Source organism: Rothia sp. HMSC064D08, assembly GCF_001809525.1.
GTDB lineage: Bacteria > Actinomycetota > Actinomycetes > Actinomycetales > Micrococcaceae > Rothia > Rothia dentocariosa.
The window spans coordinates 1-45,588 of record NZ_KV797888.1 but is presented as its reverse complement, the minus strand read 5'-3'; the positions used below and the strand labels follow the sequence as shown (position 1 = coordinate 45,588).

Genomic DNA, 45,588 nt, shown 5'->3' with positions numbered 1-45,588 from the left:
TTTGCGTTCGCTGTATAGTTTTGAAACAACAAACCTGAGGGTTTGTTAGTTAATTACATATGTATGGAAGAGACCCCGTGAGGGGTCTCTTTTGTTTTAACCACTGATTTGCATTCTCCTCGAGAGCTATCGGCTCTGCTGTGTTCTTATGGCGCGCGTTGGTGAATACTCTAAAGGCTAAGAAGACCTTATGAAATATAATCATCGGCGCATCAGGGCGTTGAAAATCTGTGAGAGCGTATATGCTTTCTTGTTATCTTAGGAGCATGGAGACTTTACAATCTGCCCCAGACCCGAAGGATTTGACGCTATCGATAGATGAGAGGCGTGAACTTATCGTCTGGGCGGCAGATTGTATGTATCGGATACTGCCTATTTTCGAGAAGCAGTATCCTGCTGATCCTCGGCTTCAGCAGGGGCTTGCTGCGGTCGCTGAGTTCAACCGCGCTGCATTATCAGTTGGAACTATGCGTCAGCACGCTTTGCTCTGCCATGCTACGGCCCGGGACTGTGAGACCCCGTCTGCGCAAGCCGTAGCTAGAGCCTGCGGACATGTGATTGCCATAGCCCATATGGGTGCCCATGCACGCAATATTGAACGATATACTCGCAACGTGTTTTCGGGAAAACCTTTGACCGAAGAGCTCGAATGGCAACGGTCACATATTCCTGCTCGATTCTTCAGCTATGTTTTTGCGCGCTAAGCAGCGTATACCCACACGTAGAATTTCGAAAGCCAGAGAAGTCCTTTTTTACCGGTCTGTGATAGCGTGCCTGAGGCTTCATGACGGGAATACTAATACCAATTCGTTGCACATTCTTCTGAACGAGTTTCTGGAACGTTTACTGTATCAAGTACCGACGAATACCTGTTCTCGCGTTAGAGTGAATGTATGGAGTATCCGCTTTTTTCAGACCGACAGCAGGAACCGTATCTGGGAGAGGACACCTCAAAATACCGGACGGTGGCGCTCACCGCCGAGGTTAAGCTGCCTTTAGCGGAATTATGGCTGGCGTGCACCGAGTATATCCATCTGTGGTGGCCGCGGGAGCTTCTGCGGGACGAAGAAAGCTATCTGGAGCTTACGGATACAGTTCTTACAGAAGAAGACTCGCAGGGGTATGTAACAACTCTTGCTGAGGTAATCTACTATGAGCCCGAGGACGTGCTGGGCTTTTTGCCTCTGCCCGATACTAAACTGCATCAGCTTCTGCGTGATGACAGCGGGTTTAGCCTACTTTTCGACGAAGACGGGGCAGAATCTTCGCTTATGGAAATCACCTCTGGCTTAGCGAAACCCCGTGAACTTGCGGCTGAGTACGACGAGCTGGGTGTTTATACGATCCAACGTTATGGCACAGAACTTATTTTGAAGGCGTGTGCACGATTCTTTGGTGCTGAACTTCAAGCAGAATCTCTCACATCGGGTACACTTGACAGCTATGAGCACTAGGCAGGCAGCATCGGCATCGCAGGATACCGCAGAGAATGCTAAGAAACGGTATTTGCGGAGCGCTAATGACTGGTTCCGAAAACAGGGAACCCCCATGATTATTCCAACTCTGCAGAGGGCATTAGATGCTGTTCCACGTTCTATACCCTGGGTTTTGTGGGTGAGTATTCTGCATCTGTGTGTTGTTGCGCTGCGTGGTAACCTCATTGCCCTTGCGAACGATTCGGAAATCACGATTCAGCAGATTCAGCGGGGAGCACTATTCAGCCTCCCTGAAGAAGCCACAGCCTTGGGACTCATCGTTATCGTTCTGTTTGCAGGTATTATTCCGCCGGTATCGCTACTGATTATCGGCGTGGGGCATCTTGTTATGATGCGCCTGAAGACCTGGGCTCAATACATCTGCGGCGCGATTACCCTTATGATTGCCGGGAGTATTTTCTCCATAGGATTTACGGAATCTGCACCCTCCCTCGAAGAAGCGGATTTTACCTATAACGGGCTAGGTGTGTTCCCTCTTCTTGTGGCTCTGATCTTTCTGACGATCTGGGTGGGCGGTGACACCATTCTTGGGTGGTCGCTGAAGCACGTTTTTTATCAGCTTCAATCGCTGCCGCCCATGATTGCTAAAGTCCTGCCGGTTCTTATGATCTCTGTTCTCTTTATTTTTGTGAATGCTGACGTGTGGAAGCTCGCAAACGTTCTGAGTTTTTCGGGAACCTGGCAGATCTGCGGGGCTATGATACTTCTCGCATTCTTCGTGATGGTGACGACCTCATATGAGCGTACCAAACGACTGCTTGGTACACGCCGCGGCGACGATGTCGAGGAATTTACCGATGAAGAATACGATGCAGCCGCTCAGGAATCCGGCCCGCTCTGGAGGCGGCTGCGCACTTGGGAAGAGCCGAACACGATATCACAGTTCACCGCTCTCTAACGGTTGGGCAGTGGCTGAACCTGCTGGCAATCCCAATTCTGGGGCAGCTGATTCAAACTGTTTTCTTCGTTCTGCTGGTGTTCGGTTTCTTCTCATGGTTTGCCTCTGTTGCTGTTACCGACCAAACCATTGAGCTGTGGGTGGGAACCAAACCCGAGCATCTGAAAATTTTAGGCCTTGAATTCAATTACAACGCGGTTGTGCTTAGGGTGACGATGATCGTTGCAGTATTCTCTGGATTGAGCTTCGCGGCAACGACCAGCAGCGACGACCGGCACGCACGCGACTTCCTGGAACCGATGGTGCTGAGGCTGCGAAAGATTCTGATGATTCGAGATATATACCTTTCCATCTTCAGGATGAGCGCGGAAGAGACGCTGGAGGGCTATGAACTGTGGTCCGCATCGGCGCAAGAAGATAGTACAGAGCCCGTTGCATCTACCGATAAGGAGACGGTGAAGGATAATGGTCTCGAAGAAGCCACTGAATCCGGGAGTACAGACTCATAGCCAGAGGTGAAGGTAGGCTCATAGCGCCTCGATCACAATGCCGCCAAAACGGGCATTCTTTGCCTCGCAGGTTATTCCATCAACGTAGCAGGTTGAACTGGAGTAGGTTTCTTGCAGCCCGGTATTGGCATAATATCCGTAAAATCCGCCAAGCAGCGTTACACCCGAGCTATTGGGAGTCGGCAGCACCTGTATATCGTAGAAAACGACCGGGCGGCCAGACCGGTCAGTCACCCGTGCAGAACATTCGGGACAGAGCGAGCGAGGATAACGTTCTAAAGTCTTCACGGGCTTGGAACAAACGGGGCATGCAATTTCCATGAATGGTGGCTTGACCATGGAGGATATCCTTCGGGTGGTTAGATGACAATGTAGACACGTTGGATGGGGATAGTCCCATTGCTTTTATCTTAGAGGTGTGCATCCAAGGTGAAAATGGTGTACGTCAAATAGAACATGGGCAGGGCGCAAAGGTCTGAAAACCCCGTAAACCTAGCTAAGTTATTTCAACGTACGTAAGATGTTCTTATGACACGTTTTACGACCGACCACCTCAAAACATTCGTCACGGTCATCGAATACGGCACCTTCGATGCTGCTGCCGACGTTCTTGGGGTTAGCCCCTCCGCAATATCACAGCGTGTAAAAACAATGGAACAGCTGGCCGGTAAAGTCCTGCTGCAACGCACCAACCCGGTGACTCCGACGGCTTCTGGACAGAGCGTGTTACGTATTGCCCGGCAAAGTGAATTTTTGCAGCTTGAGCTGGAACGAGAACTCATAGGCGAGGGCGGATTCCAGACAGTCTCTATAGCCCTGAACGCCGATTCTTTAGCAACGTGGTTTTTGGAGGCTATACGCACGCTCGCTCAGGAGGACGAAATTTTCTGCGACCTGCGGCGTGAAGGCGAATTTCATTCCTCAGCCCTTCTGCGTACCGGGGAAGTTATGGCCGCCATAACCTCACAGCCCGGAAAAATCCCCGGATGCTCGGTAGATTACCTGGGCGTGGCGCGTTACTGGTGTGTGGCATCGCCAGCGTATGTGGATCGTTACCTTCCGGGGTTCCCTGCGAAGACTACCCGTGAAGACCTGAACCGGGCACCAGTGGTGGAATATGATCGTAAAGACTTTGTGCAGGATGCTGCACGCGCTCTGATTGAGGAAGACCTAAAACTGTCCAGAGCCGAATTCGAGCAGAGCCCAACGCTCTATATTCCTTCATCACCGGACTATGCGCAGGCGGTCTACGAGGGCATTGCGTGGGGGCTGCTGCCGGAGGCACAGTGTAGCGAATATTTCGCCGCCCAAACACTTGTGAAACTCGCTCAGAAGCCCGTGGAATTCCCACTTTACTGGCAGCACTGGAATATCAACTCGCCCGTTCTGGAAAAAGTTAGCCGTCGGGTTGCTGATGCGGCCCATAAAGGGCTTTTGGATTCATGACGGATAGCTGGGGTGAACGGCATCAAAGCGCCTTCTACCTCGCCTCAATGGCGGTGGGCGTAGTACTCTCCCTGTTCTGCCCGCCTGAGGTGTCAGAGGTGAGCGATGCTCTGGTACCTTATGCCCTGGCGGTTCTGCTTTTTGCCAACTTTATGGGAGTTCCTTTCGGTCGGGGCCAGGAACGGGAACGAAACGGGGCACCCGCTGCCGCATCGCGCGGATTTACCCTATGGCTGATAACGCTCAACTTTATTGTGGTACCCCTGCTGGTCATGATTTTGCTTCCCACATTCTTAGGGGATAGTTCCGTGATCGCCCTGGCGGTAGCCCTCGTGGTGCTGGCACCGTGCATTGATTATGTGGTGGTTTTTACCCGTTACGCCGGTGGCGACAGCACATTGCTGCTGCGTAAAACACCGCTTCTACTCGGTCTTCAGATTCTCATAATTCCCATTTGGACTAGTATATATACTTATATTGGAATATTTGCATATAAAGATCTTGGCAGTATCTTTCCACTCCCAGCCAGTGCATACGCAGCCCTGCTGGTGGTTATGATTCCAGCGCTCGCGGCGTACCTTGTACAACGTGCTCACCATACGCCGAAGATTGCGAAATACGCGAAGACGATTTCAGATATCAGCGAGACATATATGGTGGGGATTATGTGCGTACTCCTAACGCTCATGTGCACTGCCTACGCACGCCGCATCGGCGAAGCACCCCAGCATCTTGTTCACTGGGTGCCGTTCTACTTCATCTTCGCACTCTGCGCGGGGATGCTCGGGTTCTTACTTCCGTATACGGCACGGTACGCGGTGAAAAACCGAAAACCGCTCACACTCAAAGAACGCAAAGCGATTATCTTCTCGGTCGTCACACGCAACGCTCTTGTCATGTTTCCAGTCATACTAGCGCTCTCGGAGCGGCTCAAAGAACAACGCGTGCCACAGGCCGACCTCATGCAGCCCGCAGTACTGACCCAGACAATGGTGGAGCTCATCGTCATGATCATACTCGTGCGGATTCTGCAGCCCCTGCGCGAAGAACCAGTTGCAGAGCCTCAGAATGAGTAAAAGCAAGAAGAACGCAGGCGGGCGCATCCCAAGGATACGGCACCGCCAAGCTTATACGTGATCTAACGGAAGAAAAGAGATGCCAACCAGAATAACGCCGCAGCGACGATAAACCCGATCAACGCCCAGCGGCGCAGCCTTGTCTCCACGCGGGCGGCACGAATATCCGCACGTTTTGAAATATCCTCGGTACTCCGCATGGGATCGGAGGTAGAGCCATGCGGGGCATCCTGAGATTCTTGAGGCGAAGGAGACCCATCTGATTCGGACATAGCCCTAACCTAACGCCACCGAGTCATCATGACCATACCCACCATCATGGCACCCACGCCAATAGTCACATTCCACATGCCAATGCCGGGCACAGGAAGTCGACCCTCAAAAATGTAATACGCAATAATCCAGAGAATACCCAGCGCAACGAGCGAAAACATCACTACTCGATACCACAGGGGAGTACCCTCTCTCTGTGTTCCGCTCGTTTCCATCTCGCGAGCGACCTCCAACAGACGGAGCTCGCTCGCATCTTCTTCAACGGCCTTAGCCGCTTTCTTGTCTTGTGACTTCTTTGACTTAGTATTGGCAGTCTTTTTCGACTTTTTCGCAGTCGACTTAGGGGACATATTTTCCTCCGCCTCAGATGTATGGGTAACCTTATGTAGTACGTTAAAAACTATCTTTGCAGACTCGCGGGATGATTTCACCTTTCACCGGCGTTGTCATTAAAGAAAGTGTAATGACTGGGACGGTAACATCCCGCTATGGAGGACACCCAAAACTATGGCGCATGCATCCGCGAAAGCGCATCAGGCAGTTCAGCCTCATAAATCTATTCTGCGGTGGACCATCCAAATCACGGGTGAGCTTCTGATCACCGTTGGCCTTGTGCTGCTGCTCTTTGTCGTGTGGCAGCTCTGGTGGACCAATATAGACGCAAACCGTTCACAGTCCCAAGCCGTCGATTCCCTGACGCACGAGTTCAGCTCCGCCGCGCCAGTCGAACAGTGGGATCCCCAAAATCCACCGGAGCCTGAAGCCGAACCCGAACACGGAAAAGGATTCGGGGTTGTCTACATTCCCCGGTTTGGTGCAGACTACCAGCGCCCCACCGCACAGGGTACCAGTGCAGACGTGATCGATACCCTCGGTTTGGGACACTACGACGGAACCGCCATGCCGGGCGGCGTGGGCAACTTCGCGCTCGCAGGGCACCGGCAGACACGCGGTGCAGTGCTCGACTATATCGATAAGCTGCAGGTGGGCGATCACATTTATGTGCGCACCAAAGACGGCTACTACACCTACACCGTGTACGAGCATGTGATTGTGCAGCCTGACAATATTGAGGTGATCGAGCCGGTTCCGAGCAAACCCGGGCAAGAGCCGACGGAGCGCATTATGACGCTCACGACCTGCCACCCGCGTTACGGTGACACAGAACGTTATATTGTGCATGCCCGTTTTGAATCCTGGCAGCCTAACTCTGCTGGCGCGCCTGCGGAAATTGCCCAAGCAGCCCAGAACCCCGCCTAACCCGAGAGGATATAACATGTACGGTTGGATTTTTCGCCATCTTCCCGGACCTCTATGGGTTCGCATTATCATTGCTATTCTGCTTATCGCCGTGATCGTATACGCCCTCATGGAATTTGTGTTTCCGAATTTTGCCGAGTACGGTCCGTTCAACTTTGACGTTACCATCAACCATTAGCGGCGCTTGCCAAAGGAGAAGCCATGACCCGCATCCTGGTTATCGATAATTACGATAGTTTTGTGTTCACCCTCGTCGGATATCTGCAGCAGCTCGGAGCCGAAACAACCGTAATCCGCAATGACGAGTACGACCTTGATACCGTGCTCACAATGGCTGCCGAGTACGACGGCCTGCTGATCTCTCCGGGGCCGGGTGCGCCTGCAGAAGCCGGGGTCATTATCGATACCATTCGCTGGGCTGCGCAGACCCATAAACCCCTGCTTGGCGTGTGTCTGGGGCATCAAGCTATCGCGGAGGCGTTTGGCGGCACCGTCACGCACGCCCCCGAGCTGATGCACGGTAAGACTTCAACCCTGGTTCACGAGAATGACTCGGTGTTCAAAGGCGTACCGAGCCCCTTCACTGCGACTCGCTACCATTCGCTGGCGGTTGTCCCAGAGACTATGCCTGAGGTCCTAGAAACCACCTCGACGACTGAGAGCGGCATTATTATGGGGCTGCAGCACCGGGATGCGCCCATGCACGGCGTGCAATTCCACCCGGAATCCGTGCTTACCGAGAGCGGTTATCTGATGCTGGGTAATTGGCTGGAAGAAACGGGGCTTGAGGGTGCCGCTGAGCGTGCTAAATCGTTGTCCCCACTAATCGCCTAGCGGGCAGTAGTAAAGGCGCCTGACAGACCCAAGTAGGTCTGTCAGGCGCCTTCTCTATGCGCGGTACAGCCGAAGAAATATATGTGGGGCGTGCTTTAGATTTTGAATCTAAAGCACGCCCCACATATATGACCAGGATTTACCTGAGCAAACCAGCCTTACCTTTCTTCTTTCTCCTCATTTTCCCTGCCGTTTTGTACGGCCTTGGATGAAGGAGCAGCGGCACTTGGCGTTGCAGAAGGTACAGGAGCGTTGCCCTGCTGACCCTGCTGGCCTTGCTGCTGTTGATTCTGCTGTTGCTGCTGATTACCTTGCTGACCCTGCTGGCCTTGCTGCTGATTGCCCTGCTGACCCTGCTGACGCTGGGTGTTGTTGTTATTATTCGTCGACGGGGTAGTCGCACGCGGTGAGGCAGATGCGGTCGCCGCCGGAGCAGCCGCTACACGAATAGTAACCGTGCTGTTCTGGGCCACCAGAGTACCCGCAGCGGAACTCTGAGAAATCACCGTATTCGGTGCTGCAGAGCTTGTCTGAACGGTCTCAATATTGGTGTTGAGCAGAACATCGGACGCGGTCAGAGCCTCAATAGCCTGATCCTTCGTCAGACCCACGAGCGAAGGAACCTTGACCTTACCGGAGGACAGCACCAGGTTTACGTTGCTGCCAGCCTCGATCGTGGTCTTACCGTCGGCATCAGTTTCAGCCTTTTCAGGCTCCAGAGAAACCACCATACCGGCGGGAACGGACGCGCTCTCAACGGTGCTGACGCGACCATCCTTAAGGCCGAGCTCTTTCAGAGCGTTGCGCACATAGGCTTCGCTCTGACCCTGCAGGTTATCGGGCAGGGTTACACGCTCGGGACCATTCGAGTAGGTCAGCGACACGGTAGAACCCTTAGCCACCTTCGTGCCCTCGCCGGGGCTGACGCTAATAACATCGCCCTTCTTCACATTCTCGGAGTATGCCCCGCGGCTCTCCACTGCAAAGCCAGCATTGCGCAGCTGGCTCTCGGCGTTATCCTTCGATTGGTTCATCACGGTAGGAATAGCGACCTGCGGAACTTCATTGAGCTTGCCCTGGTAGTACAGGAACGAGCCGATACCCAGCAGAAGCGATGCCGCAATGGCAAGACCAACGAGGAAACGAACCCAGGTCCGCTTACGGGGTTGCTCGGCGGGAAGGAACTCTTCCTCTTCAACAAATTCTTCTCCGCCGTACTCATTGTCATCAAAGAAACCGTTGAGGTTCGCGTCTTCAACAGGAGTCGAAACCTGCGGCATGGTCGTGGTGTAGGCATCGAAATCAACCTCACCCGTACCGGTGCCTGCAGCACCCGCCGCGGGAGCCTCAAGAGGCGCAAAAGCGGTGGTCATGGAGTCATCGGGAACCTGTTGCGGCATACCGCCGCCAACCTGCAGACCCGCTCCCTGACGGATCGCCTGCGAAAACTCATCGGCGGTCTGGTAACGATCATCCGGGTTCTTGGCAAGGCCCCGAAGAATAACTTCATCAAGCTCAGGGGGTACGCTCAGCGGGCTAAAGGTACTCGGTGCAGCGGGAGTCTCGGTAAGATGCTTCGCCGCCAAGTCAACGTTAGTTTCCGCATCGAAGGGGGAACGTCCAGCAACCATTTCATACAGTACGCATGCTGCCGAATAAAGGTCGCTTCTCGCATCAACTTCTTTACCACTGACCTGCTCGGGAGACATGTAGCGTGCGCTACCCATCACCACGTTGGCCTTTGTCAGAGCCTCGCCAGCCTCTTCAATAGCTCGGGCGATGCCGAAGTCCATCACCTTAATCTGACCCGGCTGCCCCTTTGCGGCGTCTTCCTCGGTTCGGGGAAGCACCATAATATTCGCGGGCTTAATATCGCGGTGGATAATACCCATTGAATGACTGTATTTCAGAGCGCTCAAAAGCTGCTCTGCGTACCCCACCGCATCACGCACGGGAATGTACCCGCCCGACGAAAGGACACTGCGCAGCGTCCTGCCATCAACGTATTCCATAATGATGTATGGGATCTTAGCCTCGTCATCGTCGGCGGCATCATCAACACCATATCCGCTGTTGGGATCTGACGGGGAATAAGCGCCCGTGTCGTACACCGCAACGATACCGGGGTTGTTCAGGGATGCGACAGCCTCCGCCTCACGTTTAAACCGTGAACGGAAGGTTTTGTCTTGGGCCTGCTCCGGGCGCAGGATCTTCATCGCGACCTTACGACCGAGACGAATATCCTCCGCCGCGTATACGGTAGCCATCGCACCGGTACCGATAACATCGAGTACCTTATAACGGCCATCTACCGTTTCAGGAACCAACAGGTCCATACGTTCTCCTGGGGTAAAAATAGTTTTTGATGTGAGTGGACTCAGACACTAACGCCCAGTACGAGGACTAGAAGAAGTCGACGCGCCTGAAGGCGTAGCTGCGGATGGCGACGAGTCAGAATCCGTCTTCGTACCTGAAGACTCATTAGCTACATACATCTCTACCTTACTAGGAACTGACACTTTAGTGCCAGAAGAAGGGCTGGTGCGCAGCACCGTACCGGGCTGTGCGGTGTCCGAATGCTCGAAGTGAAGGTTCACATCAACACCAAGCGAGGTAATCGTCCGAGAAGCCTCTTCGTAGTTCTTCCCATCAACATTAGGTAGGGTCGCGCCCCTGGAACCGCTTGAATAACGCACGGTAATGGTGGTGCCTTCGTCTACCGAACCAGCCGGTGAAATCGACAGAACGGTGTTGGCTGGCTCTTCAGACTCAACACTTTCAGTCCTGGGCGAAAGGCCCAGGTTCTTCAGGTCATTGACAACATCCTGAAGGGGACGACCCTCGTAGCTGCGTGCCTGCAGGTTAATTTTCTGCTTCTGAGTGCTGCTCGCAGTCGAGGACTCCTCGTTCGGGGTGGCTACCGTGACGGTACCTTCCGCAGAGCTGGGTGTTGCTGAGGTGGTGGTATTCGGAGTGGGGGTTGCACGGCTATTTGCCGCCCAGACAGCCCAGAGGATACCGAGAATAAGCACTAGTGCCGCAACGATAGCGACGAACCATACCCAGCTGCGTTTCTTTGGCCCCTGTTGTGCCGTACGTGCGGCCGCAGCCTTCGACCCGGGCTCGGGGATCGGAGCCGTCGAAGGACCGGGCGTGAAGCGCGACCCAGATCCGAACTTCGGAGCGGCGGATGCCGAAATAGGCTCGGCGATCAAGGAGGTCTGGGCAGTATCCAGATTCTCCGGCAAGAATGCCTCCAGCGTGGGCACGGCCTTAATCGCCGCAGGAATATCGCGACGGCGAATAGCATCAATAGCGGATGCCAGCGCGGTAGCATCCTTAGGACGCTCTGCAGGATCCTTAGCAAGCAGGCACATAATCAAGGCGCGGGCGGGTGCCGGGATGCTCTCCGGCAGCGGCGGTGGCGGATCGTTCACCTGGGCTAGAGCAATCGCGATCTGTGATTCACCCGTGAACGGTCGGTGACCAACCAGGCATTCGTACCCGATAATACCCAGCGAATACATATCGGAGGACGGGGTTGCAGGTTGACCGGTTGCCTGTTCGGGTGCCAAATACTGGGCTGTACCCATCACCTGACCGGTAGCGGTCAGCGGAACCTGGTTCGCAAGCCTAGCAATACCGAAGTCGGTAACCTTCACCCGGTCATCCGGGGTGATCATCAGGTTACCGGGCTTCACATCGCGGTGCACAAGGCCCTGAGCGTGCGCAGCAGCCAACGCGCGAGCCGTCTGCGCAATAAAGTTCAGGATGCGATCCGGCGGCAGCGTGCCGTCGCGCTCGATGATGCTCGACAGCGGCTCGCCCGGAACCAACTCCATCACCAGGTATGCAGAGTTATCCTCTTCACCGTAATCGAACATATTGGCAACGCCGGGGTGGTTCAGAAGCGCGGTATGGCGCGCCTCCGCACGGAAACGCTCCAAGAACCCGGGGTCACCCGTATACTCCTCTTTCAGGATTTTAACGGCGACGGTGCGTCCGAGAACCTTGTCGCGAGCTTTCCAGACCTCACCCATACCGCCGATAGCGATACGTTCGGTTAGGGTGTAGCGCCCGCCCAAGGTGATATCAGCCGAAGGCCTCACTTGTTCAACACCGCCTCAAAAAGTTGTTTACCTGCATTTGTCGAAAGCTGGGAACCGGTTGTTGCATCCATATCCTCATAGACCACCGCAATGGCGATCTGAGGATCATCGGCGGGTGCAAACCCGGTAAACCAAGAGTTATTCAAACCACCCGTAGTTTCTGCGGTACCGGTCTTACCAGCAACCTTATACCCGGGCACGCCTGCGTTACGGGCAATACCGTTATCCACAGAGTTCACCATCCATTGTTTCACCTGATCGGCGACTTTAGTAGAAGTTGAGGTGCGCAACTTCTCGGGTGAGAACTCGTAGAGCACGCTCAAGTTACTGGTTTTGACAGAACGAATCATATTGGGCTTCATCTGCACACCGCCGTTAGCGATTGCGGCAGAAGTCATCGCCACCTGCAGCGGGGTGGTGCGTACATCGTACTGACCCACGGATGCCTGCGCCAGCTGGCTCTGCGACATACCCTTCGGGAAGCTCGATTTAGCCACCGCCAGCGGAATCTTCAAATCCTGACCATAACCAAAGTTTTCGGCAGTCCTAGAGATCCTATCTTCCCCCAAATCCATTGCGATCTGCGCAAAAGGAGTGTTGCAGGACTGCGCCATAGCCCATTCAATCGTAGCCTTGGTGCGTCCTCCACACTGACCGCCCGCATAGTTCGGAAGCGACACATTGGTTCCCGGAAGGGGAAGCTGTGCGGGGTTATCGATCGTGGAGTTCGCATCATATTTGCCAGACTCCAGAGCCGCGACGGCATCAATAATCTTGAAGGTTGAGCCGGGCGAATAGGTGTTACCCGCAATAGCACGGTTGTAAAGCGGGTTATTCGGATTCGAGTTCAGTTCCTCATAGTTGCTGACTACCGTAGACCCATCGTGGGATGCGAGCGTATTCGGGTCATATGAGGGAGACGAAGCCATCGCCAAGATTTCGCCAGTCTTGGGGTTGATCGCCACAATAGAACCCTTACGGCCCTGCAGCAGGTTGTTAGCAAGCTCCTGAAGCTTGGAATCCACGGTGAGCTCGACGCTCGCACCGCGTGCCGAAGAACCCGAGAAGAGCTGAGCAACACGATCGTAGAACTGGCTGTCGGAAGTACCCGAAAGCTCCTTGTCCATAGCGGACTCGACACCGGTAGAACCGTACACTGATGAGAAATAACCCGTCAGCGCCGCATACTTTTCCGGCTCAGAGTACACGCGCTGATAGTTATACTCATCATCCGATTTCACCGACGAGGCGATTTCGGTTCCATCGACCACGATAGAGCCACGGTTGGCACCGTAGTTATCGTACAGAGAACGCGAGTTCCACGGGTTATCTTTGAGAGATTCGGTGTCGAAGAATTGGATATAGCTCAACGTACCCATGAGCAGGATAAAAACGCAACCTGCGGCCATCCACATGCGGCGAATTGCCCTATCCATTGCGGTCACCTCCTGCTTGTTGAGTTGAAATACGGGCGAGAACGCTGGTTGCGCCCTCAGATTCATAGCTGTAGTCTTCGTGGTCGATACTTTCGGGAACGTCGAACCCGACCACGACGTGAGGCGCTCGCGCGGTATGCGAAATCGAAAGCCACAACGCCACGATAATCCAGTTAGCCACCAGGGATGAACCACCGGCAGACATAAACGGTGTGGTCAAACCGGTCAGCGGAATTAACCGGGTTACACCGCCAACCACCACGAAGAGCTGAAGCACCATAACCGTGGAAAGGCCCGCTGCCAAGAGCTTGCCGAAACCGTCACGAGTGCCCAACGCCGCGCGGTAGCCACGCGAGATGAGGATGAGGAACATCATCAAAATAGCGCCCAGGCCGATCAGACCGAGTTCCTCACCGAGAGAAGTAATAATCATGTCCGAGTTAGCGAACGGTACCAAAGAGGTACGGCCCTGGCCCCATCCACGGCCGAAGAGACCGCCGTAGGATAGACCGAAAATACCCTGAAGGATCTGACCGGAACCACCGCTGGAGGACATATAGACCTCAGGGTCAAAGGCATGCATCCAGCCATAGATACGGGCGTGCACGTGAGAAATGGAGTTGTAGGCGAAGTATCCGCCAACCACCACGCCGACACCGCCGACTACAAGCCAGGAAATTTTGCCGGTCGAGAGGTACAGCATCGCCATGAACAGCCCAAAGAACAGGATTGCAGAACCCAGATCCTTCTGGAAAACCAACACGCCGATGCTGACCATCCACGCCAAGAAAATTGGGGTCAAATCGCGCAGACGTGGCAGATTGATGGGTCCCAGACGCTTACCCGCTGTGAGAATCAAATCGCGGTGTGTGGACAGGTAGCCTGCAAAGAAGATTGCCAGAGTAATCTTGGCAATTTCGCCGGGCTGGAAGGTACGCCCGCCGAGCCTGATCCAAATCCGTGCGCCGTTGATTTCGGTACCAAGGCCGGGAATAAGCGGCATGATAAGCAGGATGAAGGAGAGCACCAGCGAAATATAGGTGATCTTACGCAGCACTCGATGATCCCGCAGGAAGTACAGCACAACGGAGCAGAGGATCATTGAGAAGCCCGTCCAGAACAGTTGCGACTCGCCCACTGGGGACTTCTGCATGGCGGGATCCTTGTCGATGCGGAAAATCATCGCCAGCCCGATTCCGTTGAGCGCCACAACAAGCGGCAGAATAAACGGATCGGCGTAACGCGCCCGGAATTGAAGCACCAGATGCGCGATGAGCGCGCACACGCCCAGCACCACGGTACCTTGAATCCACGGGTTTTTCCCCATGTCCCACGCCGTTTCGGGGTCAATCAGGTACATGGAAAATGAGCCGATGCCGACCGCAACCACGAGCAGAACAAGCTCAATCAGGCGACGCGAACGGGGTATGTGTGCATCACGCAATAGCCTAGCCACGATTACCACCTTCCGTTGCTGAAGTTTTTTGACCTGTCTGCGCGCCGGACGAAGCCGCACCGGAAGGCTGTGTATTCCGGTCATCCTGCAGATTCACCTGAGCTTGCATGCGGTTTACGATAACCCGTGCATCGTCAAGATTATCCGCGTGAATCGTATTCTTCAAAAGCGTGCGGGTATGTTCGGGCAGCTGTGAAGTTTCTACTTCGCTTTCCTCGACCACATGGGAGAGATGGATTGGCCCCAACGACTGCGGAACTCCGTTATAGACGGCGACCTTACCGTTATTTTCGCCAACGTAGTAGCGGCCCTCAACCCATTTCAGCCCGCTCCAACCCGCAATGAGCGCCAACACAAGGATTACGGCTGCACTCACCAGCAGAATCGGGCGCCGACGGCGTCGAATCGGGTCCGCCAGAAGCTCTTCAAGCTCATCCGGTAGCTTTGCGGGTTCCTCGGTACTCATCGGCACACGCTGCGCCAACGAGGCCCGATGCTCCAGGGTACGGCTCGTCACCGCCGGAATACGCCCGGTCTCTGTTGCCACGGCGGCGCTGCCCACCAGCTGATGCGGGCGAGAACCAAGCTCGTGGCGCAAAATGGCGGCATTCGTGCGGGCAAAGTACACCGCATCCTGATCGCTTGCGTCGCCATCGTGGGGGAAGGAATCCGTGAGGTCACGGGCGCGGCGGAACTTCTTGAGCGCGCGGTCGTGATCGGACAGACCCTCTTCGGCGTTTACTTCCTCGGTGATTTCCTCAAGCTCAGAGGTCGTCGGTGAGGTATCGATCTCGCCGGTTTCCGGCAGGGCAGAAGGGCCTACAGGTTCGTCGGCGGGAAGTTCTTCGCGGTCAATAACCTGTACAACTACGACCGTCACGTTATCGGGTGCGCCGCCGTCGAGAGTCATCTGGATAAGAACGTCCGCGATCTCACCCAGATCATCGGTGGAACGCATGACGGCTTCGATCTCTTCATCAGAGACCACCGCCTCTAAACCATCGGAAGCAAGCACCCAGCGCTCACCGGGAATGGCTTCTAAAGTCTGCAGCTCAAGCTCGGGGGAGGCATCAACGTCGCCAAGCACGCGCATAATCACGTTGCGGTGCGGGTGATTCTCCGCCTCTTCGGGAGTGATACGGCCCTCGTTGAGAAGACGCTGCACGAAGGTGTGATCGGTCGAAATCTGCTCGAAACCGCCGTCTTCATCGGCGCGTAAACGATAGGCCCGCGAGTCGCCAATATGGGCCATCTCGATCTTTTCGCCATCCACCAGCAGAGCGGTACAGGTGGTACCCATGCCCGCAAGGCGCTGATCACTGGTTGCCAGATCATTGATAATGGCGTTGGCACTTTGGATTTCGTCGGCGAGGTATATGCCGCCGGTACCGTCAAAGTCGGGGTGGTCCAAAGGGGTCAGGTTCAAAACGGCGGTAGCGGATGCGACGTCACCACCGACGTGCCCGCCCATGCCGTCAGCAACAACAGCAAGATAACGTCCACCGTACCCGGAGTCGTCATTCTTGCTGCGTTTCACACCCGTATCGGAACGGGCTTCAAAGCGAAAGGCTATCTTCAACGATTACCCCCTCAGCTGCATAGTCGTTCCGCCCACACGGAAATCGACACCCGGCTCAATAGCGGTAGCGCGGGTCAGCTTTTGGTTGTTTACGAATGTGCCGTTGGTTGAGCCCAAATCCTCCAAGAACCAGCGAGAACCCTGCGGGAACAGACGGGCATGGCGACCGGAGGCGTAATCGTCCTGCAACGAAACCTCAATATCATTGGCGCGACCGATAGTAACCGGGGAGTCACCCAACTGCATCATAGCTCCCGCCTGCACTCCCTTGGTGATCACCAAGCGGGAAGGACGTGCAGGAGGAGCTGCAATATGCTGCGGTTGTGGCTGCGAGTCTGCGGCAGATTCTACGGGTACGGAGCGGAAGTTCTTACCCAGCCCCAAATCGCGGCGGGCGGCTGCCACCACGAAAAACACAAAGAACCAGAGCAACCCCAAAAACGCAAAGCGCAGTATGGTTACAGTTAGCTCGGATGCCATTAACGTATACCTCCAGAGGCAATTGAGCGGAAGAGAACTCGGGCTCCGCCCAACTGTAACACCGCTCCATCTTGGAGAACGGTGGGGGTTTTCAGCGGAAAACCATTCAGCCGGGTTCCATTGGTTGAGCCCAAGTCGGTGGCAACATAGTTGCCTCCCTGGCGGGAAATCTGTAGGTGGCGGCGCGAAATACCCTTGTCAGCCAGACGCACGGATGCATCGGAGCCGCGACCGATGACGAGAGGTGCCCCAGAAAGCTCATACCGCTGCCCGTTAATATCCACAAAGGCATGATGCGCCGCAGCACGTTGCTGCTGCGGAGGATTCTGCGGGGAACGCGGTTTCGGCACGGACGCGGCAGGTGCCTGCTGTTGCTGCTGCTGAGGCTGTTCCGTGCGGCGCGGCGGAGTAGCCCGCGGTTTTGTAATTCTGGTCGGCAGACCGGTATCACGAGCCGGGGCAACAGGGGCGTAGTCGGAGGCGCCGTGGGCGGCACCGGCGGGAGGAACATAGTTCGTCGCACCCGAGGGCGGAGCCTGGAACGCCTCAAAACTGGGCACAACCTCGAACTCGTCGGCTTCGAGATCGGCAATAGGGCTGAAGGTAATACGTACAGCCCCAATCAGCGAATACCCCTGCGCACGCGCATGTGAAATAGCAAGATTGCACAGCTCAACCGCGAATGGGTTGCCCCACTCCCGCACGCGCGAAAAATCGGCACTCGAAAAGCGAACGTTGAAGATATTTGGTGCCATCGTGTGACCGCCCTGGTCCACATATGAGGCATCATCCATCGACGTGCGAATACGGTTAGCTACATCAGCCTTTGCGAAGGTGCCAAAGCCTTTGGAAAAGCCGACGGTACGACCGATGCCTTGCTCCAGTCGTTCCAACTTATCAAATAACTTCATTGCCTCCTCCTTTATGGCTCGGGCCGGATGTCACCCCTGGCATCCCGTGGTTGGGAACCCGAAGGGTTCAGTCTAGCTTTTGTAGCTGTGCATTTGCTGTGTCAGGTGTGAGTGCACACACCCAACTCTATTCTAGGGGATAGTGTGACCACCATGCCGATAATATACTTTTTACTCGTAAAATATAGACTCGAAAACCCCAAATGTTGCCGACACAACAAAAAATCCCCGACTCATCAGAACCGGGGATTGCTGGTGCGCGAGGGGGGAGTTGAACCCCCACGCCCTCACGGGCACACGGACCTGAACCGTGCGCGTCTGCCTATTCCGCCACTCGCGCAAGTGTCATACGACTCAAAGAGCCGCAGGCAACATATAGAACTATACAGGCTCCGTAACAGACCGTCCACTTCGGTATTCGTGAACTTACTCACCGAAGGTTGAAATTGTCATAGGATATGTTATTTTCCTTTGTCGTGAGGGTTCGAGGGGGTATCGGTCTGGTCTGCGGCGGACGCATCCTTTTTCTCGCGATGCACGCGCAGAAACCACGCCAGCGCACCAAAATAGGGGAGCACCAGAATGAACAGAAGCCACTTGAGCTTCTGAATCTCGTTGAAGTAGGGGCTGCGATGCACCGTAAAAATGCAGTACAGCACCGAAGTAATCCAGATAAAAATCAGGGCAAGCACCGTGTACTGGTAGATTGCCTGCGCCGTCGGATTCTGAAAAAGCACAAGAGGAAACACCGAAAAACCTAATGTCAGCACTTCTTTAGTATGCCAGAGGATACGCCAAGCGCCCGAGAACATAAAATTTATGTCCTCGGGCGCTGCAGGGAGAGTTATCTAGGTGAAACGTTATACATTCGCAGCCTTTTTGGCGCGTTTGGCCGCAGCCGCCGCATCACGCTCAGCCCAGAACTCGCGGGTGGTCACCTCGTCGGTGCCGTCCCAGGCCGCAAGATTCTTAATCTCAGGCATATCGGATGCTTTGAAAATAGGCTCCACACCGGATTTGCGCTGCCGCTCGTAATTCTTGAGCACCGCAACGACCTTCGGCGAAAGCCACACCACCGCAATCAGGTTCACAATCACCATGCCCGCGTTGAGCATATCTGCCGTGGTCCACACCAGCTCCAGCGATGCGATTGCCCCGAAGAATACGAAGCCCAGCACCACCAGACGGAACACCGTCAACGCCCCGGGCTTCTCAGTCACGAAGCGAATATTCGACTCGCCGTAATAGTAGTTGCCGATGACCGAGGAGAAGGCGAAGAGGAAAATCGCGATGGTGAGGAAGTGGGTGGCCCAAGTGCCGAGCTGGTGGGCAAGCGCATCCTGAGTCAGTCCAGCACCGCGGGTCTTATTGCCATAGGTTGGGTTCGACAGAAGCACGATAAACGCGGTGACCGAGCAGACCAGCATCGTATCGAAATACACGCCCAAAGCCTGTACGTAGCCCTGCTTTGCGGGGTGCGAGATAGTTGCGGTTGCACCCGCGTTCGGGGCGGTACCCATACCGGCCTCGTTCGAGAGCAGACCGCGCTTCATGCCCCAAATAACGGCGCCCATCGTGCCGCCCACTACGAACTCGCGCAGACCGAAAGCACCCTGGAAAATCATGAGCAGAACGTTCGGGATTTCGCCCACATTGAGCACAACCACGAACAGTCCCAGCAGCATGTACAGAACCGCCATGAACGGCACCATAAACTCGGTGACCGTAGAAATGGTGCGGATACCGCCGAAGATAATTGCAGCCGTCAGTGCGGCAACGAAAAGGCCTACCACGATGCGGAAACCCATATTCTCGGTACCGGAAATACCGATATTCAGGGAGTTCGCACCAGCTTCCACGATCGCATTGGTTTGTACCGCGCAGAACACAAAACTATAGGTGAGCACGATAAAGCCCACGAAAATCAGGCCCAGCCAGCGTGCATTCAGGCCGCGCTGCATATAGTAGGCAGGACCACCAATATAGGAATCCTTGCCGCGTTCTTTATACAGCTGACCCAGCAGGGATTCGGCAAAAGCGGATGCGCCGCCCACGGCAGCAATGACCCACATCCAAAACACCGCGCCGGGACCACCCATTGCAATAGCGATCGCCACGCCAGCAATATTGCCGGTGCCCACGCGGGATGCCGCCGAAACGGTGAACGCGCGGAACGAGGAAATGCTCTTGCGCCCATCGGCCTCGTGGCCGGACGGGTCGGTGAGTACGCGCAGCATCTCGGGCAGGGAACGCCACTGCACGGCACGGGTGCGGATCGTCAAGAACAAGCCCACGACAATCAAGGCAACGAACAGAAAGTTTTCCCATATCCAGCTTTGAATGCTGTCAACCACGCTGGTCGCACCAGCGGTAGAGGCGTTAATGTTCTGAATAAAATTTACAAGTGAGTCCACAGGTTTTCTCTTTCGTCACGGCATAGAAGCGTAATAGGGATAGCAACTATGCGGGCATGAAGGCGCGAAGGTGCAAACCGGGTAGACCGCACGCCAGGGAAAGAAATTCCCTTTAGAAATTACAGGTACTTATTGTTCCGTTGATGAAGGGTTTACGGCAATCTCATTGGGGGTCTTGTCCACATTTGTAACGAATAATTAATATAGCCGGAACACGGGTGATACTCCGTTTGACAAGCAAAAACATCAAAAAGTTATGGCTGAACCACAATTCATATCAAACATCGTTTAATAGACATAAAAACACTCTCCAGTGGAGAAAATGAATCTTTGACTACATGCTACTTCACGGGTTTAACAAACGGGAAAGAAAGCACCCCGCGAATCTGGGTCTGCGCCATGAGCATCGCCAAACGGTCAATGCCGATGCCCAATCCGCCCGTCGGGACAAGCCCGGTCTCAAGGGCATACAGAAAATCCTCATCAATCTGCATGGCCTCCGGGTCTCCCGCGGCAGCCTTGAGAGACTGCTCGGTCAGGCGGCGGCGCTGTTCTAAAGCATCCGTCATCTCGGAATAGGCGGTTCCCATCTCCATGCCGTTAATGACCAAATCCCAGCGTTCGACCAGATGCGGCTTGCTACGATGCGCACCCGCCAGGGGAGAGGTCTCCACCGGAAAATCCGTATAAAACGTGGGGAACACAGTTTTTGCCTCTACCAGCTCACCGTAAAGCTCCTCAAGAATGGCACCCGCGCCCATGTCATCACGCACATGAATCTGATGCTCATGCGCCAGCTCAAGCAAAGTCTCAAAATCTGTTTCACTCGAAATATCGCGCCCCAGCGCACGCGAAAGGGCCTCGCAAACCGAAACTGCCCGCCACTCACCCGAAACATCCGTGAGAGTACGCTCGATACTGCCCTTCTCGCCCAGCGGAAGTACCTCAGAACCATAGACGGCCCGGGCAGCGTTCTTGATGAGCGTTTCGGTAAGCTTGCGCATGACCGTGTAATCTGCGTAAGGCTTATAAGCCTCCAACACCGTGAACTCCGGGTTATGGGTGGCATCCGCGCCTTCGTTGCGAAAATCCCGCCCCAACTCATAAACAGCGCCCAAACCGCCAACCACCAGGCGTTTAAGATACAGCTCGGGTGCTATGCGAAGCGTCAAATCCGCACCATAGGCGTTAATAAAGGTTTTGAAGGGGCGCGCGCTCGCACCGCCATGAATAGTATTCAGAATCGGGGTCTCAACCTCGGTGAACCCTGCATCATCGAGCGTGCGGCGAATGGCAGTGATCAGTGAGGAGCGCATCCGAAGGTTTTCAAGCTGCTGCGGATGCACCAACAGGTCAGTCGAGCGTTTGCGGATGCGCGCCTCCGGATCATTCAACGCCCCATACGGAATGGGGTGCAGACACTTCGCCGCCATCTGCCAGCCGTGCACAATGACAGATGCGGTTCCGGTGCGGCTAGCCCCCGCCGTGCCGGTCACGAGCAGAATATCACCCGTATCGACAGCGGACTTGAGAAGCTGAAACTCGCGCTCACTCACAAGGCTGCGCTCGGCAATAATCTGTACCTGTTTGCCTTCCTCAGACAGGATCAGGAAGATAACCCCGCCGTGGTTGCGAATAAACCGCACCCTGCCCGATAGGGTAAACTCCCTGCTCGGAAGCGTATGGCCGCTCAGCCCATCGTGCACCTGCACCGTCGAATACTCGCACGTGACTCCCAGCGGGTACGGGTTCATGCCGGCATCCCGAAGCATCTGCAGGTGACGAATACGGTGCTTGGTCTGATCGCTGAAGCGGTGTTCGGGGGCCTGCGCCTCGCCCGGATGCACACGCTCGATCTCGTGCACTCGCGCGATCTGGTCTTCGGTCAGGCGGTGCACTTCATGGCGCTGTTTACGTGCCGAAAAATCGGGCAGGAAGCCCTCGGCAACCCCAGCCGCCGCCGCAACGTTCAGGAAAGCCAGCGTCGGTTCCGCAACCATATAGCGCGGCATCCACTCCGGGGCGAACTTGAGGTTGAAGCGGTACAGTCTCTCCAACTGAAGGAACCTGTCTAAAACCCCCAGCGACCGAGAGGCGAACCTGCTCCAGGCATTAGCGCCGAACTGATCTGCGTTCTCGTACACATGGCGGAACATAGCAAAGTTCAGTGAAACACGCGTGATGCCGTAGTCGGGGGCATCTTCCATAAGCTGGGCAACCATATATTCCACGATGCCGTTGGGGCTGTCGGGGGAGCGGCGCATCACATCCAGCGATACGCCGGTGCGGCCCCACGGCACGAATGAGAGGAGTGCAACCATTGTGCCAGCAGAATCATGCGCCGAAACAAGCAGATTGCGACCGTCTGCGGGGTCTGAGAGCCTGTTGAGCGCCATCGAGAACCCGCGCTCAACCTTGCCGTGACGCCAAGCGTTCACGTTATTTTCCACCTCGTGCAGCTGCTCGGGTGAAAGCTCACGATGCCTGCAGATTTTCAGTGTGTAATCGGCCTTACGCACCCGCTGGTGGGCGTGGCGTACCTCTGTAAGCGAGGTATTGTTCAGGCTAAAACGTGAGACCTCTAGAATGGCTTCGTCCCCCATGCGGATTATGCCCAGTCCCCGGCGTGCGAAGGCTCTGGCGCCGTCTTCGCTCACGCTGATGGCGGCGGGAATCCACCCGTAGCGGCGCACCTGGTGCATCCACCGGTCGATTGCGGAACCCCAGGATGCCGGATCGCCCACCGGGTCGCTGGAGGCCAAACATACAGAACCCACTTGCCTGTAGGTGACAGCGGCGCGCATATCCGCCGAGAAAATCACCTGCTTATCGCGGCGTGTTGCAAAGTACGAGAGTGAATCGTTTCCGCCATACTCCTGTAAAAGTTCGCGCAGGCGCAATTCCCGATCGGCAGTCCAGGTATTGGGGACACGGTACCCCCGCACCACCACATACACCGCGATCAGTGCAAAAATTCCGTAGAACACGGATGCTGCTCCCACCACCGTGGCGCCCGGGTTTGCACCCTTGAGTTCGGGAAAACTATCGAGCCCTAACCCCTGTTTGAGCAGGTGGGGAACCGTAACTCCCGGCACGTGATGCCCAAAATACCAGGCCAGCAGGGTTGTCACCGTTAGCCCGCCGAGGAAGACCACGGTTGCCAATACCCATGAAATTCGGCCTATATGCGCCGGGAAAGCAGAGCGTGCCAGGATGAGAAGCGGAATAAAGATAGCCGCCACGATAATAGCCACGGTGTCGAGTGTGGAGGAGAAAAATTCTTCGCTTGGCATCACGTTATCGGGGAAGAAGAGCAGAAGCGCGCTTCGTGTTCCGATGAGGATGCCGATGACCTGAAAGAAGATGACGGCGTAGAGGGCGGCCCGTTTACGGGTGATCAGGGCGGATGTCATGACCACCATGATGACCGCGCTCACCAGCGTATGACTTGATGGGATGTTAAGCAGGCTCGCGGTGATTTCCCACCAGGTGAACCCGTGGCCCCTGCGAAGCGGGGAAATAATCCAGGTGAAAAGCGTCAGAATTGTTGCGATTGAGTAGATACCGATAACCCAGCGGGCGATGATTTCCGCATAGCGTGATGTCGTGTGATGGGCTTCTGCGCCCCGTTTCTGATGTTTCATAAACCGTTCTCCACCAATCACTCGGTACTTTTCATTCTACGGACATGTCGTGTGTACGCGCAGAATCTGAGGACGTAAGACAGCGCACCTTTGGGGTGGAGGTCGAAAGCGCTGCCAGGGGTCGCCGTACAGGGGATGCTTTGAGTGCCATATGGCATACGCGGTAGACTCCCCGCCATCGATATATTCCAAAAATAGAATATATCTGAAAGGGTGCAGCATGGTTAGAGGTGTTGGGTTGGATGTTTAGAAAAAAGCTCTCAAACCTGCAAAATATCAACTATATTCTGGAATGAGAATATAAAAATCCGGTGGTGATTCTTAGGAGTGTCACCACCGGATTCTTAATAGTAGAGCAGGGTATTCACCGATCTCTCTCCACCGAAGACAGACCGTCTAGGATTGTGATTTACGCTGCTGGAACACGTCCGGAATACCATCCATATCGGCATCCACGCTCTCCTTTTCCGCCAGCAAACGGTAGTGCTTATTGCGGCGAGAGAGAATCAGAGCACCCAGAATTGCGGCGGTTACCGAACCGCAGAGAATAGCGATCTTGGCGTCTTCACCGTGCGGCGATCCACCGGAGAAGGAAAGTTCTGCCACCAGAAGCGACACGGTAAAGCCGATACCGCCGGTAACCGCAAGGCCTATGACGTCAATCCACTGCACATCCGGGTCTAGGTTGGCGTGCCTGAACCTGGTAACCAGCCAGGTGGTTCCCGTAATACCGATGGTCTTGCCGCAGACTAGGGCGAACACAATACCCAGGGAGACTGAGTCGGTGAGGGCTCGCCCAAGACCTTCAAAACCGCCCACTGCAACGCCGGCGCTAAAGAACGCGAAGACCGGCACGCAGATACCCGTGGAAAGCGGGCGGAAACGATGCTCGAAAACCTCGGCGAGACCAGCATCCGCACCCGCAGCTTCGGTACGTTTATTGAATTTAACCGGAACGCAGAAACCAAGCACCACGCCGGCAATGGTTGCGTGAATACCGGATTCTAGGAAAAGCGCCCACGTGATAAAGCCCAGGGGCAGAAGCAGAATCCACGCCGCGGCGGGCTTGAGGTGCAGCATTTTTTCGCCGCGATAGGCGATAAAGGCGAACAGTGAGATAGGGATGATCGCAAGGAGCAGGTATTCGCCGTGGAAGGTGCCGGTGTAGAAGATTGCAATAATGCAGATAGCGATCAGATCATCAACCACCGCCAGGGTAAGAAGGAAGATGCGCATTGCCGAGGGCAGGAACGTTCCCACGCCCGCCAATACGGCAACCGCGAAGGCAATATCGGTTGCCGTGGGAATAGCCCAGCCATGTATAGCGGTGGGGCTGCTGAAGTTGATAGCGGTGTAGATGATGGCGGGGGTAATCACGCCGCCAAAGGCTGCTGCGATGGGAACGATCGCGGTTGCCGGTGATTTGAGGTCACCGATCGCGAACTCTTTTTTGAGTTCAAGACCGGTCAGGAAGAAGAATATTGCCAAGAGACCGTCTGCCGCCCAGGTGCCTATCTTCATGTGAAGGTGGTGAAACCCTGGAACTTCGGGTCCTATAACGGTATCGCGCACCCCGAAATAAATATCTGCCAGTGGGGTATTGGCAAGAACTACCGCGAGAACGGTCGCCACCAGCAGGATGCTGCCGCCCACGGACTCCGTGCGCAAAATATCTGCAACTCGCTTAGAGTTGCTGTAGGATCCGCGGCTGAAAACTGTATTTTCTGAATTCGGTGTCTGTGATTGGGTCATATTCTCTGTAGTTATCCTCCGGATAGGAATAATTCTTACTATTCTAACGCTCCTACCTAGGAGATGGTATTTTTTGCTTCTAAAGGTATAAATATACTTAACCAATATATGCCATTTTGGGCATATATTCTATAACGTAAGCGAAATTTCAGGGTCAATATAAATATTCTCGCCCCTGCCGTAATATCGGCTTGGAGCGAGAATATAAAAATTATGCAATTATGAGGTGTGAGGCACCTTAGGAACCTGCAACGGCAGGAGCGGAGCTGTCTTCGCCATGCGACTCATCGAGCTCACGAGCCACATAGTTTTCGATGTCGAAGAGGTTTCCGTTTGCACGCTTCACGATGGTGACGAGAGTTTCCATCGATGCGACTTCCTCAACCTGTTCCTTCAGGAACCAGAGGATGAACTGCTCACCCAGAGCATAGTTTTCGTTGCGTGCTGCGGAGAAAAGAGCCTCGATTTGACCGGTGACTTCCTTTTCCTGCGCCAGGGAAAGATCCACGATCTCCTGAACATCCTTAAAATCATTCTTGACGCTCGGAACTGCGGGAATCTCAACCTTGTGGCCGCGATCCAGCTTGTACTGAACCATCATGAGGGCGTGCCCTCGCTCCTCCAAAGACTGGCGGTAGAAGTAACGCGCCAGCTGAGGAAGGTCCTCACCATCAAGCCAAATCGCCATTGAAAGGTATTGGTGGGATGCGGCAAACTCGTGACCGATCTGTTCGTTGAGCAGATCGTAGAAGGACTTAGACATAACTTTTCTCTCCTTGAAATTAGGGTGTGTGTTCTATTCGCGTAGGGTACAGTGCAACGCTGTCGAACCCATCATAGAGGGCCGAATCAGCACTGTATAGAGAGAAAAGGCTAATCTGGAGGCGTATTTAGGGGTTCCTGAGCTCGGTCTATCACACCACAACAGAACCGTTATGATGTGCTCGCAAGCCTCGGAAAATCCGGGTGTATTCGTTCGTGCAGGTTTAGGCGGGGTAACTTCCGCGCCGCAAACTCGACGATGAAATAAGTTTAGAAGGCTTATCGCCCAAGATGCTTTCGCCGATATTAGCTAAAGCACGCACCTGATCTTCCGTGAGGTGGTCGAAAATCTCGTGACGTACCTGTGCTACGTGACCGGGTGCCGCATCCTGAAGCTTCTGCAAACCCTGAGGAAGCAGATGGCAAATGCTGACGCGGCGGTCTTCGGCGCTGAGTGACCGGGACACGTACCCGTCTTTCTCCAGTCTGGCGACCACGCGCGAAAGACGCGCCGGCAGAGTGTTTGTGACCAGTGCCAGCTGCGTCATTGTTAACTCGTGATCCTCTGACTCTGAGAGTCCAACAAGTACCATGTACTCGACATAGCTCAAATCGGCATCTTGCTGAAGCTGATTATCGAGCTGCCGTGTGAGGTTGAAGATGATCGAGCTGATAAACAGCCATCCCTCACGTTCTTCTTCATTTAGCCATTTGGGCTCCGCCTTCTCTGGAAGATCGCCAGAGACGGTGGTTGCTTGTTTGGGCATGAGTGTTCCTCCTCGCACCTCCAGCTTTTAAACTGAGCGCATATATAAGGTGTGTAAAGTTCATTGTACTTGTTAAGACAGCAAACCCTCAGATATTGCTCAAAACTTGGTATGTCTTTCCTTAAAGTACACACTGGCGGCACAAATTTGTCCGAAATACGTCACACCATTGTCGGCGTGTCTTCGACAATTTGCCCGGGAAATAGCGCTTCCCGAATGAAATCACTGTAATGATTACCTGTAAAAAATACTTGATAATTCAAGGTTTTACACGTAAAGAAGGTAAAATTTTGAGGCTGCTTAGGTAGTACTCGCCAGGAATATTACAAAATGATTAAAAAAATTTGGGAAAAAATACCATTTGGGTTTGCACATGATAAATAAGCGTGTACACTGGTATGCATAACGGGGTCGAAAAAGAAGCCCGCGGGGCGAGACCGGAAGCTCAAACCGACAGGGTTCGACTCTCTATTTATCGGTGATTGTCGTCGGTGTGCAGGTAACCTGCATTTCTACCGGCGGTTGTGCGGTGCGGGTACTGTTCGTGGTTGGGCGGTTCCCGCGCCGTTCTTTTTAAGAATACCCTACGTACCCCGCCAACACTAGCAAGAATGCCTCATAGGTGGGCAAGCGCACATCAAAAAGGTTGCGCGGCGTCTATGCTCGCTACTTCCCCGGTATTTCGGGGGTTTTCTATTAATTTTTCCCCCGACGGTCACGGTCTTTCATGCCTTTCTGCACGGCGTGGTGCATGGTGGGTCGTGCGGGATCGCACGCAGTACGCCAGATCCATACCTTAACTACCCCGGCAGAGCAGGATGCGCCCGGCGTGTCGCGTTCCTGCGCATTCTGACATTCACAGGCGTGCATGACCTCTCTCGATACGTGGAACGACAGGGGCAGGCAGTGTAAGCGTGCTCTGGGAGATGCGGCTGATATGACCCCCAATGAACTCTTCCCAAGGCTTTATCCACAGTACTTTTCCACACTGTGGAGAACTTACACGACTGTTATTAGGGAATCTGGCTCACACACGCATCACGCCCACTGTGTCTTAGAACGCACCCGTTAATCCGTGCAAATACGCGAAAATAACTCTGCTATGAAAATCTTCGGTGGACGCATCCAGAATTTTGAGGATGTCGAGACAAGTTTTAAACAGATACTATCCACACCTGTGGAAAACTTTGTGAACAATTTCCACCGGTCATTATCCACAGAATAGGTTGTGCATTATGCACACATTAAATTCTGCTTGTGAAAACTATATGCGGTACTAGCGTGTGAGTTTTTATGGGCGAGAAGACGCTAAAACACAGCGAACACGGTAAAAATTACACGTAACATAACGACACTAATTTTCGGCTTTTGGCGTCATAAATGTCGTTATCTATATGCGACAGAGAACATCAACATGGGTTATCCACAAAGTTTATCCACAGCGTGGATAACTTACATACCTGTTATTTGTGGGTCTGAACCCCGCAAAAATCCGGCAAATACTCCGAAATCGTGATGAATTTGAAATAAAATCCACGGGTTTATCCACCCCTGTGGAAAACTTTCTCCACCCTATGCACAGCATCCCCGCACAATGCCCAGAACCCACTGAACTCGCAGGCAAACGCTGGTACCCTTGTAACGACGCCATCTTCTGAATGAAAGGGCATACACCATGGCTGAAAAGTACACTCTTCCCGAGCTCCCCTACGACTACGCGGCGCTCGAACCCCACATCTCCGCAAAGATCATGGAGCTGCACCACGATAAGCACCACGCAGCCTATGTTGCAGGCGCAAACGCAGCCCTAGAGCAGCTTGAGGAAGCACGCGCAAACGGCTCCTACGGCAACGTTTCCAAGCTGTCCAAGGATCTCGCCTTCAACCTGGGTGGTCACACCAACCACTCCATCTTCTGGAAGAACCTTTCCCCCGAGGGCGGCGACAAGCCCACCGGCGAGCTCGCAGCGGCTATCGACGAGTTCTTCGGTTCCTTCGATAAGTTCCGTGAGCACTTCACCAACGTTGCCCTCACCATTCAGGGCTCCGGCTGGGCAATTCTCGCCTGGGACACCGTGGGTAAGCGCCTCATCATTGAGCAGCTGTACGACCAGCAGGGCAACATCTCGGTGGCACTGATTCCCGTTCTGCAGCTCGATATGTGGGAGCACGCCTTCTACCTGGACTACCAGAACGTGAAGGGCGACTACGTCAAGGCATTCTGGAACATCGTGAACTGGGCAGATGTCGCTGAGCGCTTCGCCCGTGCAGTGTCGCAGACCAAGGGTCTGGTGCTTCCCGAGTAGTCCTCAAGGATTAACGTGCGCTCGCACTCAGGGCGTATCGTATACGGGCGGGTGCCCGGTGCCTTCGTTAGAAGAGGCGCCGGGCACTTGTTTTATCTGCGATTGACTGCGAGTTACATGTTGTAACTCCGAGAGTGACAATGTGAGCGTCTGATCGGGGTGAAAGTTACAAATCTGGTGATTTTGGGTGACAAAATGTAACTTTCAGACGGGTTTTTGTCACTTTGGCATGAAAAACGCGAGTGAAGGTGACAAAAATGTGACTCTCGATGGCAATTGTGTAACTTTCACCGGGGAATCAAACGGGACCCCTTTAAACTTTGCGAACTTCCGAAGGGGCACACATACTCGCGAGATGCTTTCGCAAGTGTAAAAGCGGGAGCGGGTAAAACTGGGATGGACCGATGTTCGCTAGGCCGCGCCGAGTTCTTGGGCGAGAAGCGCCATTTTGCGACCGCGACCCCAACGGTAATCCCCAATCACGCCGCTCTCACGAATCACCCGGTGGCAGGGAATAATCATGGCAACCGGATTGTGCCCCACAGCGGTTCCCACGGCACGCGCGGCACGGGGGCGGCCAATACTCTCAGCCACAGACCCATAACTTTGCACGGCACCCTGCGGAATATTCAAAAGCGCACGCCACACCTGCACCTGAAACGGCGTACCCTTCAAATGCAGGGCGATGCGCTCTCCGCCTCCACCGAAAATACTCAACGCCTGCTCGTGAAAAGGATGCTCGCCCTCATGCAGCTGCGCGTTCGGGTATTCGGCGCGCAGGTTCGTGAGAGCCGCATCCGGGTTATCGGCGAAGGCCATATGACATATGCCTTTATCCGTTGCGGCGATCAGCACCATGCCGAAAGGGGACGCGGCGTAACGCCAGACGATGCGCAGGTTCGCCCCGCCGTTCTTGTACTCGCCGGGGGTCATGCCCTCAATGGTGACGAACGCATCGTGCAGGCGCCCCGTGCCGCTGAACCCGCTCGACCAGGCCGCATCGAGCGTGCTCTGCTGCCCAGCGAGCGCCGCCTTCGCCCGTTCAAGGCTGATATGCTGCAGCATTTTCTTGGGGCTCACCCCCGCCCACTGCTGGAACTGACGCTGCAGATATTCGGGGCTCACATGAACCGCCTGGGATACCTGCGCGAGCGTAGGCTGATCTGCGGCGTGGTCATACAGGTACTCGATAGCGGCGGCTATGCGCCCGAACTGGACGGTCTGCTCAATCGGGTCTGTGCTCGCTGCGGAACGGTCTGTGATGCTCAAGGATTCTCCTAGTTCAAGGTCTTAACACTAGAGAATACGGATGTTTCGGGCGGAAAACGACCCGATTCTTGACCTTGTGCGCGGGAGGCGTAGAAGTGGGAGCGGGGAGCACGCTCCCACTACAAATTACTGCTCCCGGAACGGCGGGGGGGGGCTCAAGTACCCGAGTAATCACCCCGTCTGTGAGGCGAAAAGCCGGGCGAAATGCGAGTCGCGCGCCATTAGTTCGGTGTAAGTGCCGGATTCGACGATTGCGCCCGCATCCATCACGTAAATACGATCGGCGTGACGCAGCGTCCATGCGCGGTGCGAGACCAGAATCGTCATGTGATCCGCCGCAATCTCGCGCAGAGAGGCGAAAATATCTTCCTCCGTTTCGGCATCGATAGCACTAGTTGGTTCGTCCAGAACCCACAGGTCGGTATTGCGCAAAATTAGGCGAGCCAATGCGAGCCGCTGCCATTGCCCACCCGATAGCCCAACGCCGCCCCATTGTTCACCCAGTTGAGCGTCTAAACCGGCAGGCAGGGTGCGAACAAACTCGGCGGCGTGGGCTTTGTTGAGCGCATCCCACAGTTGCTCGTCGGTTGCGGAGCGCCCGGAAATCCCCATGAGGAGATTCTGCCGAACCGTCAGCTCGTAGCGTCCAAAATCCTGGGTGAGAATAGTTGCCAGCCGGTGCCGTTCGGCGGAATCGAGAACATCCACCGGGGTGTTGTCGAAAAGAACACGCCCCTCGTGAACGGCGAGCATGCCCAGAATCCCATGTACTAGCGTGGTCTTGCCCGCACCGTTTGCCCCCACGAACGCAATTGTTTGACCGCGCTCAATCTTGAAGGATACCCCGCGCACCACAGGTTTTTCAGCGTTGGGGTAGGTGATGGAAAGGTTCTCGATGCGCACGCGGCTAAGCGGCGCATCAAGAGTGGCGACCGCCTTGCGAGACGGATTTTCGGAGCCTTCCAGAAACTCTCGATACCGTGTAATTCCGTTAGCCCCGGCGCCGAGCGAGCTCATATCGTGACTCGCTGCAGTCAGCGACATCATGGCGGAAAGCGCGCCCACTATCGTACCAGAGATGATACCCGCGCTCGCCCCGGAGGACACCAGAAAATCTAGCGCACCCACCAGGAAGACTGCGCACATTACCCCCGATATTACCTGCAAACGCAGGGCATATGCGGTAAGTTTCACCTCTTCGTCAGCGGCCAGCCCGCGTTGTCGGTTAGCCCGTGCCGCAAAGAACCAGCCTGCTTTCAGGGTCGAAAGTTCTTCAGCGGTATTAGGGTAGGCTATCTGGTTGGTAGCGTACCAGGCCCGGTGATTATGCGCATAAATGCTGTCCCAGGCCTGCTCGTTGCGCCGCGTGTACAGCCCCGCCACGAACGCCACCGGAATCAGGCACAACAGAAGGCATGCCGCCGCCTCAGGGCTGACGCGAGCTACCATGACGCAGAGCGAACCCACCATAAGAAACGTGAAGAGAAGTACTCCGGTGCTGGTTACTTGGGTGTGCAGGTGACCGTTGGCGACCGCATCCTGGGCGGCACGCGAGCGCTGCGAAAATGAGCCGCGCGAAATCTGCTCGGGGGTGAGGGAGGCGAGCCTGCGGGCGATCGCCCGGATACCTGTTTGCGCCATACCCGCCCGCAGTGACATATCCAGCGAATTAGACACCTGCTGCAGGGCAAGGTTACCCGCCAGCACGCCCCCGGTTACGCCCGCCCACGTGAGTGCAGCGTGCGTATCCCCGGTGCTGAGCGAGTCGGTGATTGCGGCTATGAGGAACATCTGTACGCTGGGCAGAAACGAGAGCACTGTGAGAAGGGTGAACGAGCTGAGTACAAGAATAGGATGCGCCCGCAGCGCATACCGCAGGGCCCAGAGAGTTTGTCTAATCGTTTTTAACACGATGGTGCCCCTTCTTTCGTGAACCCAGTGTCATCTGCGGATTCGATGCTGTCAGCAACCGGCAAGTCCGACGACGTGTGTTCCGACGCATCCTCTATCTGTGAGGCGAAAATTTCGGCGAACCGCCCGCCCGCGCCTAATAGTTCGGTGTAGGTTCCCGATTCGACGATGGTTCCGTGATCCACCACATGAATGACGTCCGCGTGTTTGAGAGTCCAGGCTCGATGTGAGACCAGAATCGTCATGTGATCCGCCGCAACTTTGCGCAGGGTAGCGAAAATCTGCTCCTCGGCGTGTGCATCAATAGCGCTGGTTGGTTCGTCTAGAATCCATAGGGCGGTATTACGCAGGATCAGGCGCGCCAGCGCTAAACGCTGCCATTGCCCGCCCGATAGACCGACCCCGCCCCACTGTTCACCCAGTTGAGTGTCTAAACCGGCAGGCAGAGTCTGCACGAATTCGGCGGCGCTGGCTTTGCTGAGCGCATCCCAGAGATGCTGATCGGTGGGCGGTTCCTGCCCCTGAGCGTGCGTGCCCAACAGCAGGTTTTCCCGCACGGTCAGCTCGTACCGCCCGTAGTCCTGACTGAGCAGGGTGGTGTGCTTAAAAACCTGCTGCACGCTTAGCGAGTCGACCGGAGTATCGTCGAAGAGCACGCTGCCCGCAGTGGTGGGAGTCAGCCCAAGGATTCCGCGCACCAGCGTAGTTTTCCCCGCGCCACTGGCACCGACCAAAGCCACCATCTGCCCACGTTGTATATGCAGGTTCACCTGGTGCAGCGTGGGTGCATCCGCTCCGGGATAGGTGACGCTCAGACTGCGTACAGTGAGTTCGCGCGGAGAATCACCGGTTGCGGGCGGATTATGATGCGTTGTCTCTGAAGCAAGCACGTAGCGCGGATTATCCGCAAACGCGCGGTACTGAGCAATCGACATCGCCCCGTTTGAGACCTGCCCGAAGGCGTAGCCAACGTCCTGCGTGGCCGCGATACAGGTGAGCGTGCCCACCAGCGCACCGGCGATCTCGCCCGCGCTCGCCCCGGAGCTAATCAGGCAGTAGAGCGCACCCATCAGCAGCACCGAGCAGATGAGCCCGGCGAACCCCACCACGATGCCGCGCACCGCCTCCAGATTATATTCCCGCCCGGTGGCACGATCTCGTGCCCGCGCCACACTGTCGGCGAAGAAACCACCGGCCCCTAGGGTCGCGATCTCGCGGGCTGTGCTGGGGTGGGTGAGCGCATCCAGAAAATATGCTTCTTCACGGCGGTTCTCATAAACCTGCCCGTAGATGCGGTAGTCACGCTTCGCCAGCAGAACCATCGCGGCAGAGAGCGGAACCATGCACCCCGCCACAAAGAACGCAGCCGGAAGGCTCGTGCCTGCAATTGTCGCGCACAGCAGCAGAACCATCGCCACGGCGGCAACGAGGGTCACCACGGAATTTGCCTGCGTGGGAATCTCCTGCTTCGTAAGAGATTCACGGGCTGCACGAAGATGCTTCTGCATCTCGGGTTCACTCATCACCTCGGGCTTCACCCGCGCCAAGGTGGTATTGAGTTTTTGATGCGCGGCGGCATTCACGCGCGCCTTCGTTATGGTGAAGAGCGACATGCTTGCCCGCTGCACCAGAAGGTACGCCGCCACGAGGGCACCGATTACCGCGGCCCACGTGAGTGATGCTGCAGTATCGCCGGAGGCCACCGAACCCACCGCAGCATTCACCAGCACCACCTGCGCGCTCGGCATGAACGTGAGAAGCAGGGTTGTACAAACTGCGGCAAGGAATGGAACGGGCGCCGTGTGAAGAGTTATACGGAATGCCCACGGGATGGAACGAAGAATGTTCAGCACGGTGCCTCCCTGAGGGTTTTTGCCGAAAGGTTGAGTGTGCGGTTGATGCGGATGCGCTCGCAAAAATCCTCGTCGTGGCTAACGATGATCAGCGCGCCGGTATAGGCGTCGAGCGCCTGCACCAGCCAATCCACCGACGAAATATCTAGGTTATTCGTGGGCTCATCCAACAGAAGAAGCTGCGGCACCGGGTCGGTGAGCAGAACCGTCGCCAGCGCGGCACGAAAACGTTCGCCCCCGGAAAGCTCCCCAATATGCTGATGCACGCTCTCGCGCCTGAACAGCAGCCGCGCCAGTTGGTCGCGAAGATGCTGTTCGCTCGCGCCAGGGTTCGCCCGCTGCACGGTTTCAAGGAGGGTGCGTTCAGGGTCAAGCGTAATGCGCTGCGGCAGATACGCGGCGTTGCCCAGGCGGTAGAGCACCCGGTAAGCGGGCGGCACGGGGGAGCGGTAGTCGGGATCATTCGCGTGCGCTATCGCGTTGAGAAGCACGGTCTTGCCGCTGCCGTTTGCTCCCGTAATGCGTAAATGTTCGGGCCCGGTCAGGATAAGAGCCTCGGGAAAGTCTTGGCCGCAGGACGAATAATCAACTTCATAAGATTGTGTTTCACGTGAAACTGTATTTTGGGCGTGTGCATTCTTAAATTCGGCACTCTGTTGTACAGACACGCAAGGGTCTTTCCCCGCCCGCCGTAATTCCAGCACCTTCCGCCCCGCCGGGAGCGCATCCTGAGCAAGTTCCAGATAGATACGCTCCTGCACGCGCAGGTTCTCTTGGGCTTCACTAACTGCCGCACGCGCATCCACCACCATGCTTTCGTGTGCCGCGCGAAGTTTCCCTGCGGAACGTTCTGAACTGTTCTTATCTAGGCCCATCGCCAGGCCAGGTTTCCGCTTCGACCGCTCAAAATCGCGGCCTCGCCGAACGTTGCGATCGAGCTTAATCTGGTTCTCAATGCGCTCGCGCTCAGCCTTACGCGCCTCATTTTTCGCCTCATTCACGCGGCGATGCGCGGCGCTCTCCTCGGCCTTCCGCACCGCCCGGTAGGTGTTGTAGTTGCCCTCATATATGCGCAGATGCGCCCGCCCCTCACGGTCGGCGTGCAGCTCGGCAATCGCGTTCATATGCGCGAGCAGATCGCGATCATGGCTGATGATCAGCGCCGGGCAGGTGAGGGTTTCAAGAGCCGCAAAAAGCTGATTCTTCGCGGCGGAATCCAAGTTATTCGTGGGCTCATCCAGCAGAATAAACTCGGGGTTCGACCGCAGAAGCGCGGCGAGGGCGGCAGTGACCGTCTGACCGCCCGAAAAGGCGCTAAGGGGGCGCATCAGAAGGTCGCGAATGGCGTGCGGGTCGGCGGCATCCGTGGTGCGCGCAGGACTAAAACCGTACTCGGCAAGGGTCGCAAGAGTGCGTTCTTCAATATCCCAGGCGTCGCCAATGGTGTCATAAAGGTTGGGGGAGTAGTCACCCGATTCCAGGGCATCAAGCGCTCGCAGAATTTTTGTAATTCCAAAAATATCGGCAAGATGCTGATGCTCGCTCAACCCCAAATCTTGCGGCAGGTACGCTATGCGCGGCGGGGCGCTGATTGTGCCGTGACTAGGCTTTATCTCGCTAAGAATAAGCCTGAAGAGGGTAGTTTTCCCGGTGCCGTTATCGCCAATAAGCCCGGTGAGCGGGGCGGAAAATACGGCGGAGAGGTCGGTGAAAAGCGGGGGTTCACCCGGATGCGCATACGAAATATGGTCGAGTGTAATGTAGCGTGGCATGGGCCGAGTCCCTTCGAGTAGGTGCTCGGGTCCCCGCCAGCGCAGCGCGCGTTAGGTGTGAGGGCATGAAAAAACCCGAGCACGGTGTTTAGATACACGTAAGCCCGGGTAGTGGGGTGGGCGCATAAAAGCGCTCTGACCTGGTATTTTGATCCGGGCTATGCTCGGGAGCCGTTCATGTGCTGGTGCCTCCTCGTGTGCCGATGCGCTTCCGTGCGCCTCGGTGGAATAGATAGGAACAATCCGGAATGTGACCCGGATAACCTCTAGTGTAGGGAGTGGCGATAGCGCCTGTCAATCATGGGGCGCATTAATCTTTTGGCTTGCACGCCACTATCGCCAGGTGGTCGCGGTGCCGCCCAGCGCGGCGGGTGTGAACTTCTTCCACCGTAAACCCAGCCTTCTCGCACAGCGCGGAAAACTCTGGAACGCTCACATAATAGGCGGTTGTTACGGCGTGTGTGAAGGGCAATCCGTGTTCGCCCAGAAACATCCCCAGAAGAAGGCTTCCTCCCGGAATCAACAGCCGATAGAACTCGGTGAGTGTGCCGGTAAGGTGAGCTGGCGGCGTGTGAATGAGCGAATACCAGGCAAGAATTCCCGCAAAAGACCCGTCAGTATAAGGCGTGTGTGCCATATCCATGACCTCGAAGTTAAGATTTGGGGCGCTAGAGGCGGCGCGGGCATGGGCAATAAATTCGGGAGTTACATCTATGCCTGTGACGAGCCGGTCTGCGGAGGCGAGCAGGCGCGCCCAATGCCCAGGGCCGCATCCGGCATCAAAAATACTGCCTGACACGGATGCGCCCCACGACGTGATCAGGGCAATATCAGTTGGTTCCATCTGATCGAGCGACCCCAGCGCCTCACAATATTCCGCCACCCGAGCCCCATACCTGCTGCTGACTGTCATTGTTTCCTCACGTGGTGTTTATTGTGCAACGAGATAGGTCGTGTTCCGGTTTCTTCGGTCGCCTTCACGCACAACAAGGGAGAGTACAAAAACGGGAGCATTTTCTTCATGCGATAGCACTTTACTGCTCCCGTATGAAGAAAACACCCCCGGATTCAGAGTGTCTGAGTATTCCACCAGTTTTTAAACGTGGTACCAGTACTCCGCGCGATCGAAATAACGACTCCTGAGCGACGCAGCTTGCCGCTCCCAGAACTCGTCTAAGACTCGCGGCGCTCGCGATACATGCCCAGCGGGCCCGCATCCGCATAAGCCTGCGCAGTGTTGTAACGGTACAGGCGCGGCGGGCGGTGGCGGGTACCCTCAATACGCCGACCGGTATCAATAATCGACTTTGAGGCCGCAATCTGGCGGCGGAAATTCGCGGGATCCAGCGGGCGACCGAGAATTGCCTCGTACACCTCACGCAGCTGTGCCAACGTGAACTCATCGCCCAAGAATGAGTGCGCAATACGCGAATATTCGACCTTATTCTGCAGGCGGTACAGGGCGTACTCCACAATCTCGTTGTGGTCGAAAGCCAGCTCGGGAAGCTCATCTACCGGGAACCAGCGAATATTTTCGTGCACGCGAGTCTGCGAGACCTCAGTCGCCGGGATCGAAGCCCAATAAACTACCGAAACCACGCGTTCATGATCCGCCCCAGGCGCCGGAACCGGCGTGCCGTTGATGCGCGCCGCACGCGCCTCCGGGGCACGCAAAACATCACCGAACGCATACAGCTGTTCCAAATACCCAGGCTCAAGACCGGTCGCGCGCTTGAGCGTGTACCCTGCCGCCTGCTCTAGCGACTGCTGGGACTGCAAGGGACCGCCGGGAAGCGCCCACTGACCCTTATAAGGCTCGCGCAAGCGGCGCACCAGCGGGAGCCAAAGACTTGGGCGCGCACTATTCTTTTTGTGGCGTAATGCAAGAATCACGGTAGAAACCGCTAATGAAACCGAACTGTGGTCGGCCTCGTGCTCTTCGGGGACCTCAGCTGCGTAATGTGGTGATGAGTTCATCCATGACTCCTGTACTTATTTTTGTGTGCCCTATAACCATTTTAAGGGTAAAAACGGCGTTACACGACTTACGGCGCGCGCATCCGACGGATACACGCGCTGCATGGTTGGACTCTTGAGGTGAAGGGGCTAATTCTCGATGTTCAGCTCGCCCATAGCGTCCCAACCGTCACCGTCGATCTGGCGGGAGATAATCTTCGGAGTCTCGCGCAGAGCCGGGCGCATATCGGCTATGGCTTGGGCGAAATGCGCGGAGTTCACATGAGCCGCCGCGCCGTCGTCCTCGAACGCCTCTACCAGCACAAACTCGTTCGGATCCTCAACGCTGCGCGACCACTCAAACCACTTGTTGCCGGGTTCGGCACGGGTTGCCTCGGTGAAGTCGCGGGTTAAATCCAGCCATTTTTCGGCGTATTCGGGCTTGACGGGAAATTTCACAACAATAAAAATCATAACGACTCCTAATACGCAAGATGCGGAACACTTCTATTCTTTCACAGGATGCGCTCGCGCGGGCAGAGCTTCGGAGTCACGAGCAGGTTGGATTCCGCCGACAAGGTAGGATTTTCCAACCTCCTCGGGCCAAAAACCACCTGCTCGCGGCTAGTCGTGGGGTGTTCACGGGCGTAGGGTTAAAGGTATGACTACTGCACAGATAAAGTTCCTTGAGACGGATCCCGCCATGATCTCCGCCGAAACTACTCTGCGGGCGGCGGCGAGTGATGTGTACGCCCTAATCGCCGACCCCGCTCGCCATACCGAGCTTGACGGAGGCGGTTCGGTGCGCGGACTGATATCCGGCGACACCCCCGAACTGCGCGAAGGCGATACCTTCACTGAAAAAATGTTCCTGGGCATCCCATACCGTATGTCTCCCACGGTCGTGCGCGCCGAGAAGAACCAGATCCTCTCCTGGCGCATGCCTGCCGACCACTACTGGACCTGGGAGATCGCAGATAACCACGACGGCACCGTGACCGTGCGTGAAACCTGGGATGCTTCCGAGGCGAAAATCTTCGGGTTCATTCCCGCTGCGCCCGTATTTCGTACGGTTGGTGCGTTCGCGCGTAACCGCCGTAATATTGCGCTGTCGCTGGCGAAACTGCATCGCACCTTCGAGGGGTAGAGGCTGTTTCTTGCCTGCTTCTTCCCCGCGAGCAGATAGTATTTCGACGAAAAGATAGCAATCCGTTACCTGCTCGTCGAAATACTATCTGCTCGTGGTGTTATACCGCCGATACGAACACTACCGTGCTGCGCGCCTGAGAATGTCGAGCGCATCCAGCAGAATATCCCGATCAGCCTTGATGCGTTTGCGCGCCGCCGGGTTCGCCATGCCTCCCGCAAACGCCGCACTGTAATACATGCCGTCCCCCAGCAGAAGCACGGTGCGCGCCATCTTATCGTCCCCAATCTCCGCGCGAATCAGCTCATACCACTGCCCCTGGATTTCGTCCATGAGTTCGCGTGCCGCTGGGTTCTTATCCTGCGCCAACCGCGAGAGGGCAACCAGGCATATATCGAATGGGGTGCCCTGAAAGGTTGAGGTGTTGATGTAATAGGCGCTGGCCCCCTCGGGTGCGGCGCGCATCTTCTCAAGGTCTTCGTCTGCGTAGGTGCGGGTGCGGTCTAAAAGCGCTTGGAAGAGTGCCTTTTTCGAGCCGAAATGATAGAGCAGCCCACCCTTAGAAACTTTCGCTTGGGCGGCGACCGCATCAAGGGTGGCGGCACGTTCACCGGCCTGTACCAGCAAATGTTCATAAGCGTCTAGAATCTGCTCGCGCGAGTTGTTGGCGCGGGTTGTGCGGGGTTCGGATGCGCTGGTTGGGGTAGTCATAATCACCATTCTACGGATTAGAAACTTTACCGTCTAGTTGGTATAGTTAGTGTGTCCGTGGTTGCCAGCGTGGCGCATCCTTACTACCCCAAGCAAAGCCTCTAGCAGCAACCCCTCTGCGGACTATGAGCACTTGCCGCCCGGCGCATCTGCCGCAAGTGCCGAAAACTCCCAGATGCGTGTGAACACAACGATGAACAACTCATACCCCGTCACCGAGGCGCTGCCTATTCACGCGCCCGATCAGAAAATCAAACGGTGGATTGCCCTGACCGTGCTCATGCTGCCGGTGCTGCTTGTCTCGGTCGATAACACCGTGCTCGCATTCGCCGTACCCTCAATCGCGCAGGCGCTCGAACCATCCTCCAGCGAGCAACTCTGGATCGTAGACGCCTACTCGCTCGTGCTCGCCGGGTTGCTCGTGCCTATGGGAAGCCTGGGGGACCGCATCGGGCGGCGTAAAATCCTGCTGATCGGATCCGTCGGGTTCGCGGTTATCTCAGCACTCGCTGCATTCGCACCCACCGCTCTGCTGCTTGTCATCGCCCGCGCCGTACTCGGATTCTTCGGCGCCATGCTCATGCCCGCCACGCTCTCACTCATTCGCAACATCTTCCGTGACCCGAAAGAACGCCGCACCGCAATCGCCGTGTGGGCGGCAGGCTTCTCCGCCGGTGCAGCGCTCGGCCCCATCGTGGGCGGATTCCTGCTGAGCCATTTCTGGTGGGGATCGGTGTTCCTTATGGCGGTACCTGTACTCGTACCGTTCCTCGTGCTCGCACCCATGACCGTGCCCGAATCGAAAGATCCAAACCCCGGCCCGCTCGATATGGCGAGTATCCTGCTGATTATGATCGCCATGATCGGCATAACCTTCGGCCTTACTCATATTTCTGAGGCGGGCGTGGATGCGCTCGCGCTCAGTACCGCCTTTATTGGTGCCGTGTTCGGGTTCTTCTTCGTGCGCCGTCAGCTGCGCCGCGGGCGTGCGGGAACCACCCCCATGCTCGATGTTCGCCTCTTCAAAAACACCGTGTTCACCGGTGGGATTTTGGCGAACCTGTTCGCCATGTTCGTAGATGTTGGGTTCCTGCTCTTCGTCTCGCAGCATTTGCAGCTGGTTTCGGGGTACTCTCCCATGCAGGCTGGACTGTTCCTGATTCCCGGCCTGGCGTGCACCATTGTTGCGGGCCTGTACGCCGCTAAACTCGTTTCGCGGTTCCACCCGGCGGTGATTGTATCTTCAGGGCTTGCCTTGGGTGCCCTCGGGTACCTGTTTGTGGTGTTCTTTGGTTCGCGCAACGACCTTCTGCTCATGCTTTCCTTCATGTTCTTAGGCTTGAGCGTGGGTGCGGCGCAGACCATCTCGAATGACCTAATTCTTTCTAGCGTTCCGGCGAATAAGGCGGGTGCTGCGTCGGCGATTTCTGAGACCGCCTATGAGTTCGGCACCGTGCTGGGTACCGTGGTGATCGGCGGCATGCTGACCGCAATTTACCGTGCACAGGTGACGGTTCCCGCCGGTCTTAATGCGGATGCGGCTCATGCGGCGGGCGAAACCCTCGGCGGTGCGACCGCAGTTGCCGGGCAGCTTCCCTCGGACCTAAGCGCCGAGCTGCTGCATTCGGCGCATGCCGCGTTCGATTCGGGCGTGCTGGTAACCGCAACCTTTAGCGCCGTGCTTCTGGCGGTGCTGTCGGTCTTCACCTACCGGATGCTCCGCTCGGCACCCGCCGAACTGGAGAAAGCAGAGCACTAGGACGGAACTCCGGTTTCACTGCTAAAAAGAGCCTTTATTTACATAAAGACTCTTTTTTGATGACACGCCATCCACAATAGTTCTATGAATCGACATAACCTTGAGTATAATAAAGACTGGCTGGAGAATAAGATTGAGAGATAATTGATGAATTGGTTTCCTGTTGAAGAAGTAGTTAAGTTTATCTTGATATCACTATCCTTATGGGGGTTTTGTTATCTTAGCGGTAAAGACTTCATTTTAGATAATCTTGAAAAATTTATTCCATTCGATAACGATGTAGAGAATAATAAATCAGGATCTAAAAAGCATGCTCATATAAATTATCTGAAATACGTTTTTAGACTTATATTTGTTGGTCTAGTCTCGGCCTTCATTATTCCGATCCTAACTGGAACATGGTTCCATAATTGGCCTAATATCTCTATCGGAGATGATGCAAGCCTTAGAACTGCAATACTCACAGCAACAGGTGGAGTAGTGGTTCTCTTGACATTTATTGAAACGCGTAGAAAGAATATTGATGACGCTTTCAGGGACCGAAAGTTAAAGGGATTAGAGCTTTTAGGTAGTGAAAACTCTCGTTCTCGTTTGATAGGTTTTGACATGCTTTCTGTTTTGATAGACGAGAAAATCAATGAAGGTGACAAACAAGAGGCCCAGCAAATACTGAATCATATATGTAATAATATCTCTGTATCCAGTAAGGAAAACAAAGATAAAAATATTTCTCGTGCCAATAATCATATGGTAAAAAGCATCCGGAGGCATTACCATAAGGAGGGCAAATATACAAAGGTTTCTTGGTCTGATTTAAGTCTTGAATTTTTTGATTGTGATTTTAAAATTAGACCAGTTTTTAAACGCATGGAAATGAACGGTAAAATTATTTTTAGGAATTGTAGGTTCAATATAGTAGAATTCAATGAGTCCGAAATTAATGAGTTGCATTTTATTGATTGTGAATTTGGTTATGGTGTGGGTCTTTACCCCCAGGAAATAGTACTTGACTTATCCTCAGTTCAAATAGGAAAAACACTTCAGATAACTAGGTGTACTAATAATAATAATCATTTGGCAGAAGCCGATAAATTAAGTATATATATTAATATCGATGAGTATAAAAATAAACATAAATTAATTGATAGATCGAGTATATATGAGTATATAAGGGAGTACAACTTAAAAGGATTCAATAAAGATTATATGCAATTTGGTAAAAAATTTTTCAAGGACGTTGAAAAGTCGGTAGAAAATAATCTAATTAATATTAAATACTCCAGTAATAGTTCTTTATCTGCTGGAGATAATAGTATTAATGCTTCGAATATAAACTATGTTGATGATTGCGGTTTTGATTGTATTTGGGATGTACCTTCAGACGATGGGAGTACTAAGTTTTTTTGAAAATTATTGCGTTTCAAAAGAGAAGGTATGTATCGTAGCAGAAGAAGTAAGATTGTTATGGATAAGAATATAGAGAATTCAGTAAACTTCTCCAAGGGGATAAATATATAGAATGATGCAAATATATTGGAGGAATGTACCGGTAAATGAGCAAGATGAAAAAACAAAACGAGCTAATGTAACCGGTCAACGTATTGTTCCCAGACGAAGAGGCCGACAACGAGGGGGAGGAACATTGAGCTAGCCTATCGCACCAAATAACGAAGGTCCTCGGAATCGCTCCTAGATGCTACGGTAGAAGTACCAGCTTCAGCGAGTAGGTGCCGCGTCAGCTTACGCGTTCTTTGCCGCCGCATACGCGCATTCAGGCTACTAGGATGCGCACAAGGGCAGTCGCTACAGTCGCCGCGCGCCGGGAGGATAACCACGTGGATATTAAAGACTGGATGGCGCCTATGGTCACACTTGCCATCGGTGCCAGTACCATTTTCATCTCCTATAAAAACTACCAATCACAAACCCAGGCCAAACCCTCGGAGCTTGCCCGCTTAGAGCTGTGGAGCAAATTACTTGCGGAAGCGGGAATCGATATTGGCGACCTGCCGCCCGAGGATGAAATTACCGCCGAACAGCGCGAGATCCTTGAAAATTACCGGGTTTTCCTCAAGCGGGCATCGCTCGAATCGAAGCTGCGTAAGGTCGGTATCGAGAATAACCGCCTATTCAACCTGCTGATGAAACGCGCGCATTCTCCCGTAAAGCCTACCCCCATCGGGTTTGGAGACTCCATTATTTACTATCGTCTTATTCTGTGGCTTTTCGCATTTATTTGGATTCCGATAGCCACCATTTTCCTGGGTATTCCGGTGCTGATCTCGTTCGGTGCGTATTTGTACCGCATGTTTATAACCCGCAGCGCCGATAACTATGTGGACTATTCAATTCCGGTTGGCTCGCTCGTCATTATCATTATTGGGCTTCTCGCCGTTGGCGGGCTCTGGTATCTGCAAAACAAGATTCGTTCGGCAATTATCGCCAATAACGTGTACTTCTATTTCTGGGACACCTACGGCGCCAAGCGAGGCAGCCGCGATTCCGTGCAGGCATACACCGAGCGGCTGACCGCAAAAACCTACTCTGACCTGCTCTTTATTGGGCAGCACGAGTTCGCACAGCAGTTCCGCGAGAACATGTACATGGCGGGCATTCAAGAGATTGATGAATACCCGCGCGTGCTCAGCGATGTGGGCATGATTCCGCGTAACCACCAAGTGGTTGAGGCGACCGCAGACTACAACTGGCTTGACCGCATTATCAACTGGATGCGCGCCAAAATCGGCATGGAACCGAAGCCTGCACGCGTTATCTACACTCTGGAACGTAAACCGCCGAAGGGTGCGGGGGCAACTGCGACATCCGGGCTTGACGTGCAGCTTCATGAGCTCAAGCCGGGCAAAAAGAAGCGTTTTAGGCGCAAGCGCAAGAAGGGGCGGGTGCTTATGCAGGCTGAGCCAGCGACGGATGCGGTGCCCCTCTATACCGAGCACCCTGACGATGCGGCGAGTGATGCCTCAGAGGCTGATTCTGCGGTAGCTTCGCAGCCTCAGGTGGTGAACGGCCCAACTCTGACCGACGAATTGGTTGAGGACCTCAGCACCGGGCAGATCCCGCTGGTTCAGGTTCGCAGAGAGCAGGGGCAGAAGTCGCAGAAGAATGCGGGCGCCGAGGATGCTGGCTCGGCAGAAACGTATGGCATAGATAGTGCCGCTGAAGGTGTACGTGCGGATTCCCCGAAATCGGCATCAGAAGGTTCGTCTGAGTAATACGCATATTCCGGGGTGCGAAAAAGGTTCTTTATTTCAATAAAGCGTTAGAAATCTTGCTTTATGTAAATAAAGAGCCTTTTTAGTATCAGATAAATTTAAAAGTATTATTTTTTGAGAATATCCAGGGAGCTTTCACGGAATGCCCAGGCTATAAGCTTAGGGTGAAGCCATGACTACTGATAAGAACCTTCCAAAGCCTGAGCATGGAACGGTCCAGGCTCAGGATATTCATGAGATAGAGAAAGAATCAGCGGCAGATTCGACTGAGGAGCAGAACTCGTTTCCTCCTGCTCTTATAGCTGTGCAGATCATTAGGCTATTGCTCGAAGCTGCGCTTCTCCAGAGTACGTTAATTTCTTCCCTTTCTTATAATATTAGGTCTAGTGGTTTTCTAGGTTTTCTTTTTATTCTCACTCTTTTTTCACCCTTTATTATACATATTCCATTGCAAATTGTGGCATGTATAAAGATGATTTGGGGAACTAAAACCGCGTGGATCTTGGGGACAAACGCCTATGGTCTGCTCGCTGTTGCGCCTCTTGCTGCTTTTTATACATCGTTCGTTATAGA

At 54.8% G+C, this 45,588-nt stretch carries 38 protein-coding genes, 1 tRNA gene and 1 pseudogene; 15 read left to right on the top strand and 25 right to left on the bottom strand.

Annotated elements, in window-relative coordinates; genetic code table 11:
- Window positions 1-266 precede the first annotated feature (266 nt).
- From HMPREF2625_RS01600 to HMPREF2625_RS01585, 4 genes are all read left to right on the top strand, one after another.
- On the top strand, window positions 267-704 hold the full coding sequence (locus HMPREF2625_RS01600; RefSeq protein WP_070520984.1) for a putative immunity protein: 438 nt from the start codon (window positions 267-269) through the stop codon (window positions 702-704).
- 189 nt (window positions 705-893) lie between these two features.
- Window positions 894-1,454 carry a hypothetical protein gene (locus tag HMPREF2625_RS01595; protein ID WP_070520981.1) on the top strand — a complete coding sequence of 187 codons (561 nt, stop codon included), beginning with the start codon at window positions 894-896 and terminating at the stop codon, window positions 1,452-1,454.
- Window positions 1,444-2,394, top strand: a complete 951-nt coding sequence (locus HMPREF2625_RS01590) for a hypothetical protein (RefSeq protein ID WP_070520978.1) — start codon at window positions 1,444-1,446, stop codon at window positions 2,392-2,394. The genes HMPREF2625_RS01595 and HMPREF2625_RS01590 overlap by 11 nt, the downstream gene beginning before the upstream one ends.
- A complete protein-coding gene (locus tag HMPREF2625_RS01585) occupies window positions 2,352-2,903 on the top strand; it encodes a hypothetical protein (RefSeq protein ID WP_246826574.1) in 552 nt (183 codons plus the stop codon). The genes HMPREF2625_RS01590 and HMPREF2625_RS01585 overlap by 43 nt, the downstream gene beginning before the upstream one ends.
- An 18-nt stretch (window positions 2,904-2,921) precedes the next feature.
- On the opposite strand, the gene HMPREF2625_RS01580 is transcribed toward HMPREF2625_RS01585, so the two are convergent.
- Window positions 2,922-3,242: a hypothetical protein gene (locus tag HMPREF2625_RS01580; RefSeq protein ID WP_013398181.1), complete on the bottom strand. Its 321-nt coding sequence runs from the start codon at window positions 3,240-3,242 to the stop codon at window positions 2,922-2,924.
- A gap of 189 nt (window positions 3,243-3,431) precedes the next feature.
- Between HMPREF2625_RS01580 and HMPREF2625_RS01575 the strand changes: the two genes are divergently transcribed.
- Entirely contained in the window at window positions 3,432-4,349 is a 918-nt protein-coding gene (locus HMPREF2625_RS01575; RefSeq protein ID WP_070520975.1) for a LysR family transcriptional regulator ArgP, read from the top strand.
- The gene (locus HMPREF2625_RS01570; RefSeq protein ID WP_070520972.1) at window positions 4,346-5,425 is read left to right on the top strand and encodes a hypothetical protein; all 1,080 of its coding nucleotides are present in this window, start codon (window positions 4,346-4,348) and stop codon (window positions 5,423-5,425) included. Before HMPREF2625_RS01575 ends, HMPREF2625_RS01570 begins: the two co-directional genes overlap by 4 nt.
- Window positions 5,426-5,487: 62 nt before the next feature.
- Here HMPREF2625_RS01570 and HMPREF2625_RS01565 read toward each other — a convergent pair whose 3' ends face one another.
- Both HMPREF2625_RS01565 and HMPREF2625_RS01560 read right to left on the bottom strand, forming a co-directional pair.
- Window positions 5,488-5,697 (bottom strand): hypothetical protein, encoded by a 210-nt coding sequence (locus HMPREF2625_RS01565; protein WP_004006311.1) that lies wholly within the window; start codon window positions 5,695-5,697, stop codon window positions 5,488-5,490.
- Between the two features lie 9 nt (window positions 5,698-5,706).
- Window positions 5,707-6,048: a cell division protein CrgA gene (locus HMPREF2625_RS01560; RefSeq protein WP_070520967.1), complete on the bottom strand. Its 342-nt coding sequence runs from the start codon at window positions 6,046-6,048 to the stop codon at window positions 5,707-5,709.
- Between the two features lie 157 nt (window positions 6,049-6,205).
- On the opposite strand from HMPREF2625_RS01560, the gene HMPREF2625_RS01555 reads away from it, so the two are divergent.
- From HMPREF2625_RS01555 to HMPREF2625_RS01550, 3 genes are read left to right on the top strand one after another with little or no spacing between them, the layout of a single operon-like run.
- Entirely contained in the window at window positions 6,206-6,958 is a 753-nt protein-coding gene (locus HMPREF2625_RS01555) for a class E sortase (RefSeq protein ID WP_013398185.1), read from the top strand.
- A 16-nt stretch (window positions 6,959-6,974) separates the two neighbouring features.
- Window positions 6,975-7,136, top strand: a complete 162-nt coding sequence (locus HMPREF2625_RS10890) for a hypothetical protein (protein ID WP_004006314.1) — start codon at window positions 6,975-6,977, stop codon at window positions 7,134-7,136.
- Between the two features lie 23 nt (window positions 7,137-7,159).
- On the top strand, window positions 7,160-7,792 hold the full coding sequence (locus tag HMPREF2625_RS01550) for an aminodeoxychorismate/anthranilate synthase component II (protein ID WP_070520963.1): 633 nt from the start codon (window positions 7,160-7,162) through the stop codon (window positions 7,790-7,792).
- A 158-nt stretch (window positions 7,793-7,950) separates the two neighbouring features.
- Here HMPREF2625_RS01550 and pknB read toward each other — a convergent pair whose 3' ends face one another.
- The 14 genes from pknB to HMPREF2625_RS01480 form a co-directional block, all read right to left on the bottom strand.
- A complete protein-coding gene (gene pknB, locus HMPREF2625_RS01545) occupies window positions 7,951-10,128 on the bottom strand; it encodes a Stk1 family PASTA domain-containing Ser/Thr kinase (protein ID WP_070520960.1) in 2,178 nt (725 codons plus the stop codon).
- A 48-nt stretch (window positions 10,129-10,176) separates the two neighbouring features.
- The gene (locus HMPREF2625_RS01540) at window positions 10,177-11,901 is read right to left on the bottom strand and encodes a protein kinase domain-containing protein (protein WP_070520956.1); all 1,725 of its coding nucleotides are present in this window, start codon (window positions 11,899-11,901) and stop codon (window positions 10,177-10,179) included.
- A complete protein-coding gene (locus HMPREF2625_RS01535; protein ID WP_004006318.1) occupies window positions 11,898-13,337 on the bottom strand; it encodes a peptidoglycan D,D-transpeptidase FtsI family protein in 1,440 nt (479 codons plus the stop codon). Before HMPREF2625_RS01535 ends, HMPREF2625_RS01540 begins: the two co-directional genes overlap by 4 nt.
- Window positions 13,330-14,802, bottom strand: a complete 1,473-nt coding sequence (locus tag HMPREF2625_RS01530) for an FtsW/RodA/SpoVE family cell cycle protein (RefSeq protein WP_180950163.1) — start codon at window positions 14,800-14,802, stop codon at window positions 13,330-13,332. Before HMPREF2625_RS01530 ends, HMPREF2625_RS01535 begins: the two co-directional genes overlap by 8 nt.
- The gene (locus tag HMPREF2625_RS01525; RefSeq protein ID WP_070520953.1) at window positions 14,786-16,372 is read right to left on the bottom strand and encodes a PP2C family protein-serine/threonine phosphatase; all 1,587 of its coding nucleotides are present in this window, start codon (window positions 16,370-16,372) and stop codon (window positions 14,786-14,788) included. The genes HMPREF2625_RS01530 and HMPREF2625_RS01525 overlap by 17 nt, the downstream gene beginning before the upstream one ends.
- 3 nt (window positions 16,373-16,375) lie before the next feature.
- Window positions 16,376-16,852 carry an FHA domain-containing protein FhaB/FipA gene (locus tag HMPREF2625_RS01520; RefSeq protein ID WP_004006321.1) on the bottom strand — a complete coding sequence of 159 codons (477 nt, stop codon included), beginning with the start codon at window positions 16,850-16,852 and terminating at the stop codon, window positions 16,376-16,378.
- Window positions 16,852-17,763 (bottom strand): FhaA domain-containing protein, encoded by a 912-nt coding sequence (locus HMPREF2625_RS01515; protein WP_070520950.1) that lies wholly within the window; start codon window positions 17,761-17,763, stop codon window positions 16,852-16,854. Before HMPREF2625_RS01515 ends, HMPREF2625_RS01520 begins: the two co-directional genes overlap by 1 nt.
- Window positions 17,764-18,016: 253 nt before the next feature.
- Window positions 18,017-18,103 (bottom strand) — tRNA-Leu (locus HMPREF2625_RS01510).
- Window positions 18,104-18,224: 121 nt separating this feature from the next.
- Window positions 18,225-18,575 (bottom strand): PLD nuclease N-terminal domain-containing protein, encoded by a 351-nt coding sequence (locus HMPREF2625_RS01505; protein ID WP_070520947.1) that lies wholly within the window; start codon window positions 18,573-18,575, stop codon window positions 18,225-18,227.
- A 48-nt stretch (window positions 18,576-18,623) separates the two neighbouring features.
- A complete protein-coding gene (locus tag HMPREF2625_RS01500; protein ID WP_070520945.1) occupies window positions 18,624-20,177 on the bottom strand; it encodes an alanine/glycine:cation symporter family protein in 1,554 nt (517 codons plus the stop codon).
- 341 nt (window positions 20,178-20,518) lie between these two features.
- Window positions 20,519-23,821, bottom strand: coding sequence for a bifunctional lysylphosphatidylglycerol synthetase/lysine--tRNA ligase LysX (gene lysX / locus HMPREF2625_RS01495; protein ID WP_083295584.1), 3,303 nt, complete (start codon window positions 23,819-23,821; stop codon window positions 20,519-20,521).
- Between the two features lie 396 nt (window positions 23,822-24,217).
- A complete protein-coding gene (gene nhaA, locus HMPREF2625_RS01490) occupies window positions 24,218-25,573 on the bottom strand; it encodes a Na+/H+ antiporter NhaA (protein WP_070448448.1) in 1,356 nt (451 codons plus the stop codon).
- 238 nt (window positions 25,574-25,811) lie between these two features.
- Window positions 25,812-26,336 (bottom strand): ferritin, encoded by a 525-nt coding sequence (locus HMPREF2625_RS01485; protein WP_013398195.1) that lies wholly within the window; start codon window positions 26,334-26,336, stop codon window positions 25,812-25,814.
- A gap of 223 nt (window positions 26,337-26,559) precedes the next feature.
- Window positions 26,560-27,102: a MarR family winged helix-turn-helix transcriptional regulator gene (locus tag HMPREF2625_RS01480; protein ID WP_004006328.1), complete on the bottom strand. Its 543-nt coding sequence runs from the start codon at window positions 27,100-27,102 to the stop codon at window positions 26,560-26,562.
- 1,675 nt (window positions 27,103-28,777) lie between these two features.
- Here HMPREF2625_RS01480 and HMPREF2625_RS01475 point away from each other — a divergent pair.
- Window positions 28,778-29,407, top strand: a complete 630-nt coding sequence (locus tag HMPREF2625_RS01475; protein ID WP_006886979.1) for a superoxide dismutase — start codon at window positions 28,778-28,780, stop codon at window positions 29,405-29,407.
- A 411-nt stretch (window positions 29,408-29,818) separates the two neighbouring features.
- On the opposite strand, the gene HMPREF2625_RS01470 is transcribed toward HMPREF2625_RS01475, so the two are convergent.
- From HMPREF2625_RS01470 to HMPREF2625_RS01440, 7 genes are all read right to left on the bottom strand, one after another.
- Window positions 29,819-30,676 (bottom strand): bifunctional transcriptional activator/DNA repair enzyme AdaA, encoded by an 858-nt coding sequence (locus tag HMPREF2625_RS01470; protein WP_070520941.1) that lies wholly within the window; start codon window positions 30,674-30,676, stop codon window positions 29,819-29,821.
- A 171-nt stretch (window positions 30,677-30,847) separates the two neighbouring features.
- Window positions 30,848-32,587, bottom strand: a complete 1,740-nt coding sequence (locus tag HMPREF2625_RS01465) for an ABC transporter ATP-binding protein (RefSeq protein ID WP_070520937.1) — start codon at window positions 32,585-32,587, stop codon at window positions 30,848-30,850.
- Entirely contained in the window at window positions 32,581-34,440 is a 1,860-nt protein-coding gene (locus HMPREF2625_RS01460) for an ABC transporter ATP-binding protein (protein WP_070520934.1), read from the bottom strand. The genes HMPREF2625_RS01465 and HMPREF2625_RS01460 overlap by 7 nt, the downstream gene beginning before the upstream one ends.
- The gene (locus HMPREF2625_RS01455; protein ID WP_070520931.1) at window positions 34,434-36,212 is read right to left on the bottom strand and encodes an ATP-binding cassette domain-containing protein; all 1,779 of its coding nucleotides are present in this window, start codon (window positions 36,210-36,212) and stop codon (window positions 34,434-34,436) included. Before HMPREF2625_RS01455 ends, HMPREF2625_RS01460 begins: the two co-directional genes overlap by 7 nt.
- 310 nt (window positions 36,213-36,522) lie before the next feature.
- Entirely contained in the window at window positions 36,523-37,125 is a 603-nt protein-coding gene (locus tag HMPREF2625_RS01450; RefSeq protein WP_070520928.1) for a class I SAM-dependent methyltransferase, read from the bottom strand.
- Between the two features lie 260 nt (window positions 37,126-37,385).
- Entirely contained in the window at window positions 37,386-38,189 is an 804-nt protein-coding gene (locus tag HMPREF2625_RS01445; RefSeq protein ID WP_004006338.1) for an NUDIX hydrolase, read from the bottom strand.
- A 129-nt stretch (window positions 38,190-38,318) separates the two neighbouring features.
- The gene (locus HMPREF2625_RS01440; protein WP_070520925.1) at window positions 38,319-38,642 is read right to left on the bottom strand and encodes a putative quinol monooxygenase; all 324 of its coding nucleotides are present in this window, start codon (window positions 38,640-38,642) and stop codon (window positions 38,319-38,321) included.
- A 187-nt stretch (window positions 38,643-38,829) separates the two neighbouring features.
- Here HMPREF2625_RS01440 and HMPREF2625_RS01435 point away from each other — a divergent pair, with 187 nt between their 5' ends.
- Window positions 38,830-39,315, top strand: coding sequence for an SRPBCC family protein (locus tag HMPREF2625_RS01435; protein ID WP_070520922.1), 486 nt, complete (start codon window positions 38,830-38,832; stop codon window positions 39,313-39,315).
- 120 nt (window positions 39,316-39,435) lie between these two features.
- Here HMPREF2625_RS01435 and HMPREF2625_RS01430 read toward each other — a convergent pair whose 3' ends face one another.
- Window positions 39,436-40,026 (bottom strand): TetR/AcrR family transcriptional regulator, encoded by a 591-nt coding sequence (locus HMPREF2625_RS01430; RefSeq protein ID WP_070520919.1) that lies wholly within the window; start codon window positions 40,024-40,026, stop codon window positions 39,436-39,438.
- A gap of 193 nt (window positions 40,027-40,219) precedes the next feature.
- On the opposite strand from HMPREF2625_RS01430, the gene HMPREF2625_RS01425 reads away from it, so the two are divergent.
- From HMPREF2625_RS01425 to HMPREF2625_RS01410, 4 genes and pseudogenes are all read left to right on the top strand, one after another.
- Entirely contained in the window at window positions 40,220-41,785 is a 1,566-nt protein-coding gene (locus tag HMPREF2625_RS01425; protein WP_070520987.1) for an MFS transporter, read from the top strand.
- A gap of 147 nt (window positions 41,786-41,932) precedes the next feature.
- Window positions 41,933-43,192 carry a hypothetical protein gene (locus tag HMPREF2625_RS01420; RefSeq protein ID WP_070520915.1) on the top strand — a complete coding sequence of 420 codons (1,260 nt, stop codon included), beginning with the start codon at window positions 41,933-41,935 and terminating at the stop codon, window positions 43,190-43,192.
- 428 nt (window positions 43,193-43,620) lie between these two features.
- The gene (locus HMPREF2625_RS01415) at window positions 43,621-45,015 is read left to right on the top strand and encodes a CoA-disulfide reductase (RefSeq protein WP_246826573.1); all 1,395 of its coding nucleotides are present in this window, start codon (window positions 43,621-43,623) and stop codon (window positions 45,013-45,015) included.
- A gap of 172 nt (window positions 45,016-45,187) precedes the next feature.
- Window positions 45,188-45,588 (top strand): annotated as a pseudogene (locus HMPREF2625_RS01410) (hypothetical protein); the annotation flags it as partial.

Coding starts and splice junctions, on each gene's coding strand:
- HMPREF2625_RS01600 (WP_070520984.1), top strand. CDS start 267: ATGGAGACTTTACAATCTGCCCCAGACCCGAAGGATTTGACGCTATCG.
- HMPREF2625_RS01595 (WP_070520981.1), top strand. CDS start 894: ATGGAGTATCCGCTTTTTTCAGACCGACAGCAGGAACCGTATCTGGGA.
- HMPREF2625_RS01590 (WP_070520978.1), top strand. CDS start 1,444: ATGAGCACTAGGCAGGCAGCATCGGCATCGCAGGATACCGCAGAGAAT.
- HMPREF2625_RS01580 (WP_013398181.1), bottom strand. CDS start 3,242: ATGGTCAAGCCACCATTCATGGAAATTGCATGCCCCGTTTGTTCCAAG.
- HMPREF2625_RS01575 (WP_070520975.1), top strand. CDS start 3,432: ATGACACGTTTTACGACCGACCACCTCAAAACATTCGTCACGGTCATC.
- HMPREF2625_RS01570 (WP_070520972.1), top strand. CDS start 4,346: ATGACGGATAGCTGGGGTGAACGGCATCAAAGCGCCTTCTACCTCGCC.
- HMPREF2625_RS01565 (WP_004006311.1), bottom strand. CDS start 5,697: ATGTCCGAATCAGATGGGTCTCCTTCGCCTCAAGAATCTCAGGATGCC.
- HMPREF2625_RS01560 (WP_070520967.1), bottom strand. CDS start 6,048: ATGTCCCCTAAGTCGACTGCGAAAAAGTCGAAAAAGACTGCCAATACT.
- HMPREF2625_RS01555 (WP_013398185.1), top strand. CDS start 6,206: ATGGCGCATGCATCCGCGAAAGCGCATCAGGCAGTTCAGCCTCATAAA.
- HMPREF2625_RS10890 (WP_004006314.1), top strand. CDS start 6,975: ATGTACGGTTGGATTTTTCGCCATCTTCCCGGACCTCTATGGGTTCGC.
- HMPREF2625_RS01550 (WP_070520963.1), top strand. CDS start 7,160: ATGACCCGCATCCTGGTTATCGATAATTACGATAGTTTTGTGTTCACC.
- pknB (WP_070520960.1), bottom strand. CDS start 10,128: ATGGACCTGTTGGTTCCTGAAACGGTAGATGGCCGTTATAAGGTACTC.
- HMPREF2625_RS01535 (WP_004006318.1), bottom strand. CDS start 13,337: ATGGATAGGGCAATTCGCCGCATGTGGATGGCCGCAGGTTGCGTTTTT.
- HMPREF2625_RS01520 (WP_004006321.1), bottom strand. CDS start 16,852: ATGGCATCCGAGCTAACTGTAACCATACTGCGCTTTGCGTTTTTGGGG.
- HMPREF2625_RS01515 (WP_070520950.1), bottom strand. CDS start 17,763: ATGAAGTTATTTGATAAGTTGGAACGACTGGAGCAAGGCATCGGTCGT.
- HMPREF2625_RS01505 (WP_070520947.1), bottom strand. CDS start 18,575: ATGTTCTCGGGCGCTTGGCGTATCCTCTGGCATACTAAAGAAGTGCTG.
- lysX (WP_083295584.1), bottom strand. CDS start 23,821: ATGAAACATCAGAAACGGGGCGCAGAAGCCCATCACACGACATCACGC.
- nhaA (WP_070448448.1), bottom strand. CDS start 25,573: ATGACCCAATCACAGACACCGAATTCAGAAAATACAGTTTTCAGCCGC.
- HMPREF2625_RS01485 (WP_013398195.1), bottom strand. CDS start 26,336: ATGTCTAAGTCCTTCTACGATCTGCTCAACGAACAGATCGGTCACGAG.
- HMPREF2625_RS01480 (WP_004006328.1), bottom strand. CDS start 27,102: ATGCCCAAACAAGCAACCACCGTCTCTGGCGATCTTCCAGAGAAGGCG.
- HMPREF2625_RS01475 (WP_006886979.1), top strand. CDS start 28,778: ATGGCTGAAAAGTACACTCTTCCCGAGCTCCCCTACGACTACGCGGCG.
- HMPREF2625_RS01455 (WP_070520931.1), bottom strand. CDS start 36,212: ATGCCACGCTACATTACACTCGACCATATTTCGTATGCGCATCCGGGT.
- HMPREF2625_RS01450 (WP_070520928.1), bottom strand. CDS start 37,125: ATGACAGTCAGCAGCAGGTATGGGGCTCGGGTGGCGGAATATTGTGAG.
- HMPREF2625_RS01445 (WP_004006338.1), bottom strand. CDS start 38,189: ATGAACTCATCACCACATTACGCAGCTGAGGTCCCCGAAGAGCACGAG.
- HMPREF2625_RS01440 (WP_070520925.1), bottom strand. CDS start 38,642: ATGATTTTTATTGTTGTGAAATTTCCCGTCAAGCCCGAATACGCCGAA.
- HMPREF2625_RS01435 (WP_070520922.1), top strand. CDS start 38,830: ATGACTACTGCACAGATAAAGTTCCTTGAGACGGATCCCGCCATGATC.
- HMPREF2625_RS01430 (WP_070520919.1), bottom strand. CDS start 40,026: ATGACTACCCCAACCAGCGCATCCGAACCCCGCACAACCCGCGCCAAC.
- HMPREF2625_RS01425 (WP_070520987.1), top strand. CDS start 40,220: ATGAACAACTCATACCCCGTCACCGAGGCGCTGCCTATTCACGCGCCC.
- HMPREF2625_RS01420 (WP_070520915.1), top strand. CDS start 41,933: ATGAATTGGTTTCCTGTTGAAGAAGTAGTTAAGTTTATCTTGATATCA.